The following is a 57,671-nucleotide window of genomic DNA, read 5'->3' on the forward strand; positions in this document are numbered from 1 at the left end:
CCTTTCCCATAATGGACACATCCTTTCTTAACTAAATATTATTTTACTTAGTTCGATTTAATGTGTCCACTACTTTATACTAACACCAAATATCAATTTTTTTTTGATACAGCCCCTTTTATTATTGATAATAATAATTTACAGAGGAATCTAGTGGAGAGTTATTTAATACCACTCCTATTACGTTTGTTTTTAATCCATCTAGTATTTCTTTAGTATTTAGTAAAGCAGATTTAGTTGTATAACCAAGCTTGGTTATTATTATTGTACCATCAACAAATGTTGATAAAGCTTGTGAATCTGCTACTAGCGGTAGTGGAGGTGAGTCTATCAGAATAAAATCAAAATTTGATGTAAGCCTATCTAAGAGAATTTTCATGCCATTAGAACTAATAAGCTCAGAAGGATTTGGTGGAATTACACCTGCTGTTAATATTGATAAGTTATTTATTCCTGATGATTGAAGACATTCTTCTAATTCGGCTTGATTTGACAGTATATGAGATAAGCCAATAATATTACTTAGTGAAAATATACGATGAATTTTAGGTTTTCGCATATCACAATCTATTATAATAACTTTTTTATTAGTTAAAGCCATAGAAATTCCTAAATTACTGATAATAGTACTCTTTCCTTCACTAGGTGATGAGGAGGTAATTAATATTTTTTTTAAGTTATAATTAACATTGCAAAATTGTAAGTTAGTTCTCAAAATATTTATTGCTTCTGACGGTAAAGATTTAGGAGATTCATTAACAAAAAGATAGTTACCTTTATTATTAATATTTACAGATGAGAAATCAGGAATTTCACCCAATATAGGAAAGGTAATTAATTCTTTTAACTCATCTTTATCCTTAATACGCTGGTCTAAGTAATTTATAAGAACAACTAAAGAAATTGAAAATATTAATCCAAGTATAAATGATAAACTTATATTTATTATTATATTAGGTTTTGTAGGCTTTTCAGGAATTGAAGCACTATCTACTAAGATAACATTATCTACTCCTCTAATCTCTGAAGAGATATTCTTTAATGAAAGTGTTAATTGATTTGCTACTAATGTTGTAACTTCTGGAACTTTACCTTCTACAGTAATATTTATAAATTCACTTTCAGTAGTAGTTTTGATTTTAATCATTGATTCCAAACTTTCTAAATTTAAATCTAATCCAGTGTTTTCTATAACATCTTGTAATACAATTTTTGAAGTGAGAAGTTCTGAATAGGTTTTAACCATCTTTTGATACATAACAACATCATAAGAACTTTGAGAAGAAGAATAATCACCTGATGTTGATTGATTTGGACCTATTATCACTGATATTTTAGATTCATATGTTGGTTCAATAAAAAAGAGCGTTGCAATTGTAGAGATGATTATTGAACTTATAGTAATTAATATAATAATTGATAGTTTTTCTTTAATAAGTTTAAAGTATTTAAATTTATTCATTATACCTCCAAAGACTATAAATAGTTATAAGATTTTAATAAGTAACAAAAGGGTTTCTCTTATCATATTTATGGGAGTATAGCATGATATGTTCTTAGGAGAGAAAATATAGTTTATGGATTTGTTAAAAAAAGATAATGAAAAATACAAAATGAAAATATTGCTTGTTAATAAATTTTATTATATTAAGGGAGGATGTGAAACCTATTATTTTTCACTGAAAAAATTATTAGAAGAAAAAAATAATAAAGTAATACCTTTTTCAATGCATCATGAAAGAAATTTTTATAATGAATATGAAAATTATTTTATAAAAAATATTGATTATAATCATAGTAGTTTAGTACAGAAAATAGTAGGAGCATTTAAAATTATATATAATTTTGAAGCTAAAAGAAAAATAAGAAAATTAATAAAAGATACACGACCTGATATTGCACACTTAAATAATTTCAATCATCAATTATCACCTTCAATATTATCATCATTAAAAAAGATGAACATACCAATAATATATACAGCTCATGATTTAAAGTTAATATGTCCTAATTATAAAATGTTAAATAAAAATGGACTTTGTGAAAAATGCAAAGGTAATAGGTTTTATAATTGTACACTTAATAAGTGTGTAAAGGAATCAATGCTTTATAGCCTAATAAATACATTTGAAGCGTATATTCACTATATTTTTAATAGTTATAAAAATATAGATATGATAATTACTCCAAGTAAGTTTTTCAAAGAGAAATTTGTTGAGTTTGGATATGAAGAGGATAAAGTTAGATATCTTCCAAATTTTATAAACATAGAAGAGTATAAACCTAATTATAACTTTAAGAATTATTATATATATGTTGGAAGATTATCAGAGGAAAAAGGGATAATTAATTTAATTAAAGCAGCTGAGAAAAATAAAAAATATGTACTAAGGATAATTGGTACAGGCCCTATAGAGGGTGAATTAAAGAAGTATATAGAAGAAAGAAATATTCAGAATATAGTTTTTGATGGGTTTAAGACTGGGGATGAATTAAAAGCTTTAATCAGAAATGCTAGGTTTCAGGTTATTCCTTCAATCTGGTATGAAAATAATCCTATGTCTGTAATTGAAAGTATGGCATTAGGAAAGGTAGTAGTTGGATCAAATATAGGAGGAATTCCAGAACTTATAAACAATGACAAACTATTATTTAAACATAATGATATTGATAGTATGGCTAATATAATAAGAGAAATTTTTGAGTTAACTGAAGATGAGGTTATAAAAATAGGACAGAAGAATAGGGCATTTATTGAAGAAAATTATAGTAAAGAAGTGCATTATAATAAGCTGATGGAAATTTATGAAGAAGTAATTAATAAATACGAAGGAGTTAAAAAGTAAATTAAATGCATTTTGAGAGGGAAATATGAAAAAGAAATTGTTAATTATAAACGGATATGAGCAGTTTGGATATCATACAGATACTTATAACTATTGTTTATATTTATATAAAGATTTTAGTATTACTTTTATTTCTCCATATTTAGGATTAGAAAAGATAGTCAATGAAGATATAAATATTAAATATATACCGCAGATAAAAAATAGAGCTTTAAGATTTATTTTTAAAATAATATACATTATATTTTATACAATTGTAATAAATCCAGATATTATATTTTTGAAATATTTCACAGGGTGTTCTATCATTAAGAAGCTTTTTTTTAATAAGAAGTTCGTACTAGATATTAGAACATCTCAAGTTGTTGGAACTTTGAAGGAAATTAGAAGCTATAATAATAAAATCTTGAAGGAGTCTGAAGTATTTGAAAATATAACTATAATAACTGATGAAGTAAGAGAGTTACTAAAGATTCCCGAAGATAAGTGTAATATATTACCTTTAGGAGGTAAAACTTTAATAAAACTAGAAGATGATTTAAACTTAGATTTAGATAAGAAAATATCTTTAATATATGTTGGAACATTTACTAGGCGAAGGATTATAGACACAGTAAAAGCTTTTAATAAATTAAGCGAAAAGTATAATGGGGAAAACTTAGAATATAAATTAATAGGTTTTTTTGAAAATGATATAGATGAAAAGATGCTACTAGAAGAGATAAAGAAAAATCAATTTAATAATATTAAGTATTTAGGAAGAGTAAAAAATGAAGAGTTAGGAAAATACTTTTTAGAAAGTAATATAGGAGTGGCATTTATTCCTATAACAGAATACTTTACTAATCAACCTGCAACAAAGACGTATGAATATTTATTTAATGGATTGTTTGTTATAGCTACTTCTACCATTGAAAATCAAAAGGTAGTAAATAATAAAAATGGAATACTAATAGATGATACGGAAGAGGCCTTCTATGATGCTTTGGAGTATCTATATAATAATAAAGTATCATTTAGTAGAAGAGAAATAATTAATACTATTAATAATAATTCTTGGGAGAATATAAGTCTAGAATTAGGTAAGTATTTTAATAATATATTAGAAAATAATAAGAGATAAGTTTTTACAGAAACCAAGAGTAAATTATGAAAAAAGTAAGAAGTTAAAGGGGGGATAGAGGTTAATAATAAGCAGAAAGTCATTAATAATATAGCTATAATTACTATATTAATTGCTTGTATAGTATTAGCTAGTTATGTATTAAAAATAAATATAATAATATATTTACTGGGTATATTGATAATTAGTTTTATGGGAATATATGTATATATTAATGAAACAAGATTATTTATTATTACAATTTGGCTTGTTCTATTATCACCAAAGCTAGCAGAAATTAATGGGATATTTGCGTATATACCATATGCTCTATACATTTTACTAATTATTAAAATATTTGAGAAAAAGTTTATAGCAAAAGAAAAAATATTCATAAATAAGTATCTAGGCTTTACAACACTTGGATTATTATTAATAAATGCAGTATCCTTAATATATAACAATTACGACACCAATATAATATTTCTTACTTTTACTTTTCTAAAGAAGTTTTCATATATAATTTTTTATATATTTTTTACTAATATGAATGTAGAAAAGAAATATATAAATATAAACATGAAATTAATTTTAGTATATTCGCTTATACAGTTTCCACTTATTATTTTTCAGTTTATTTCAAATACAAATAGAGATAATATTTCAGGATTATTCGGTAAAAGTGGGACTGGAATATTAATTCAATTTTTTTTGTATATCCTTGTATTGATTATTGTTAATAAGGAAAATTTTATTAAGATTAAAAATTTTCAATTTGTTTTTGTGAGTTTATTACTAATGTATTCTGCATTAGCTGAAGTAAAGATTGGTTTTATATTAATACCGTTAATTTATTTAATGACTATATTTTTGAAAAAAGGTTCATTTAGAACTATATTAGCGATATTAATAATAGGACTTTTAATTAGTGTATCTTATAAAAGTTTTATTAAATTCTATCCAGATCAGAATTTATTTGGAAGTAGTGAGGAATTTGTAGACTATGCAAAAAATGCCTATGGAGTAGATTCAGTTAATAGATTTGGATTTATGAATTTATTAAAAAGTACAGTATTAACTAATAAATTTAAGATATATTTTGGCACCGGACTAGGAACTACAAATCCTAGTAACATAAATGTTTTAGCAGGAGCAGTTGCAATAGAATATGATTACCTGAACCTACATTTTTTTACATTACCACTAAATATAGTTGAAAATGGAATAATTGGAACGATAATATGGATATCAATATATATATATATACTAGCAAAAAATGTTTATATGTATTTTAAGAAAAGAACAGATAAATCAATAATTAATATTATGAGTATAGTAATAACTGTAATTTTTATTGTTTATAATAGTTCGATTATAAGTTCGAGTATAATAATATTAATTCTATGGCTTATATTAGTTGTTAATAATGGAATAGATAATTAAGGTATATGTTATAAATTAATTTGAAATTTTATAAAGATACAGAAAGTATAAAATTTCAATGATTTATAACATATTTTTTATGTATGAGTATTATATTATTATCAAGATTTATAGAGGGATATTTATATGAAAAAAAAAGTTGTGTTTTTCTTAGAACACCTTGAAGGGGGAGGGGCGGAAAAGGTAGCTGTAGATGTATTAAATAAAATTAATAAAAAAAAATATGATATTACCTTAGTGTTGTTATTTGGAGAAGGAGTAAATATAAAGAATTTAGATCGAGAAATAAATGTTAAAACTATTATTAAAAAGCCTTTTGGAAGAATTGGTAATAAGATAGTTTTTAACTTTATGAAATATATGCCAGGACTATTTTATAAGTTATTTATTCCTAAAGAATCTAATATTGAAGTTGCTTTTCTGGAAGGATTTGCGACTAAAATAATTAGTTACTCTACAAATAAGGAAAGTAAAAAAATTGCTTGGGTTCATACTGATTTATCACAGAATAGATGGACAAATTATGCGTATAAAAGAAATGAAGAAATAAGTTGCTATAGAAAATTTGATGATGTGGTATTGGTATCTAAAGATGCTTACTTAGGGTTTGATAAGGTATTTAATATTGATAATATAAACAAGCATATAGTATACAATCCTATTATTATTGAAAATATTATAGAAAAATCTAATGAAAGAGAAATATCATATAATGAATTCACAATAGTTTCAGTAGGTAGGTTAGTGAATATTAAGGGATTTGATAGATTAATTATGGCTCATGCTAAGTTAGTTAGAGAATTTCCTCACAGGTTAGTAATTATAGGTGAAGGCGAAGAAAGAAGAAATTTAGAGCAATTGGTAAATACACTGGGGGTTAATGAGTCGGTTGACATTATGGGATTTATAGAAAATCCATATCCGTACATTAAAGCTGCTAATTTATTTGTGTCAGCATCTAAAACAGAGGGGTATGGGGTTGCAGTAGCAGAAGCTATTTTACTAGAAAAACCAGTGATGATAACTAATATTACTGGAACTGTAGAAGTATTGGGAGATAAAGAAAATGGAATCGTTTGTGAAAACTCTCAAGAAGGTATAGAGAAAGGCTTAGAGTATATATTGCAGAATAAGAATTTATTAGGATACTACAAAAAAAAGAGCATAGAGAGAAGAAGCTTTTTTCAATACAATATGAGAATTAATGAAATTGAGGAAATATTTGATAAATAAAGGTATAAGAGGTGAGTTAAAATTAATACATTAATTTTAATATCAGGGATAGTATTGATAATAATTGTAATGATTTTATGGGAGAAAATCATTAAAGTTAATAATCTATTAAATAAAGAAATAGAGATAAAAGAATATACAGATAAAAATTTCGAAGCAAATGGGATAGGATATCTTAAAATATCTCCATATATAGGAGCTGGATATCAAAATGTTCATCCATCCTTAATATATTTTGATAAAACATGGAATGGATATAAATACTGGTTAGCAATAACTCCTTACAGAAAGGGAAATGAGAGGCTAGAGAACCCTTGTGTTATGTGCTCTAATGATTTAGTTAACTGGAATAAACCTAAGGGTGGGACAAACCCATTGGTATCTACAGAAGATGTGAAAATGTATCATTATAGTGATCCACAGATTTTATTTAACAATAATAAGCTTGAGATATGGTACAGAAAAAGAACCAGAGGAATCTTAGGAGATAGTGAAGTTATTTTAAGAAAATTAAGTTGTGATGGAATGAATTGGAGTAAGGAAGAAGTCTTATATAGTTCACAAGGAACATTTAATCAGTTTATGTCACCGGTAGTTATAATTGAGAATGATAAATATTGCATTTGGGTTGTAGATTGGAAAAATAAAAAGATAAAATATTATGTAAGTAAAAATGGGACAGAGTGGTGTTTTATAAGAGATATTATCATAAGTCCTATAGAAGGAAGATATGTATGGCATATGGACATTAAAAAGACTAGAAATGGATTTGAGATGTACTTTTCAGCAGCTCTAGGTGAATATGATAATCAAAAGATTGCATATTGTTACTCAGAAGATAATGTAACATGGTCAAAGCCAGTAATAGTTATGGAAAAGGGTAAAGAAGGAGCTTTTGATGAAGATTTTTTATATAGACCCACATTTATAGATATAGATAATAACAGATATATAATGTATTCAGCTAGAGATAAAAAAGGCAATTGGCATTGTAGTATTACTACTTGCACTGTAAGTGAACCAACTAAGCTTAAAGGAATGATAGTAAGATAAAATTTAAAGGAGAAACTTTAATGAGATGAAGGGAAAAATTGAATTTAAGATAATCAATGAAATTAATGATTTTGAAAATTTAAAAGAAGCTTGGATTGAATTATTTAATAACCTTGAAAATAAAGAAATTTTTTATGAATGGATATGGATTGAAGAATATATAAAATATTTTAAGAATAATAATTTTAAACCTTTTGTGGTTGTAGGTGAAGAAAAGGGAAAAATAGTTACAATAGCGCCCTTATATATTGAGGAAAAGAAATTTGGAATAATAAAAAAAAGAATCTTAAAATTTATTGTAGATAGAACTGCAGATTATCAATGTATATTAATTAGAAAAGACTATAATCATTATTCAGTATTAAAGAAATTATTTAAGATAATATTTGAAGATGAAAGCTGGGATATGATTTCATTAAACAATATAAGTTATAGGGAAAAACAATCTATATTAATAGGTGAGGTAATAGGACGACTTAATGATGAAGCAATATGCTATAAAAAAGTAGAAAAAATTGCACCTTATATTAATCTTGAAGAGTTTGAAGAAAAAAGAAATTCAAAAAGATATAAAAATATAGAAAGAAAAGAAAGAGCTATTGATAAAAACGAGAGAATTAACATTAATATTGATAGTAAGTGGGATAAAGATATATGGTATCAACTAGTTAATATTCATAAAAATACTTGGAAAGATAGTATATTAAAAAATGAAAATTATGTGCATTTTTATGAAAGTTTATTTTATAAATTATATGAATGTGGAAAGCTAGAATTCTCTTATGTAACTTATGATAATCAGGTAATTTCAGGACATTTAGGATTTAAATGCTGTAATAAGGTATATGGATATAATTTATATAATGATGAAAGTTGGAAAAAGTTATCGATGGGGGATATATTGATTAAGAAAATAATAAATCACTATAAAAATAGCTATGATTTAATTGATATGCTATTAGGTGATGAAGAGTATAAGTTTTACTCTACTGATAGTGTAATTAATATTTGTGATTATACAATTATAAGAAAAAAACAAATATTATTAAGGTTAGGAAAGAAGATAAAATCATGTTTATGCAATTAGAATTCTAAATAAATTTGAAAGCAAGATATGATAAAAGTGAAGGAGAAGTTATCTATGCTAATAGATAATAAAATTTATAAAGCATGCAAGAAGTTTATTAAGAAGCATATTCATTGTGCATATAAATATTCAATTAATCTAGATAATTTAAATATAGATATTTCGTATGAGTTTAAACTGAAAAACCTAAATATTAATCATATAGATTTAATAAGAAATTTTTATCCTAGTGAGTCAGATAAAACTAATCATGATTTACTTCTAAAAAGAATTAATGATAAAAGTAAAGATATATTTTGTGTTATTGATAGTTTTGAAAATATATGTGGAATTTTTAGCTTGTCATATACTGATACTTTTATTTATGAGATGAATGAAATTATCCGTTTAAATAATGAGGAATGTTATTTATTTGATGATTATACTTTTATTGAGCACAGAAGAAGAGGGGTGCAGACATTCTCTGTTAAAGCAAGGTGTGATATGGCTCGGAAATCTGGATATAAAAAAGCTTTTGTAATAGTTGATAAGGATAATGAACCATCTAGAAAATCTATGGAAAAAGCAGGATTTAAGTGTGAGGAGAAATATTATTTTATGACAGTTAAAAATTTTAGAAAATTGATAATAAGATTATTAGTATAAAGATTTGATTAAAGGGATTGCTGAAGCAGTCCCTTTAATAATTATGTTTTAAATAATTATCGGTAAGCAAAGGGAATTATTTGTAACAATATAGAACATTAAATATTAATATGAATAATATGGTAGAGAACAGGGGTTTTTTGAAATATTATTCATATATATGGTGATAAAATGAAAATTGCTATGATTGGACAAAAGGGAATTCCATCACGAGCTGGAGGCGTGGAAGTTCATGTGGAAGAAATTGCAGCTGGTTTATGTGAAAAAGATGTACAGGTTGATGTTTATGCAAGAAAGTCATATTGTGATGAAATAAATGATAAATATAGAGGAATTAATATAAAGTATATTCCTTCGATTAATACTAAATCATTAGATGCAATTACGTATACATTTTTAGCAACAATATATGCTTTGTTTTTAGGTTATGATGTAATACATTATCATGCATTAGGTCCATCAAGTATGGCTTGGTTGCCGAGATTATTTGGTATAAAGGTAGTTTGTACAGTGCATGGATTAGACTGGCAAAGAGAAAAATGGGGTAGATTTGGAAAATTATATCTTAAATTTGGAGAATTTATAATTGCGAAATTCGCTAATGAAATTATTGTATTAACAAATTCTATGAAAAAGTATTTTAAAGAAAAATGGAACAGAGACAGCACTGTTATTTCAAATGGAGTTTATATAGGAAAAGATATTGATGCTAATATTATTACAGAAAAGTATAATCTAACTAAAGATTCGTATATACTATTTCTGGCAAGGTTAGTACCAGAAAAAGGAGCACATTATTTGATTAATGCATATAAAAAGCTAAAGACAGATAAGAAGTTAGTTATAGTAGGGGGATCTAGTTATACAGATGATTATGTGAACAGTTTATATAAATTAGCAGACTCAGATAATAATATAATTTTTACAGGTTTTGTAAAAGGTAAAGAATTAGAGGAGTTATACAGTAATGCTTATGTCTATGTATTACCTTCAGAAATAGAAGGATTGCCAATAAGTTTATTAGAAGCTTTAAGTTATGGAAATTGCTGTATAGCAAGTGATATAGATGAAATTTGTGAAACTATGAAGGAATATGGACTGTATTTCAAAAAAGGTTCGGAAGAGATGTTGAGTAAGGTATTATATGAAGTACTAAACAATAAGAGTTTAGTGGCTAGATATAAGGATACAAGCAAAGATTTTGTATTAAGTGAGTATAATTGGAAAGATAAAGTAGTAGATACTTTAGAAGTTTATAACAAGTGTGTGAGTATAGATAAAAGAAAATAGTAAAATAGAGTGCCATAAAATCTTTGATACTAGAGCTTTTGGCACTCTTTTTAAAATAATTTTATATTAATGGAGGTTTAATATGAATATTAAGGTAACTGTCTTTACACCTACATTTAATAGAGGAAATGTTCTATATAGAGTTTTTGAAAGCTTATGTGCACAGACATTTAAAGATTTTGAATGGGTCATAATAGATGATGGGTCAAATGATAATACCAAAGAATTAGTAAATTCGTATATTTTACAAAATAACTTTCCTATTGTATATAGATATCAAGAAAATTCAGGAAAGCATATTGCTATGAATAGAGCTGTAGAAATAGCAAGAGGAGAATTATTTGTTATCGCAGATTCAGATGATAGATTTTTACCTGAGGCATTAGAGATTTTAGTTAATGAGTGGGAAAAAATAGCTGTTAATAAAAGAGCAGAGTTTAAGGGCGTAACATGCAGATGTTTAGATGTATATAGTAATGAACCCATTGGAAAGAAGTTTATAAAAGACCCTTTAGAATCAAATGATTTAGAAATTATTTTTAAGTATAAATGTAAATATGATATGTGGGGAATATTGAACAAAAGTGTATTAAAAGAGTATCCATTTCCTGAGATTAAGGGATTAAGGTTTTTTCCAGAAGCAATTATATGGCAGAGGATGGCGAGAAAGTACAAAACAATATATATAAATAAACCACTTTTATATTATTATAAGGATCAATCTAATGCGACAACTGCCTCTAATAACAAAAGAGCGAAGGAGAACATTTATCTATGGAAACACTATATTAATGATGTTTTTGATTATTTAAGATATGACGTTATATTATTTCTAAAGTCTTTTATTGGACTAACTAGGGATGGACTATTATTAAGTATGAGTTATAAAAGTATTATAGGAGAATGTAATGGAGTTGGAAGAAAATTTTTATGTACAATCTTTATTCCTGCAGGAACCATATTATATTTCATGAAAAATATTTCATATAAAAATAGAAGCAATGAGAAGTAAATAAAAAAAATTAACATTAGATGAATATAGTGAGCTAGTAAAAAGTGCAATATGTAACAAATAAAAATAGTATGAATATTATGTATTAGCAGATAGAAGGATATATTTTACTAAGGAGAAGAAAAAGATGAAAAAAAAGAGATGGAATTACGATGTTATAAAGAGAATTATAGATATTACTATAAGTGGACTAGCTCTTATTATTCTAATACCTTTATTTTTAGTAGTTGCAATATTAATAAAAGTAGAAAGTCCAGGAAAAGTGATTTTTTCCCAAGATAGAGTTGGCAAGGATGGAGAAATATTCAGGATGTATAAATTTAGGTCTATGGTAGCTAATGCTGAAGAGTTAAAAAGAAAACTAATATTAGAAAATGAGGCTACGGGGCCAATGTTTAAAATAAAAAATGACCCAAGAATAACTAAAATAGGTAGGTTCTTGAGAAGGACATCTATAGATGAGTTACCACAATTATTTAATGTCTTAAAGGGAGATATGTCTTTAGTTGGGCCAAGACCATCTTTACCTGAAGAAGTTGAGAAGTTTGATCCATGGATGTTACGAAGATTAGATGTAAAGCCTGGATTGACATGTTATTGGCAAGTAATGGGGAGAAATAGTATTAGTTTCGAGGAATGGATGAAACTTGATGTTAAGTATGTAAATGAAAGAACATTATGGATAGATATAAGATTGATATTTAAGACATTTTTTGTACTTTTTGGAGATACAAATGCTTATTAAAGAAATATGTATTATGAAAGATTTGACTTTGCTAGTAGAGAGCATATAGGCAAAATAAAAATTTATTAACTTAGGAGGAAGCAATGGAGAATAGAATAAAAAAAGCAGTGATACCTGCAGCTGGTCTGGGTACTAGATTTTTACCAGCAACAAAAGCTCAGCCAAAAGAAATGCTACCAATAGTAGATAAACCTACACTTCAATATATTATCGAAGAATGTGTTGAAGCAGGAATAGAAGAAATCATAATAATAACAGGGAGAAATAAGAAAAGTATAGAAGATCATTTTGATAAATCAGTAGAACTAGAGCTTGAACTAGCTAGAACGGGTAAAGATGATTTGTTAACAATGGTTCAGAATATATCTAATATGGCTAATATTTACTATATAAGACAGAAAGAGCCTAAAGGATTGGGACATGCTATATATTGTGCAAGAGCTTTTGTTGGAAATGAACCTTTTGCAGTACTTTTGGGAGATGATGTAGTATATAGTGAAGAAAAGCCTTGTATAAAACAATTGATAGACTGTTTTAATAAGTACAATAAAGCTATTTTAGGGGTTCAAAAAGTACCAGCTAATGAAGTTTTTAAATATGGAATTATAAGTGGTGAAGAAATTGAAAAAAGGGTATATAAGGTAAATAGTATGGTCGAAAAACCAGATATTAATAAATCACCATCTGATATGGCGATATTAGGAAGATATATAATAACACCAGATATTTTTAATATTCTTGAAAATACTAAACCAGGAAAAGGTGGAGAGATACAGTTAACAGATGCTTTATCAATGTTAATAGAAAAAGATGGGGTATATGCTTATGATTTTATAGGAAAAAGATATGATATAGGTGATAAATTAGGGTTTCTACAAGCAACAGTAGAATATGCTTTAAGAAATTCTGAGTTGAAAGAAGAATTTATAAAGTTTTTATTGTCTATAGAATTGTAAATAGAGTCATTAGTTAGAAAAGTAAAAAACATTTTAAAAAGTTATGAGGATAAAATCAAATGAGAACAGAGAGTTCAATAAAAAACATCACGACAGGAATATTATTACAAATAGTAACAGTAGTTTTTGGATTTATTGCAAGGAAAATTTTTGTAAGCTACATGGGAATAGAGCTGCTTGGAATAAATGGTTTATTATCTAATGTAATATCAATGTTGAGTTTAGTAGAGTTAGGTGTTGGAACTGCTATATTTTATAGTTTATATAAGCCTTTAGCAGAAAAAGATTACAATCAAGTTCATGCAATAATGAATCTTTATGAAAAACTATATAGATATATTGCAATTGCTGTACTAATTTTAGGTATATTAATAATACCATTCTTAAAATATTTTGTTAATACAACTATTTCTATGTCCTATGTTAAGTTAATTTACTTTATTTTTGTAATTGATTCAGCTTTATCATATATCTTAACATACCGTAGAAATATATTATTAGCAGATCAAAAGATGCATATTTTCAATAGACTTTCTGTATTATATTCAATCGTATGCAGTATAGCGCAGATAGCAATAATAATAATTACAAAGAACTATATATTATATTTAGTGATAAAAATAGTATTAGTACTAATTCAAAACTTACAAGTTTATATAATAACTAATAAAAGATATCCGTACTTACAGGAAGCCTTGGAAGAACCTTTAAAAAAAGAAATTAAGAATGATATTATCAAAAACACTAAAGCGCTCTTAGTAATTAATATAGCGGCCTATTTTGTTTTTGGCACTGACAATATACTGTTGTCTTACTTCTTAGGGGTAAGCATTGTAGGGATATATTCCAATTATAGTGTTATAGTAAGTACTATAGAAGGATTAATTTCGAGAATATTTCAGGGTATACAAGCTAGTTTTGGGAATTTTTTATTAGAAGAATCATTAGATAAAGCATATGAAATATTTAATGTATTATATTTTGTGAATTTTTGGATATCTACTTTTTGCTCAGTTTCATTAATTGTGTTATTAAATCCTTTTATAGAGATAGTGTTTGGCGAAGAGATGCTATTTTCAGTAGTAACGATATTTTTCATTGTATATAATTTTTATATAAAAAGTATGACAAGTTCAGTTGAAGTTGTGAAAAACGGTGCAGGATTATATAGTCCATATCCCTTTGCAAAATATTGGTCTATTGTTGAAGGAATATTAAATTTAGGTGCATCAATAATACTAGTGAAGTATTTTAGATTAGGTGCATTGGGAGTATTTGCAGGAACGACAATTAGTAGGATTGTAACTTTAATTATAGATCCATTTAACGTACATCATTATATATTTAAAACATCTATAAAGAATTATTTTTTTAAGTATATAGAGTACACATCTATTTTCTTTGTAATTACTGGATTAGTAATCTTTATAAGTGAAGTTATAACTTTTAATAATTTATTTGTAGAGTTCATTTTTAAAGGGATTTGCTGTATAATAATTCCAAACACAGTGATTTTATTATTATTTTTTAGAAGCAAAGAGTTTAAGTATCTTATAGATAAGTTTAATATACGAAATAAATTATTGAAAAAATTTAATAGATAAATTATGTCACCCTATTATGTAGAATTTTAATAAAAGTCAAAAATCTACATAATAGGGTATTTTATATGAAAATGTAACAACTTAATTTATGATACATATAGTATATTGAGCCTATGTACTTTAATAATAATATATTTATATGTAAATAAGTAATTATAGGAGATTTGCAGATTAGACTTTACTTAAGATGATAGGAGAAAAGAGATGAAAGGAATAATTTTAGCTGGTGGTTCGGGAACAAGACTTTTTCCTATTACAAAAGCAATATCCAAGCAAATGGTTCCAATATATGATAAACCAATGATTTATTATCCTTTATCTGTACTAATGTTAGCAGGAATTAGAGAAATATTAATTATTTCAACAGAAAGAGATATAGGTTATTTTAAAGAGTTGTTTAAAGATTCATTAGAGATAGGTTTAACTATAGAATATGCTATGCAGAAAGTACCTAATGGACTGGCAGATGCATTTATAATTGGGGAAGAGTTTATTGGAGATGATACTGTAGCTATGATTTTAGGTGATAATATTTTTTATGGACAAAATCTAACTGATTATTTATTAGAAGCATCAAGTTTAAAAAGTGGAGCAGTAATATTTGGATATTATATTCAAGATCCGAGAGAATTTGGAGTTATTGAGTTTGATGAAGATAATAAGGCAATTTCAATAGAGGAAAAACCGGCAATACCAAAATCAAAATACGCTGTTCCAGGATTATATTTTTATGATAATTCAGTTGTAAAAAAGGCAAAAGAATTAAAGCCATCTCCAAGAGGGGAGTTAGAAATAACAGATTTAAATAGATTATATATGGATGAGAGTAAATTAAAAGTAATAAGATTAGGACGAGGAATGGTTTGGTTAGATACAGGAACTCATAGTTCAATGTTGAAAGCAGCTAATTTTGTTGAAGTAATACAAGATACACATGGAATATATATAGCATGCTTAGAGGAAATAGCTTATAGGCAAGGATGGATTACTGCAGAAAAGTTAAGCGAATTAGCTAAACCATTGATGAAAACAGGGTATGGTAAATATCTTATAAGTATTATTGAAGAATAGATATAGGGTAAATCTAGTAGGTAGTTATTAAATAATAATAGCATATTTAGACGAAAAGGTGAGGAGATGGATAATATATTATTTAGTGTAATAATTCTTTCTTATAAAAATCTTGAGTATATAGAAGATACAATAAAATCAGTAATAGGTCAAGATTACAAAGATATTGAGCTAATTATAGCAGATGATTGTACTGATGGTATAGATTTAAACAAATTTAAGAAGTATATTGATATAAATAATAATGGAAATATAAAGAACGTTATTATTTATAAAAATAAAGTAAACTTAGGAATTGTAAAAAATATTAATAAAGCATTATCAGTGGCAAATGGTGATTATATTAAGATTATAGATTCAGATGATTGTTTTTACTCAAAAAGTGTTTTATCAGATGTAGCAGATTATTTTAATAATAATGACAGCATTATTATTACTACGAAGTTTTTACAATGTGATATTAATATGAAGCCATTAGTTAATGCAGAAAATATTATGGATTCTCTTAAAGCTAAACTAATAGAAGGTAGTGATTCTAAAAAGTTTTATAATAAATTATGTGCTGAAGGTACTTTAATAGATCCAGGTGTGTTTTTTAAAAAAGATTTTTTTAAGCAATATGGTATGTTAGATGAAAGTTATATTCATTTAAATGATTTACCATTGTGGCTTAGAGTAACTAGAAATGGATGCAAAATGGATTTTTTTGATATAGTAAGTGTCAAGTATAGGGTAGGTAGCGGAATTAGCAATCAAGATAAAAAAGACACTGTACTAATTGACGATATAATTAGATGTTACAATGAAGAGATATTTAAATATAAAAAGCAGCTAGACTATTACAGTTATAAGAAAGCAAGATATATTTATATTAAAAGTTTCGAATTAAATAATTATTCTATAATAAAAAAAATATCATTTCTAATTGGAAATTTAGATATTATCTTCATTAAGATAAAAAATAAAATATTAAGAAGTATAAAAAATTAAATTCTTTAATAAGGTAGAAAAATAAAATGTATAACGTTGCTTTAATTAAATTTAAGAATATTTCAAGTGAATGTGGACATTTAATTCCAATTGAAGGAAATATAGATATTCCATATGAAATAAAGAGAATTTTTTATATATATGGAGTACCTAAGGATAAAAAAAGAGGCAATCATAGTCATAGAAGCCTTTATGAAATATTGATATGCTTAAAGGGGTCTTTAAAGGTAAAAGTACAAAATGGTAGAGAAGAAGAAGTATATGTATTGAATAATGAGTATGAAGGATTGATGATAGGACCTTGGATTTGGAATGAAATGTTTGATTACTCTGATGATTGTGTATTATTAGTTCTTTGTTCAGATAAATATGATGAGTCTGAATATTTAAGAGATTACGATGTTTTTCTAAAAGAAGTCAATGAGATTTACAAGGAGAAATAAATTATGTTAGTACCATTTACAAGCTTTAAAGCAATGCATGGTGAGATTAGAGATGAATTAGTAAGAGGATTTGAGTCGGTATTAGATTCACAGTGGTTTATTATGGGAGAACAACTTAAGAGGTTTGAAGAAGAATATGCAAAATTCTGCGGTACGAAATATTGTGTAGGAGTAGCTTCAGGATTAGATGCATTAAGGATTATACTGATGGCTTATGGAATAAAAGAAGATGATGAAGTTATTGTTCCAGCAAACACATATATTGCAACAGCTTTAGCAGTGAACTTTGTAGGAGCAAAACCTATTTTTATTGAACCTGATATAAAAACATTAAATATAGATAGCACATTGATTGAAGAAAAAATAACTTCAAAAACTAAAGCGATAATAGTAGTGCATCTATATGGAAGAGTTGTTAATATGGATGATATTATAAAAATAGCTAATAAATATAATCTAAAAGTTATAGAAGATGCTGCTCAAGCTCATGGAGCGTATTTTAAAGAAAAGAGAGTTGGAAATTTAGGTGATGCTGCTGCTTTTAGTTTTTATCCAGGAAAAAATTTAGGAGCTTTAGGTGATGGTGGTGCAATTACCACAAATGATAAAGATGTTGCTAATAAAGCATACTCAATAAGAAATTATGGCTCAAATAAAAAATACTATAATGAAATAAAAGGATTAAACTCAAGATTAGATGAACTTCAAGCTGCATTGTTATTAGTTAAATTATCAAAATTAGATATATGGACAAGAGAAAGAAGAGAAATTGCTGAGAAATATTATAATGGTATACAAAATGATAGAATAAAATTACCATTAAAAGCTAAAAATGATGAAAATGTATATCATATTTTTCCGGTTTTTTGCGATGAGAGAGATAGATTAAAAGATTATTTAATATCAAATGGAATTGAAACATTAATACACTATCCAATACCAATACATCTACAAAAGGCATATAGTGAATTAAAGTATAAGGTTGGAGATTTTAAAATTACAGAGAGTGTATCAAGTGAGGAGTTAAGTATTCCATTATTTATTGGTATGAAAGATGAAGAAATAGAATATGTAATAGGAATATTAAATAAATTTAGGTGATATGTTTTATATTTATCATTATTTAGTAAGAGGGACAATTAATTATGAAAACTTATTTAGTAACAGGTGGAGCTGGTTTTATTGGTTCTAACTTTATTTTATTTATGTTAAAGAAATATAGTGATATTAAAATTATAAATTTAGATAAATTAACTTATGCGGGAAATTTAGATAATCTCAAATCAGTTGATAATGATGAAAGATATACCTTTATAAAAGGTGATATATGTAATAAAAGATTAATTAAAGAAATCTTTGCAAAGTACGATATAGATTATATTGTTCATTTTGCAGCAGAATCCCATGTTGATAGAAGTATAAATAATCCAGAGGTTTTTGTGAAAACTAATGTTCTGGGAACAGTAACAGTATTAAATGGTGCAAAGGAAGTATGGGAAAAGGGTGGAAAGTGGGAAGATGGAGTAAAATTTGTTCATATTTCAACTGATGAAGTTTATGGATCTCTTGGAGATACAGGATATTTTACTGAAAATACTAATTTAGACCCACATAGTCCTTATTCTGCAAGTAAAGCTAGTGCTGATTTGCTAGTTAAATCATATTATGACACTTATAAGATGCCTGTAAATATTACTAGATGTTCTAATAACTATGGACCATTCCAATTTCCAGAAAAATTGATTCCACTGATAATTAACAATTGTATTGAGAAAAAAGAATTGCCTATATATGGGGATGGATTAAATATTAGGGATTGGATATATGTTGAAGATCATGTAAGGGCTATAGATATGGTTATAAATTCAGGAAGATTAGGAGAAATTTATAATATTGGTGGAAGAAATGAAAGAACTAATATTGATATCGTAAAAAGTATTATAGATTATTTCAAGAAAAATGTTGATTATACCATTGATGAAAGTTTAATAAAATTCATAGAAGATAGAAAAGGTCATGATAGAAGGTATGGAATTGATCCTACTAAGATAAATGAAGAGCTAGGCTGGTATCCCAAAATGGATTTTTATGTTGGAATGAAGAAAACAATACAATGGTATTTAAATAATCAGGATTGGATTAATAATATAAAGTTAGGGGAATATAAAAAGTATTATAATAAAATGTATAAATAATATGATTGGCTGTTTTTATCTAAACAGCCAATTATATTATTTTAAATGCCGCTTAATATCTTAGAAGATTATACCTCGAGTTGGCTTAATTTTTTTATTTGATGGCAAGTTAGAGGAGGTAGCAGGTTTATAATCTTGAGTTTGTGGATTAATACAGTTATTTTTATCTTTATTTTTAAGAGATAGAATATCGGAATTTATATCTATTATTTTTTCAGTTTCAGAGTGAAGTGATAAATCGTATGAGTTTAGAGGATTACTAGTGCTAGTTAAATCTTCCTTAACAGGGAGAGTTATTAATTCTATTATTAATTTAGAGAGGCTGGGGCTAATATTACCTGAGATAGTCTTAAATGTAGCTTCTATCTGCAAAAACCTTCCAGTGGGAATGCTTTTTAAAGAACTATTATTAGAGACTAGCTTCCAGTTTGACCAATTTATTTTATCTATTGAAGTTCTTGCTCTTACAGTGATTAATGTTCCTGTAGGCTCTTTAGAATCCCAAGATATTTTTTCATATAAGGTATTAATAGATTTACTATCATATATAACAGTCCATCTACCAATTTTGTTTGTAATTGTTCTTGATATAATACCTGTCATGTCAGAATAAGCATTATGACCATCACTATTCGGTATATCTTTAACTAGGCCTATAGTGTTTGTTAAAGCATCAATCATATATATTTTTTCATCAGTCAGACCGCAAACCCATATATTGCCCATATTGTCAACAGATAATGCTGTAGGATTTTTTACAGCTGGAATGCTTATAATAAAATCACCATTATTAGAATAACGTGCAATTGTATTATTTCCACTATTAGCAATCCACACATCTCCATCAGATGTGCAAGTTATTCCTCTACTGTTATTAAGATTCTTACTATCAGAATATACCCAATCTAGATTATCATTTATTATATTAAGTCTTGCAAGTTTATTTGAAGTCCAGCCAGATAGAAATAAATGATCGAATTTATCAAGAGCTAAACAATAAGGTGTTAATTCTTGTAGATTAGATATTTTAGAAACTACAATTTCTTTAGTGGTATCAATTTTTATGAGGTTTTTTTCTTCTGAAGGACCACTAGATGACCAGAGAAAGCCGTATTTATCTACTACAGCGCCATAAGGATGATGATTCCAATCAGTTAGGTCAATAATAGATAAAATTGAACCAGTACTACAGTCTATTTTATAGTATTTTTTTGAGTCATAAGCTCCAACCCATAGATTATTATTTTTATCTATTGCAAGTGCTCTTGGAAAGATAGAGTTACTATATTCTTTAGAATAAGTACCAGGAGTATAAGCACAAGGATTATCTCCAAATAATAATATTTCTTTTAATACGCATTCATCTTCCCCCCAAGGTAAAATCTCATTATCATCAATAATACCATTGTTATTTAAATCTATGCAGGTATCGCAAATACCATTTTTATTTCTATCTTCAAATTGTAAATTTTCCTTAGAACCTATCTTGACAATTGTCCCCAATCCACGATTAGCAACCCAACAATTACCATCAAAATCTATAGCTGTTCTGGATGGACCATTATATAATGTTGCTTTATCTTTTGATGGCCATACAATATAACGGGCTATCTCTTCTCCAGTTAATGAATTAATTTTAGAAACAGTGCCATTATTATTGGGAATCCATATAAATGGAAAAGTTATATCTTTATTTAATAGATGTAGTTCATTTTCGGAATTTGAATAGTTTAGTTCAGGTGATAGTATCCCTTCGCTAAAATCATCTAAAGATGTATATATTTTTCTTATCAACATGTTGTTATCTCCTTTTTTAACATAAGATTACAAAATATCCATAATACAATATATGATGTAAGAATATTATTGTTCTATTAAGCGACTAAATAAGATTTTCTTATAAATTAATAGTTGATAAGTTACGTTTGGTAAAAATTTAAATATTATATATTAAAAATAATAGGAGGACTATAATGGAGAAAAATTATGAGAAATTTCTATTAGATGAGAATCTAATTAATTGTGAAAAATTATTAGAGAAGGTAATTTTAGAATTACAAGAAGTAAAGGATATTTTAAAAAAAATTGAATGTATGAAAGAGAAAATAAATTTAGAAACCTTAGATGATAAACAAACATTAGAGATAAGAGAGATAGAGTTAACAAAAAGTAATGTAATAGAAGTAAATGTTGAGATAGAAGATTAATTATCAAAAATATATAATATTATTTTCTAAAATATTATATATTCTTTGAAAATGTAACATTTATTGTTTAGATTAATATTATATTATAGAGAATAGAAAAGATATATATTATTTGGAGGAATATAATGTCATATGCATTAAAGTTTGTAGAAGTAGATTTAAGTAATGAATCAATAAAAGAAAAATCTGAAGTTCAAGTGCAAGATATTATTATTAAAGATGTAGAAGATATAATTATACATGGAAAAGTTTACGACAATAATAATAATCCAGTCGATCAAGCTGTAGTAAAAGTTTTTTATACAAATGATGATGGAAATGAAATAGGATATTGTCATGTGTTTACGGATAATGATGGAGAGTATATGGTTAATTTACCATATGAAATATTTAAGGATAAGAAGATTAAAATTAAAGCAGTTAAAGCTAATAAGCTAATAGATGAGTAGTTATAAGGATTATATAGACGTATATAAATTAGAAAGCAGAAACCCATAATAAGAATAGAAGCAAACTTATTATGGGATTTTCTTTATAAATAAAGTTGAATCATAAAAATGGAGAAGAGGTGAAAAAATGGGGAGGGAAATATTACTTAAACCAATATATCTAGAATTAAGTCAAGAACATACTATCAAGATAAAAAGAGATAGATATAAATATAATAGAGAGATTAATATTTATGGAAAAATATTTTATGATAATATACCAGTTAAAGGGGCTGTTGTAGTTCTTTTTCATATAATTAGAAATAAAAAGATACCGATAAGACGTTGTATTACAGATGAGAGTGGAAGTTATTATTTTAAATTTAATAATTGTAGTTATATAGACGAGATTATAGGGATAACCAGTTTTAAAGAGCTTAGAAAAATGAATAATAAGGGGTATGTACGTACTAAAAAATATAATATAGAAGTAAATGATATAAAAGATATAATATTATACGGAAAAGTTATAGATAATCATAAAAACCCTATTGAAGGAGCAATAGTAGCTGCTTTTTATGATGATGAAAATGAAATGCAAGCAATATGTCATACTTTTACTGATAAAGATGGAATTTATATATTAAATATAAAATATGATTTGTACAGAGATAAAAAAATTATAGTTAAAAGTGTTAATACAAGTAATTCTATAATTATGGATAGTAATAGTGAAGTTAATAAGGTAAGAAAAGATGAATATTGAGAGATGGACAATATTGATATATGCTAATGGTAATAATGAATTAGAGCCTGAAATAACTAAGGTTATAGAAAAACTTAAGATTGAAAATATAAAAGAAAATTTTAATATATTAGTACAATTGGCAAGAGCTGATGAAGAGTTAGTTGAAAAGTTAAGAGGAACTATAGATGAAAATCATAAGGATAGATGGCATGGAGTAAGAAGATATTTACTTAATGATAATGGAGCACATGAAGTAGAAGTTTTAGAAAATGTAAATATGGCTGATCCTACAACTCTTTATAATTTTCTTTTGTGGGGAATAAAAAATTATCCATCAGATTATGTGATGGTAGTATTATCAGGGCATGGGGCAGGATTTATTGGGGCGATGACTGATTTTACACATGGAAAACCATATTTAATGAGCTTAGATGGATTAGTAAATGTATTTTATAATTTATATAAAATGACAAATAAAAAAATTGAATTGTTACTTTTAGATAGTTGCTATATGAACTTAATAGAGGTTTGGTATGAGTTTGCCAATATTCCATTTAAACCAATTAAATACCTACTAGTAGCTCCTGACAATGTAAAGCTTGAAGGGATTTCTTATGTAGATTTTATTAGATATTTACAAGAAAAACTAGGAATATATAAAAAAAGTAAAATGGTTTTAATTGATGTTATTAAAGAATTTAATGAAGGTTCCAAAACTGAAGATGAGTTGATTTTGGTTAGTTTAGAAAAAGATAAATTTGAAAAATTAAAGAATTGTGTTAATAGTTTTGTGAAAATTATTAATGAAAACAATATAGATATTGAAAAAGAATTACAAAATAACTTAAAGTATGAAAAAATAAATCCATTTATCAGTGTGATGTGTTTAAGTAATATAATTAATTCACGGGTAGGATATAGTACTAATGAAATTAATAAAATGTTAGAAGTGCTTAAGAGGATAGTAATATATCCTAATATTGAAGAATTATCTAAGAATATTAATACAGGTCCAGTTATATATATGCCAGATAGTTTAGAGCAATTTAATGAGTTTAAACAAGCTTATACGAATTTATTATTTTTATCTCATAACAATTGGATAACAATTTTAGATAAAAATAGGGAAGAAGTAGTTAAGGAGAGTAAATATATAAAAAGATACGATATATTACCAAGACCAATAATTTTAAAACGAAAATATGTACTTTCTTCTATTTTAGAACAATGTAATGATATGTCAGTTAAAGAAGCTATAGCAATAGTAGAAATGTTAGGATGGGATTAACATTTCTAAATAGCTTTAAGTAAGAACTATTATTATAGTCTTTTTATAGCTTTTTATATATTATTAATTTAGTAATGAGAAAAAATTTTATTTTTAGCTATAGTTAATTTTATTAGAATTATTAACCTTAAGTATCTATAAGGTTAAACAGAAGTAAAAAATAATTTATTATAAAAGAAAAGTAGATTGTAAAATTAAAATCTACTTTTTTATGGTATTATTGAAAAATGAGTTATTATTTAAAAGTATTATATTGTGGAGAAATAAATGTATAAAAAGTGGACAATAAAAGAGATAAAAGAAGAATTAATTGATATAGGAATAAAATTAGAATATCCTACTAATTTAAAAGTTGAAATTTCAAATAGGGCAACTAAGAGAATGGGAGCTTTTTTTTATATAAAAGAAAAAGAATCAATAGTACCAATAAAATTTGTTTTTGCAAAGAGATTAATAGATGGAAATTATCCAGAGGAAGTTGTGAGGGAAGTAATAATACATGAATATCTTCATTATTATTGTGATACAAAAACAGGATTAAGCAATGGACATAATAAATTCTTTAAATCAATGTGTTTAAAATGTGGAATATCTAGTAAAGCAACATTTAGCTACAAAAGTATAAATGAAGATATATATATTAAAAAGCATGTTAAGATATATAATATATATTGTAGAAAATGTGGTAGATTAGTATGTGTACATAGGCGAAGAGATGCAGCTGAAAGAAAAATAAAAGGCTATATTTCTAAATGTTGTAATTCAAGATTAGAATGTAAAATAAATAATATTTAATGAAGATTAGCTTTATGGTTGTAGTATTTTATGTTTTGTATTATTATAATACCATTAATTAAACTAAAGGAGAAAAAGAATGGAAAAAGAAAACTTAGAACAAGAAGAAAAGCAAATTATGACATTTTTAGATGAAGAAGGAAATAAAGTGGAGTTTGAAGCTATTGCAAGAATATTCTTAGAAGAGCAAGAATATTTATTATTAGCTCCTGCAGATGATGAAGAGTCAGAAGATGTTTATGTATTTAGAATTGATAATGTAGAAGGCAAAGAAGAATTAAATCTTGTTGAAGATGACAAAGAGTTCTTAGCGGTTAAGAAAGAATATAAAAAATTACTTTATTAATTGGAGGATTTAAATGAAAGTTAATGAAATAGTGAGTTTTTTACAGGAAAATGAGCTTGGTGATGTAGAAATATTAAAATCAGAAAAAGATTTATTATTAGTAAACTTCTATTATGATTTTGATGAGGATTTATTAGCAGCAGCTAAAGCGTATGCTAAAGAAGAATGTGAAGATGAATCAAGTGAAGCATGGGAGAAAGAATATTACTTACCTTATTTATATGATTTTTGTAATGACGAAGTTTTATCTATAGTAGAAGATATAACAGAAGAGCTTAATATTGCAGGAGAGTTTATGGCATTCCAAATGAAGGATAGAACTGCTGAGTATGTACAGTTTATGGCTCTATTTACAAATGAAGATAGTGATATATCAATAGAAGAAGTGGTAAAGGATTACATTGGATAAAGTTTTCAATAATAAATTTTAAAATACCTATTGAACTTATAAATTTATTTGATATAATAAAATCATAATAAATCCTGAGATGTGCGCTTAGCTTATAATATTCAACCTACATTATATTTACGGGATTTGCAATAGATTTATAGATGTCGGGCTTCATTTAACATTAGAAGATGGCAGAAGTAAATTGCGCGAAACCCACCTGCGAGTTGCAGGTGTGAGTATATAAGTGACCGGCATGTCGGGACATGATTTGAGAATTAAACACCTCGTTAAGAGGTGTTTTTCTTTTTGTCTTATGGAATTTATTTAATTTAGATTAGCATAAGTAAATAATAGTATTTAAGCGGCTTTATATTTAGATATAGATTTCGAGGTTTTTTTCTTGTATTTAATATAGATTCGCTTTTGTTTTTTGCAAATTAATTTGTCCAAGTTTTGAGAAAGGTAAATAATAAGTATGTTACTTGGAGATAAATAATTAAGAAGAAAATTTAAGTAGATTTTATTTCTTTCGATTTTTCTATGTAACGACTTTGTTTTCATTTTTTCACATCCTTTTGATAAAATATTACATCTGTATAATAATTATAACAAATCTAGCCAAGATGTAAATTAAAACAATTATACAAAATTTTACAAAAACATACAAAATAAGGAAGAGTGAAGAGCTGGAAATTCTAAATATATAGTAGTTGAATAATAAAAATATAGAGAAAATAGTAGAGTAAAATAAAAATAACTAACTAAGTTGATAATATTGATAAATAAATGTAAAATAAGAGTAAATACACAAGAAGAAAGGAAGAAAATATAATGGATTATACAAAAGCACCAATAGATGATGTTATAAAAAGAATAAATGAATTATATAAAAAAAGTAAAGAAGAAGGATTAAACGAAGAGGAAAAAGAAGAACAGCAAAAGCTAAGAAGAAGATATATTGATAATGTCAAAGCAAATTTTAGAGTTCAATTAGAGGGTGTTGAATTAAAGAAAAAGCAATAGTTTAAGGAGAGTAAAATGTCAGTTGCAGTAGAGAAATTAATTAAGGACTTTGATTTAGAAGTTTTAGTCCAAGGTGATGAAAGTGTAGAAATTTCAGTAAACGATATTAATCGACCAGGATTACAATTGGCTGGATTTTATAACTATTTTGCCCCAGAAAGATTACAGGTAATAGGTAAAGCAGAATGGTTTTTTCTAGATGCTATGCAAACAGAGTTACGTAAGAAAAGAGTTGAAAAATATTTCAGCTTTAAATCAAATTGTATAGTAATAACTAGAGGATTAGAACCACACGAGGAATTTGTTAAGGCAGCTAAGAAAAATAAAACTTGGTTATTAAGAAGTAATATGGTTACTACTAATTTTATTAGTAAAATGACAATGTATTTAGCTGACAAATTTGCACCAGAAACTAGATTGCATGGTGTATTAGTAGACGTGTATGGTATTGGAATATTAATAACAGGAGAAAGTGGAATAGGCAAAAGTGAAACTGCTTTAGAGCTTATTAAGAGAGGTCATAGACTTGTTACAGATGATGCAGTAGATATAAGAGAGATAGATGGATCATTAATAGGGACATCACCAAGAATTACTATAGGGATGTTAGAGGTTAGAGGAATAGGAATAATTGATATTCCATCACTATATGGAGTAAGTTCAATACTTCAATCAAAAAGTATTAATCTTATAATGCACTTTGAACACTGGAAAGATGATGGAGATTATGATAGACTAGGAACTAACCAAGATGCTCAGGAAATTCTTGGGGTAAATGTGAGAAAATTGAGAATTCCTATAAGACCAGGAAGAAATATTGCTGTTATTATTGAAGCTGCAGCTGTTAACTATAGACATTCATTAATGTCTGATGTAACACCTGTAGATATAATAGAAAGTAGAATGGCTAAAGATAGCAATTAAAATTAAATGGGGGTATAAAAATGAGTGAAGAAAAAACTAAAAATGCATGGTTAAAATTTGATGAAAAAGGAAGACTAGACATTTTTAATTTCTGTGAGGGCTATAAAAATTATATGTCAGTATGTAAAACAGAAAGAGAATCAGTTTTGGAAGCTATAAGATTAGCAGAAGAAAAAGGTTATAAGGATTTAAATTTAGTAATTAAGAATGGTGAAACTTTAAAAAGTGGAGATAAGGTTTATTTGAATAATAAAGATAAGGCTTTAGTACTATTCTTAATCGGTAATGAACCAATAGAAAATGGTATGAGAATAATAGGTTCTCACGTAGATTCACCTAGATTAGATTTAAAACAACATACTTTATATGAAGATGGTCAAATGGCTTTAATGGATACTCACTATTATGGAGGTATCAAAAAGTATCAATGGATAGCTTTACCTTTAGCAATTCATGGAGTTGTAGTTAAAAAAGACGGAACAAAGATAGATGTAGTAATAGGAGAAGATGATAACGATCCTGTAGTAGGAATATCAGATCTTTTAGTTCATCTGTCTGGAGAACAACTTCAAAAGAAAGCAAATGAAGTTATTCATGGTGAAGATTTAAATGTTCTTGTAGGAAATATTCCTCTAGAAGGAAAAGAAAATGATGCTGTAAAAGCAAATATATTGAAACTACTTAAGGATAAATATGATTTTGAAGAAGAGGACTTTATATCTGCTGAAATAGAAGTAGTACCTGCTGGAAAAGCAAGAGATTTAGGTTTAGATAGAAGTATGGTAATGGCATATGGACAAGATGATAGAATATGTGCATATACTTCTCTTATGGCTTTATTAGATTTAGATAAAGTAGAAAAAACTTCTGTTATATTACTAGTTGATAAAGAAGAAGTAGGTAGTCAAGGGGCTACAGGAATGCATTCTAGATTTTTTGAAAATGCAGTAGCTGAAATAATGGATAGATTGGGACAATATTCAGAACTAAAACTAAGACGTGCTTTATCTAATTCAGCTATGTTATCAGCAGATGTAACAGCTGCTTTTGATCCTAATTACGCTTCTGCTTATGAAAGAAAAAATACTGCTTACTTTGGAAGAGGGCTAGTATTTAGCAAGTATACTGGAGCAAGAGGTAAATCAGGATGTAATGATGCAAATCCAGAGTTTATAGCTTGGCTTAGAAATATAATGGATAAAAATAATATAGCTTATCAAACAGCTGAACTTGGAAAAGTAGACCAAGGTGGCGGAGGTACTATTGCTTATATTTTAGCAGAGTACAATATGGAAGTTATTGATTGTGGAGTAGCACTTCAAAATATGCATGCACCATGGGAAGTTTCAAGCAAGGTAGATATCTACGAAACAATGAGAGGGTACAAAACTTTCTTAATTGAAAAATAAAGAAATCTTAAAACTACCTTCATAAACTTAGTGTTTTAGTAGAACTAGGAATATAAATTATCTCAATAACTAATACTAAAGCGTAGTTAGGTGATAAAGAGAGATTAAATAATAAAGATAAAAGCTAGAAGATTTTTCTCTTCTAGCTTTTATTTATTTTACTGAATTAATGAATTTCTCTAAGCTTTCCTCATCAAGTGACATAGAGCCTAATGAACCATGTCCATTATCCTCTTCCATACCATGAGAGTCAGAGCCACAAGAAATTAGTAAGTTATTTTTGTTTGCAAACTTTCTGAATTTTTTTTCTTCATCAGGAGTATTTAATGCATATACTGCTTCAAGACCATCTATACCAAGAGGTAAAATATCATTGACTGATATTTTTTTTAGTAAAACAGGATGTGCTAAGAATACTTTAGCATTATATTTTCTTAAAAGAGATATTCCTTCTTCTGTAGACATTTTATTAGCTGGAATATAGGCTGGGCAATCATCACCTATAAAGTTTTTAAATATATAGTCATAATCATAAGGATAACCAGCTTCGATAATAGTTTTAGCTATATGAGGTCTAGCAATAGTATCTTTTCCATTTTTTAAAACATCTTCTACTTTAATTTCGATGTTATTAAATTTTTTAAGTCTAGCTACTATTTCTTCTGCTCTTCTTATACGCTTATCTTTTAATTCTTGTAAAAAATTATTTAGTTCAGTATCTTTATAATCATCACCTTTAAAAAAGCCAAGAAGGTGAACAGTTTCTTTATTATGAGAAGTAGAAAGCTCTATTCCAGGAATAAAAGTCATTCCTAAACTCTCTGCCATATTTTTAGCCTCATCTATACCAGTTAATGTATCATGGTCTGTTAATGCTAAATATTTAACTCCCTTATCAAAAGATTTTTTTACTACTTCTGATGGAGAAAATGAGCCGTCTGAAGCTGTTGAATGAGTGTGAAAATCACATTTTACCATAATTACTGTAATCTCCTTTCAAGTAATTGTTTTTTGTCATAGAAAGCTATGATATAATTTATTCATTATTTATTTTAGCATAAAAGATAAAATAATGGCGAAGAATTTGGAGGAATTTATGTTTTTAATGATAGATAATTATGACTCTTTTGTTTATAATCTTATAAGATATTTTGAAGAACTTAACGAAGAAGTTGTAGTATATAGAAATGATAAAATAACATTAAAAGAAATAGAAGATATGGGTTTAGAAGGAATAATAATTTCTCCGGGACCTAAAGCGCCTAAAGATGCAGGATTAAGCTTAAATATTATTGATAGGTTCAAAAGTGAAGTACCAATATTAGGGATATGCCTTGGACATCAATGTATAGGACATTATTTTGGAGGAAATATAATTAAAGGTAAAGAACCAGTACATGGGAAAATAAGCTATATAGTACATAGTGGGGAAAAGATTTTTAAAAATGTAAAAAGTCCATTAAGAGTTACTAGATATCACTCGCTTATTGTAGATAATGAAAGTTTTCCAAGTTGTTTAGAGATTACTAGTAAGACAGAAGATGATGTAATTATGGGGATTAGACATAGAGATTATCATATTTATGGGTTGCAGTTCCATCCAGAAGCAGAGATGACTGAAGATGGACACACTATGTTAAAAAATTTTATAGATATATGTAAAAACTATAAAAAGAGAGGTTAATAGATGAAGTTTAAGATAGAAGAGTTTTCAACGGATTTGAATGTATTTGAAGTTTATAATTGCGTTAAAGATAATAATAGTATATTACTTGATAGTTCAAAGGAAGATAAGGATTTATCAAAGTACTCATTTATAGGATTAAATTCATTTTTGACATTCGAAGCTTATGGTGAAAATTCCTATGTTAATGGAGAAAAAGTTAAAGGAGATCCTTTTTTAGTATTAGAAGAATTAATAAAAAAATATAGCTTTAAATACGATATAGAATTACCTTTAGTCGGTGGTACTATTGGGTATATTTCTTATGATGCGGGAAGAATAATTGAAGATATTCAAGATTTTTCAAAAGAAGATTTTAAAATTCCAGATATAAGATTCAAATTCTATGATAATATAATAATATTTGATCATATGAATAATAAAAAATATATAACTGCTTTAGGTATAAAAGAAGATTCTACTGAAAGTATTAATATTATAATAGACAAGATATATAAATTTGATAAGATATATAAATCAGAAGATTTATATAATGAGCAAGTTGTTGATAAAAAAATAGATAATAAATTTTACTCAAATTTTTCAAAAGAAGAATATATTGATAAAATTAAGAAACTAAAAGAGTATATAAGAAGTGGAGATGTATATATAGCGAATATGACTCAAAGATTTTTTTGTGAGTCTAATGAAGATGCTATTAATATTTATAAAAATTTGAGAGAGATAAATAAAGCACCGTTTTCGGTATTTGCAAATTATGATGATTTTCAAATAATATCGTCATCACCAGAGCGATTTATTCAAATTAAAGATAGAAAAGCCCATACTAGACCTATTAAAGGGACAAGACCTAGAGGGAAAGATAAAAAGGAAGACTTATTAAATAAGGAAGCATTAATTAATAGTGAAAAAGATAAAGCAGAGCTATTGATGGTAGTAGACTTAGAGAGAAATGATTTTAGTAAGGTGTGTAAGCCACATACGGTAAAGGTCACTGAGTTATTTAAATTAGAAGAATATGCTACAGTGTTTCATCTTGTTTCAACAATAGAAGGAGAATTGAAGGATGAAATATCGGAAGTTAAATTTATAAGAGAGTGTTTTCCAGGGGGATCTATTACAGGTACTCCTAAAATAAGAGCTATGGAAATAATTGAAGAGTTAGAGATGTTAAAGAGAAATATTTATACAGGATGTATAGGATATTTTGATTTTAGGGGAAATTCTGATTTTAATATTGCTATAAGAACTATTATAAAGAAAGAGAATAAAGCTTACTTTGGTGTTGGTGGAGGAATAACTTATGATTCTATTGAAGAGGACGAATATGAGGAAACACTAGATAAAGCAAAAGCATTAATGAAGGTGTTATAGTGAGAAAAATAATTTTTAATGATGATAAGGCTTTAATAGATACTGGAATATTCTTTGGAAGAGGAGTATTTGAAACGATATTATTAAAAGGTAAGCCACATTTTTTGAATGAGCATATTGAAAGATTAAATGATGGAATTACAAAGTTGTCTTTAGGAGGCCATATAACTTCAGATATGGTTTTAGAAAAAATAAATGAGTACAAACTAGACAACTTAGCGTTAAAAATAGTTGTTACTGAGAAAAATATAATTTTTTCTACTAGAGAGATTAAATATAAAGCTGAAAATTATGAACAAGGATTTAAAGTTAAATTATCAAATAATATAAGAAATAGTAAATCATGTTTAACTTATATTAAATCTATTAATTATCTGGATAATTTATTAGAATATGAAAAGGCACAAAAAGAAGAATATAATGAGGTGCTTTTTTTAAATGAAAATAATAAGTTATCAGAAGGATCTACTACAAATGTTTTTATAGTTAAAGATAATAAAATTTACACGCCTTCTGAAAAATGTGGTTTATTAAGTGGTATTATAAGAAAATATGTAATAGATAATTTTAAAGTTTATGAAAAGGAAATATCTAAAGAAGAATTGCTAAATGCTGATGAAGTATTTCTAACTAATTCACTTGTAGGAGTAATTAAAGTTTCAGAAATCGAAGGTTGTAAATTTAGAAATAGAGTTACAGAAAAAGTTAGAAAAGCTTATGAAGAGTATATAGGTATTAGGGAGGAAAATTAAATGGATAGAGAAAAGATATTAGAAGGTGCTAGGCTTATATTAGAAGGTATAGGTGAAGATGTAAATAGAGAAGGGCTTTTAGAAACTCCAGATAGAATAGCTAGAATGTATGAAGAAATATTTGGAGGACTAGGGAAAGATGCAAAGGAGATTTTATCAAAAACTTTTGAAGTTGATAACGATGATCTTGTAATAGAAAAAGATATTACTTTCTTTTCTATGTGCGAGCATCACTTAGTACCTTTTTATGGAAAGGCACATATAGCATATATACCAAATGGAAGAGTTGCAGGACTTTCAAAGCTTGCAAGAACTGTTGAGCTTTATTCTAAAAAACCACAGTTACAAGAAAGATTAACATCAGAAATAGCAGATGCTATAATGGATAATTTAAATGCTAAAGGAGCTATGGTTGTAATTGAAGGTGAGCATATGTGTATGACTATGAGAGGTGTTAAAAAACCTGGAGCTAAAACTATTACAACAACATATAGAGGTGTATTTAAAGAAGATTTAAACTTAAGAAAAGAAACACTTGGATTAATTAAGAGTTAGGGAGGTTGTTTTGAAAAAGGTAAATGATATTTTAAATAATACTTTATATAAAGAAAACTTAGAAAAACTTTTGAAGTATGAAGAAAAGAGAGAGTTTTGTAGACATGATTTAAAACATTTTATTGATATGGCTAGAATTGCATATATTATGGTTTTAGAAAAAGGATTACCATACTCTAAAGAGTTAATATATGCTATAGGTTTATTACATGATATAGGAAGAGTGAAGCAATACGAGGAAGGAATTCCTCATCATATCGCAAGTGTTGAGTTGAGTAAAGAAATATTAAAAAAAATAGATTTTACAGAAGAAGAGAAAAATATAATAATAAAATCTATCCAAAATCACCGTAAAGAGGCTGATGACGAACTAAGCTTAATAATATACAGAAGTGATAAACTTTCAAGAGAATGCTTTAACTGCAAAGCAATAAATGATTGCTATTGGAGTGACGAAAAGAAAAACTTAAAAATCAATTACTAACTAGTAATTCTTAATCATTAACTGTCAACTAAAGTAAAGGGGTTGTATTATGAAAATAGGAAATAAAGAATTTAATCTAGGAGAAAGAACATATATTATGGGAATTCTTAATGTAACACCAGATTCTTTCTCAGATGGTGGTAAATATAATGAAGTGGAAGAGGCAGTAAAGCATGCTAAAGAACTTGTAGATGCTGGAGCTGATATAATAGATATAGGTGGAGAGTCCACTAGACCAGGAGCTTTATATGTAACTGAAGATGAAGAAATAGAAAGAGTAGTGCCTATAATAAAAGCTATAAAGGAAAATTTAGATATAACAATATCTATTGATACATATAAGAGTAAAACAGCAGAAGCTGCAATAAAAGCAGGTGCTGATATAATAAATGATGTATGGGGATTTAAAAAAGATAAAGACATGGCAAAAGTTGCTGCAAAGTATAAAGTACCTTGTATATTGATGCATAATAGAGAAGAGAAGCCTTATAAAAATCTTATGGAAGATGTTTTAGAAGATTTAAAGGAAAGTATAAATCTTGCATTAGAAGCTGGAGTTAAAAATGAAAATATAATTTTAGATCCAGGAATAGGATTTGCTAAGACTTATGAAGAGAATCTTTCTGTTATGAATAATGTTGATAAACTTAAGGAGTTAGGATATCCAGTTCTTTTAGGTACATCTAGAAAGTCAATGATAGGATTAACATTAAATCTTCCGGTAAATGAAAGAGTAGAAGGAACAATAGCCACAACTGTAATTGGAATAATGAAGGGCTGCGAATTTATTAGAGTACATGATGTTCTTGAAAATAAGAGAGCGGCAGTTATGACTGATAAAATTATTAAGGCAAAGTAGGGTAAGATGATGGATAAAGTATATTTAAAAGATATTGAAATTTTTGCAAATCATGGAGTATTTAAAGAAGAAAAAGTATTAGGACAGAAGTTTATTCTTTCATTAGAGTTATCTTTAGATTTTAAGGAAAGTGCTGTTAGTAATGATTTAACTAAGTCGGTTCATTATGGAGAGCTTTGTCATAAGGTAGAAAAGCTTTTTCAAGAAGAGAGCTGTGATTTGATTGAAACTGTAGTAGATAAAATTGCAAAGTTTGTTTTGGAAGAATATAAAATTGTAAATGAAGTTAAAGTATTATTAAAAAAGCCATGGGCACCTATAAATAGACATTTAGATTATGCAGCTGTAGAAACTACAAGAAAGAGAAGCGTTGCTTATATAGCATTAGGAAGCAATATAGGAGATAAAAAGAAGTATATAGAAGATGCTATAGTTAAAATAGCAGAAATTAAACATGTTGAAGTTATAAAAGAAGCTGAAATAATAGATACAAAGCCATGGGGTTATGAAGAACAAGATGATTTTTTAAATACTGCAATAGGAGTTGAAACACTTCTAACACCTAAAGAGTTGATGAAAGAACTTTTAAGAATTGAAAAAGAGTTAGATAGAGTTAGAGAGTTAAGATGGGGACCTAGAACAATTGATCTAGATATAATACTTTTTGATGACATAGTTAGTAATGATGAATTTATAATAATACCTCATCCACAAATGCATCTAAGAGAATTTGTTTTAGAGCCACTAAATGAAATTGCTCCATATGCAATACATCCTTTAAAAAATAAGAGGATTTTTGAATTATTAAATGACTTAAAAAATAAAAAATAGGTGATACTAATTTTCGTAGTATCACCTATTAATATAATAATATAAAAATTAAATAACATGGTTTAGTTATTATCTCTTTGGTGTGATTTATTTACTATATAAGAGCAAAATGAATAAAGGTTATTATAAGTTGAAACACCTTTCATAGATATTTTATCCTCTTCAAAATTTCCATCCCAAGGATAAAGGGTAATGGAAGAGGTATCATATACATTTATTATAAATTTTTCATGTGCAAATTCTATACAGAGTTCATATTTTGCTTTGTCAGTTGTTTCTAAGTCAGTTAGGTAATTATCATTATTTAAAGATTCGAAAAAGTTTAGAAGAATATCTTTATCTTCTTCATCTACAGTATAATATTTGTAGAAATCTGTATCAAATACCTTTAATGTAAAAGGTTCATTGATTTTTAAGTTTTTATATATTAAGCTTGAATAATAATAATCATTAGGTTTAGATTTAAAATTTAAGTATCTTGGATTATCAAACATACATCCTTGTAATGATAAAATAAGAATAGTTATTATAATAAATTTAAAGTATTTCATTTTTACCTCCATAATAAGTAGACTTATTAAAACTTATTCTTATATGTATTTATTTAGAACATATACTATTATTAAGGTAAAATTAATTTTAAATATAATTATAATTATGATAAAGGTAAAGGGTAATAACAACTGCTTTAAAAAATAAAAAATAACTCATATCTTGCAAAGATATAAAAATAATAGTATAATAGCATAGAAAATAAAATTTAGGATTGAGGTTGATGTAATGAATAGTACGTTTAAATCTATAATATTTACTGGAATAGGATTAGCTATATTTTTTGCAATATCTTGGTTATTCATTAGTATAGTACCATATCTATTAGTAGGTGGGTTAATAATATATATAGTAGTAAAGTTTAGAAAATACTTTAATAATAAAAATAAAGGTTCAAATAATCAAAATGGAACTGAAACAGTTTATGAAAGTTCTAATGTACAAGCAGATTATTATAACGAAAATGAAAAAGTTATAGATGTAGATTATAAAGAAATGGATTAGTGAGAATAATATTCTCACTTTTTTTATATTAATAAAACTTTCTTTTGTTAAATAATTATAAAAAAATATATACTACATAAAATATTATGGAAATCTATTTTATAAAACAAAGGAGAAAGTTATGGCACACAAAAATAATAAAAATTCAAAAGATAATAAAAAAGCTGGGAAAAAGACTAAAGCAGAACTAAAAGAAATGAAAGTAGAAACTGCTAATGAGATAGGGTATTCAAAAGAATCAAGAAAACTTGGAAGAGATAAACCAAGAAAACCAGAGGCACAAGCTTAAGGAATATTATCAGAATGGCAAATAGTAAATTGATTTATATTTACTATTTGTCATTTGTAATTATTTACACTTTGTTTATAGATTTTTGTTGAATTTTCTGTCATAATACATTATGTAAAGATTTATAAGGTAGGTTGATTAAAATGAGCAAATTTACAGTAAGTACAGTTATAGCATATCCATTAGAAGAAGTTTTTGATAATTTTATACAATTAGCTAAAGAACCTTTTAATAAATTTAATGAAGAAAATCCAATAGGGGCAAAGAGTAAAAGAGTTGCAAGAAAAACAAAAAGCGGAGATATTTATATGGAAACATCCGTTACAGATTATATAAAAAATGAGGTTTATGAAACAAGAACTATGTTTCTTAGCTCTAAGTATACAGGAAGATATGAATTTAAAGATGCTGGAGATGATTGTACAGAGATAATATTAACTGAAAGTCAAGATCTTTATGGAATTATGAATAAGATTGGATTTGTATTTCAATCATTAACAGCTAAGAAAAAGATTAAAAAGAAGCTTGATAATACAATAAATGCGTTAGAAGATAAAATAATAAAAGAAAGAAATAAAAGCGAAAATAAAAAAGTAAAATAGAGTTAACTTATTAAAATACCCTGTCTAAATGTGAGACAGGGTATTTTATATTTAAGAAGCTGAAGAGTCATTTTTCGTTAATTCTTAATTTTTAACTATTAATTAACTGATTAAAACGCCCAATTTCCATTTTTAAAAACTTGTATAACTTCACCAGATTCAGTTAATCCTGTAATAGATAAATCTTCTGTTCCAATCATAAAATCAACGTGAATATTAGATTCATTAGTTCCTCTTTCTTCTAACTCTTCTTTAGTTAAAGTGTCAGCATCTTTAAAGCAAGGATATGCTTTACCAAAAGCAAGATGGCATGCTGCATTTTCATCAAATAATGTATTGTAGAATATTAGGTTAGAATTTGAAATAGGTGAATCATAAGGAACAAGGGCAACTTCACCTAAGTATTTAGCTCCTTCATCACTATCTAACATTTGTTTTAATACTTCATATCCCTCTTCGGCAGTAAAATCTATAACTTTACCATCTTTAAAAGTAATAGAGAAATTATCTATTAAATTACCACCATAGCTTAAAGGCTTAGAAGAGTAAACTATACCATTAACGCCATCTTTCTTTGGAAGAGTAAAAGCTTCTTCTGTAGGTATGTTTGCATTAAAGCCAATTCCTGAAGCACTTTCTTCTAATCCGCCAGCCCATGTATGGTTATAAGGTAGTTCTACAGTTAAATTAGTTCCTTTAGAATTAGTTAAAGTAAGGCTTTTAAAATTCTTTGAATTTAAGAAATCAAGATTCTTTTTAAGTTCAGCATTATGTTCATCCCAAGCTTTTATTGGATCTTCAGTAGTTACTCTACTAGCATCTAATATAGCTTTAAATAATTTTTCAAAAGCTTCATCATCTGATAAGTTAGGGAATACTTTTTTAGCCCATGGCATTGTTGGGTAAGATAATACACACCAACGATTTTTATTACTCATAGAGTTTTCATAGTATTCCTTTAAAGCAAGACTTCTAGCTTTCTGATGAGCACCTATTTTATCTACAGAAATCCCTTTTAATCCATCAGGATCATTAGCAGAAATAGAAATAAAACAAGCACCAATTCTTGAATAGTAGTTATAGCTTTCACCAAACCATTCAGGAACATTAGAAATAGTTTCAATAGAGCTATTTTCAAGCTTGATCTTAGTAAGTTGTTGGTCGCCATAGTGAACTACTACATCTTTAGCACCTGATTTGTAAGCTTCTTCAGTTATCAGTCTAGCAAATTCAGCAGTTTCTATTGGTGAATTTATTACAAGGGTATCACCATTTTGAATATTTACTCCAGTTTTAACTGCAAGTTTTGCGTATTTTCTTAATAAATCATTATTCATAGTGTGTCCTCCTAAATTTTAGTAATTTATTTATTATTATATCATAGTTAAATAGAAATAATAAAATTTTACGAATTTACATAAAAAATTATTGTTAATCAGTTTATTACCTTGTAAGAATTGATTATTATAAATATAATAATTACTACAAGAATAGTAAAGAGGAGAAAGCAAATGAAAAATTTATTAGTGAATTTAGTTGATAAAAATAAAAAATATACAGAAGAAGGGCTAGTAGCTTCATATATACCAGCGCTTTTAAAGGCAAATAAGGATGATTTAGGAATATGTGTTGTAGATATTAAAAATAACGAGGAATACTGGGCTGGAGAAAGTAATGTGAAATTCACTATCCAAAGTATTTCTAAGGTTGTAGGACTTATCATAGCACTTAGTGATAATGGCAAAGATGCAGTATTTAAAAAAGTTAATGTTGAACCAACTGGGATGGGCTTTAATAGTATAGTAAATCTTGAAATTAGAGATGAAAAGCCGTATAATCCTATGATTAATGCAGGAGCTATTGTTACAACATCTTTAATATATGGTGAAACAGAGGAAAGAAAGCTTGAAAGAATTTTAAATTTTATTAGAAGAGCTACAAACAATGAAGATATAAATATAAATCAAGAAATTTATGAAAGTGAAAAGAAAACAGGAGATAGAAATAGATCTTTAGCCTACTTTATAAAGAGCAATGGAATATTAGAAGGTGACGTAGAGGAAGTATTAGATCTTTATTTCAAACAATGTTCTATAGAGGTTACAGCTAGGGATTTAGCAAGATTTGGAGCTGTTATAGCTAATGATGGTATAACTCCATGGAGCAATGAGGTTCTAATGTCTAGAGAAGTATGTAGAATAGTAAAAACTATTATGGTTACATGTGGTATGTATGATGCCTCAGGAGAGTTTGCAGTTCAAGTTGGAATACCAGCTAAGTCAGGAGTTGGTGGAGGAATACTAGCTTCAGTTCCTAGAAGATTTGGAATAGGTATATATGGACCATCACTTGATAAAAAGGGTAACAGTATTGGTGGAATACGTATATTAAAAGAATTATCAGAAGAACTACAATTAAGTATATTTTAAAATATAGTTTTAAATTATTTGTTATGGATATCATTAGTAAATATAATAAAAAAATAGTATAATGAATCTTATAAATAAGAAACTACTGGAGGAAGATATGGAAAGATTACTGATTTTAGATTCAAACAGTTTAATGAATAGAGCATTTTATGCCATACCACCATTAACTACTACAGAAGGTGTTCATACCAATGCTGTTTACGGATTTACAAATATGTTATTTAAAATGAAAGAAGAGATAAAGCCTGATTATATAGTTGCTGCTTTTGATAGAAAAGCTCCAACATTTAGACATAAGGAATATGAAGAGTATAAAGCGGGTAGAAAGAAGATGCCTCCAGAGCTAGGGGAACAGTTCCCTATAATTAAAGAAGTACTTAATCTATTAGCAGTAAATATTTATGAGATAGATGGATTTGAAGCAGATGATATTATAGGAACTTTAGCAAAGTTTGCTGAGAAAAATAATATAGAAGTATTTATAGTAACAGGGGATAGAGATGCTCTTCAATTAGCTACTAATAACATAAAAGTTGTAATAACTAAGAAAGGTGTTACTGAAACAGCTGTATATGATGAAAAAGCTTTTATAGATGAATTTGGAGTAACGCCTACTCAATACATAGATGTTAAAGGTCTTATGGGTGATAAGTCAGATAATATACCAGGAGTACCAGGGGTAGGAGAGAAGACTGCTTTTAAGCTTATAGCAACTTATGGATCTATGGAAGGAGTACTTTCTAATATAGATGAAATTAGTGGTAAGAAGTTAAAGGAAAACTTAGAAACATATAGTGAGCAAGCGATTTTTAGTAAAAAGTTAGCTACTATAATGACAGAGGTTCCTATAGAGTTTGATTTAGATGATATAAAGAGTCAAGACTCATATAATAGGGAAGAACTTAAAAAAATGTTCTTTAAACTTCAAATGAAATCATTACTTGCTAAACTACCAGGTGATGATATTGAAGGTGAATCAGAAGAAGAAAAAATAGAGATAACTGAAGTAAATAATGTAGAATTATTAAAGAGTATTTTAAAGGAAGAAAAAGAGATTGCTTTTATTAGTTATAAATTAAATGACGGTAATATTTATTCTAAAATGGAATTAGATAAAATATATTTAAGTTATGGTGAAAAAACGTATCTTATTGATATGAAGTTGATTTCTATGGAGAATCCTGAAGAATCTACTAGGTTGTTAAAGAATTTTATGGAAAATGATAAGATAACTAAAGTAATACATGATGGTAAAAATCTTGTAACAACATTAACTAAACTTGGAATAGATATTAAAGAATATATCTTTGATACTGCAATAGCTGCATATTTAATAGATTCAGCTAGAAGTGAATATCCATTAGTAACTTTAATTAATGAGTATTTAGGTAAAGAAGTTAAAGGTGAAGGAGATACTTTAGTCTGTACTGCAGTATCTAATATGAAAGAACTATATTCTTATTTAAAAGAAAGAATTTCGAAAGAAGATATGGATGAGCTTTATTATGATGTTGAACATCCATTAATATTTATTCTTTCTAGTATGGAAGCTGTTGGATTTAAGGTTAATAGAGAAAAACTTGATGAACTTGCTATTAAATTTAAAGAGGAGATAGCAAGAACTGAAAAAGAGATATTTGAACTCTGTGAAGAGGAGTTTAATATTAACTCACCAAAGCAACTAGGTAAAATTCTTTTTGAAAAATTAGATTTACCTGTGATTAAGAAAACAAAAACTGGTTATTCAACTAATGCAGAAGTTTTAGAAAAGCTAATGGATAAGCATGAAGTTATTCCAAAGATAATTTACTATAGACAAATAACAAAGTTAAACTCTACATATGTAGAAGGCTTAAAAAATGTAATAGATCAAGATGGAGCTATACATTCAAGCTTCAATCAAACTGTTACAACAACAGGTAGACTTTCAAGTACAGAACCTAACCTTCAAAATATACCTGTTAAATATGAGATGGGAAGAGAGATAAGAAAGGTATTTATTCCTAAGGAAGATACAGATGTTTTATTATCTTGCGACTATTCTCAAATAGAACTTAGAGTACTTGCTCATATGTCTGGTGATCAAAATATGATAGATGCATTTAATCATCACTCAGATATTCATACAAAGACTGCATCAGAAGTATTTAAAGTACCAGTTGAGGAAGTTACATCACTTATGAGAAGTAGAGCTAAGGCTGTAAACTTTGGAATAGTTTATGGAATAAGTGATTTTAGTCTTTCACAAGATTTAAAAATAACTAAAAAAGAAGCATCAGAATATATGGAGATATATTTTGATAGATATCCAAAGATAAAAGGTTATTTAGAAAGTGCTAAAGAAGAAGCTAAAGAAAAAGGGTATGTTCTAACTATCTTAAATAGAAGAAGATTTATACCGGAAATTAAATCTTCTAATAAAATTGTTAAAGCTTTAGGTGAAAGATTAGCTATGAATGCTCCAATTCAAGGTAGTGCTGCAGATATTATAAAGCTAGCTATGGTTAAGGTTTATAATAGAATAAAGAAAGAGAATTTAGATAGTGAAATAATATTACAAGTACACGATGAACTTATTTTAAATGTTAAAGAAAATGAGTTAGAAGTAGTTAAAGCTTTAGTAAAAGAAGAGATGGAAAATGTACTTAAGATGGCTGTTACTTTAGAGGTAGATACTAATATAGGAAATACATGGTATGAAGCTAAATAGGGGGTAAATATGATTAAGATAGGATTAACAGGTGGTATTGGCTCTGGGAAGAGTACTGTATCTGCAATGCTAAAAGAAGCTGGTTTTCCTATAATTGATGCAGATATTATAGCTAAAAGCGTTTTAGAAAAATATCCTGAGATTTTAGAGAAAGTAAAGATAGACTTTGGAGTTGGGTTTTTCGATTGGAGAGGCCAATTCCGTCGTAAAGAATTTGGAAATCATATATTTAGATTTCCTAAACAAAGAATTAAGTATGAGGCTTTGATTCTACCTTATATAATAAGAGAAATAGAAGATGAATTAAAAGAATTAGAGAAAAAAGGCGAAAAAAAGGTAATAGTTGATGCACCTACTTTAATAGAAAATGATTTGCATAAAGAGATGGATTATGTTATTTTAGTTTGGGTAGATTCAAATACACAACTTCAAAGAGTGAGAAGTAGAGATTCTTTATCTAGAGAAGATGCTATAAATAGAATAAATGCACAAATGCCTTTAGAGAGAAAGAAAGATTTTGCTAATATTATTATTGAAAATAATGATACTTTACTGAAGACTAAGGTGCAGGTTGAATCACTTATAGAGTTTTTAAAAGCAATATAAAGTAGGGATATAAAATGGATTATAAAAAATTATTAGTGGTAGTTTTAGTTGCAGTAACGATGTTTTTTATAACAAGATGTGGAGTGAAGAATTTTTTCTTTCCATACAAATATAAAGAATATGTAGATAAATATAGTGTGGAATACGGTGTAGATCCGTTATTGGTGCTATCGGTAATTAAAGGAGAAAGTAATTTTGAGCCTAAAGCAGAATCGAATAGAGGAGCTAAAGGATTAATGCAGATTATGGATAGTACTGGTGAATGGGTTGCAGAAGAAATTGGGGTAGAAGATTTTACTCCGGATATGCTTTTTGATGAAGAAATAAATATAAGATTTGGATGTTGGTATCTTAAAAATCTTGAAGGTGAATTTGGGAGTTTAGACCTTATTTTAGCTGCATATAATGCAGGAAGCGGTCATGTAACTAAATGGCTTAAAGATGAAAGATATTCACCTGATGGGGATGTATTAACGTATATACCATTTGCTGAAACAAAAAAGTATGTTGATAAGGTTAAAATAAATTATAATGTCTACAAATATTTTTATAGAAAAAATAAATATTAACTAATATTTATTAAGGCAGACAACGGTCTGTCTTTTTCTTTTATGTAAATCATAGATGGTTTTTATATATTATGAAATAGTTTTGTAGTAATAGCAAATAGTATTTTATAAAGAGTGGTTAATATTGACATATAGAATTTAAGGTGATAGCATTTTATTTAAAAGATATGTTAAATGGAGGTAAAAATGGATAATATAGGCGGAATAATTGTAGCGGCTGGAAATACAAGTTATAAAGTATCTCCTTTGCTTAAAATTGGTTCTATTTCAATAATAAAAAGGTTAGTTTTAACTTTTCAGCAAGCTGGTATTTCTCCTATTGTTGTTATAACAGGTTTTCAGTCTGTTGAAATTGAACAACATCTTGTAGATTATGGAGTAGTATTTTTGAGAAATGAAAAATTTGAGAATTCAGATAAATTATATTCTGCAAAGATTGGGCTTGATTTTTTAAAGGATAAGTGTAAAAAAGTTGTTTTTACACCTGTTACAGTTCCTATGTATAATTCTAATACGATAAAAAATCTTATTGAAATGGACAAGGAGTTGGTTATTCCATCATACCAAGGTCGTACAGGGCATCCACTTCTTTTGGATTGCTCGCTTATACCTAAAATACTTGCATATGATGGTAAGGAGGGTATGAGAGGAGCAATAAAAGAGCTAATCACAGAAAAAGATTACTTAGAAGTAAATGATGAGGGAATTTTATTAGATGTAGAAAGAATTGAAAGGATAGATGAACTTGTACATTTACATAATGAAGAACTTTTACATCCGTTTATTAGGATAAGCATAGAAAAGGAATTTGCTTTTTTTAATTCTAGGGCAAAGCTTTTACTTATACTTATAGAAGAGACACAGTCAGTAAAAGGTGCATGTAAATATATGGCGCTTTCATGTGGCAAAGCTTGGAGTATGATTAATGAAATGGAAGAAGCATTAGGATATAGTGTTGTGGAAAGAAGACATGGTGGAAGACGTGGAGGAAAGACAGTCTTATCACAGAAAGGAAAAGAGTTTTTAAAGAAGTATGAAAAATATGAAAAAGATATAAAGGAATATGCAGTAAGTCATTTTTATAATATTTTTCAAGAATCTAGATAAAATTAAATGAAACAACATCAAGTTCTTTTAAGGAATAATTTGATGTTGTTTTTTTATTTTTTTATAATAAAAATAAAGAAATGGAAAAACATGGGAGGGAAATATGTATACTATAAATGTAAATGGGAAAGATTATACAACCACTGAAGATAAGAAATTATTATCGTTTTTAAGAGATGATTTAAGATTTACTTCAGTAAAAGATGGGTGTAGTGAAGGAGCTTGTGGTACCTGTACAGTTTTGGTTGATGGTAAAAAATTCAAGGCATGTGTGCAAAAGGTTTCAAAATTTGAAGGCAAAAAGATAATAACAGTTGAAGGTCTCACAGAAAGAGAAAAAAGCGTTTATGAACATTGTTTTGCAGAGGCTGGTGCTGTTCAGTGTGGCTTCTGTATTCCTGGAATGGTTATTGCTGCAAAATCACTTTTAGATATCAATAACAATCCAAGTTTAGATGAAGTCAAAAAAGCTATAAGAGGAAATATATGTCGTTGTACAGGTTATAAAAAAATTGAAGAAGCAATTTTAATGGCTGCAAGATTTTTTAGAGAAAATCTTGAAATACCTGAAGAGCCAAAAGAATTACACATGAATCAAAGATATAAAAGACCTGATGTTGCTGAAAAAGTTAATGGAACAGGTAAATTTGTAGATGACCTTTATTTGCCGGGGATGATTTATGCTAAAGCTGTACGTTCAAAATATCCAAGAGCAATGGTAAATAAAATTGATATTAGTAAAGCTCTAGAACATCAAGATTGTGTAAGGATTTTATTAAAAAAAGATGTTCCAGATAATGTTATAGGGCATATGAAAAAAGATTGGGATGTTATGATTGGTGAAGGTGAAATAACAAGATATGTTGGTGATTGTATTGCTCTTGTTGCTACAAATCATAAGGAGACTTTAGATGAAGTATGTAGTTTAGTTGAAGTAGATTATACAGAACTTACACCTATTACTTCACCACAAGATGCACTTCATGGAGATGCACCACTAATTCATAAAGATGGAAATATTATGGCAAGAGCTAGTCTTGTTAGAGGAAATGCAGATGAAGCAATAAAAAATTCTAAATATGTTGTAACTAGGAAGTATAAAACACCACATCAAGAGCATGGATTTATGGAGCCAGAGTGTGCTATTGCTGCACCAGAAGGTGATGATGGTATTCTTCTATATTCAGGGGGACAATCTGTATATGATGAACAACGAGAAATTGCTATGATGCTTAAAATTCCAAAAGAAAAAGTTCATTGCCATACACAACTTGTTGGTGGTGGATTCGGAGGTAAAGAAGATATGAGTGTTCAGCACTTAGCAGCACTTATGGCTTGGCATACAAAGAAACCTGTTAAGGTTAAATTTTCAAGACAAGAAAGTCTAGCATACCATACAAAACGACATCCGATGGAAATAGAATTTACAACAGCTTGTGATGAAAACGGTATATTAACAGGGATGAAAGCTGTTATTATTGCAGATACAGGTGCATATGCTTCACTTGGAGGTCCTGTATTGCAGAGAGCTTGTACTCATGCTGCTGGACCATATAATTATCAAAATGTTGATATTCTTGGAATGTCTGTATATACAAACAATATGGTTTCAGGTGCTTTCCGTGGTTTTGGTGCAGCACAAAGTTGCTTTGCGATGGAAAATAACTTAAATATCCTTGCAGAAGAAGTTGGTATTTCCCCTTGGGAAATTCGTTATCGTAATGCAATTCGTCCAGGACAAATATTGCCAAATGGACAAATTGCCGATGAAAGTGTTGGTCTTGTTGAATGCTTAGAAGCTGTAAAAGATATTTATGAATCAAATCCATATGCAGGTATTGCAGTAGGATGGAAAAATAGTGGTAAAGGGGTAGGGATTATAGATTCAGGTAGATGTAAGCTTCTTATTAAAGATGGGAAGGTGCACGTGCTAACTTCTGCTGCATGTATGGGGCAAGGAATTGCTATCATGTGTAAAACTATGCTTTGTGAGGCAACAGGTTTAGAACCACAGATAGTAATTCATGAATCAGCTGATACAATCAAAACTCCTGATTCTGGAACTAGTACAGCATCAAGACAAACTGTTGTTACTGGTGAAGCAGTTAAACGTGCTTCTATGAAACTAAAAGAAGATTTAGATAAAGGATTAACACTTAATGAGCTAGAAGGTAAAGAATATTTTGGTGAATACCATCCAATGACAGATGGATTAACATCAACAAAAGAATTCCCTGTTCGCCATGTAAGTTATAGTTATGGTGTACAAGTAGTAATATTAAATGAAAAAGGCAAAGTAGAAAAGGTTGTTGCAGCATATGATGTAGGAACACCTGTTAATATTCAAGCAGTCGAAGGTCAAATTGAAGGCGGTATGGTAATGGGGCTTGGATATGCACTAACAGAAGAATTTAAATGTGAAGATGGTTATTGTAAAACAAAACTTGGAACTCTTGGGTTGATGCGCTCAACAGAAACTCCAGAATTAGAAGTTAAACTTGTCAAAGGACCGGGAGAAATACCACTTTCATTTGGAGCAAAAGGTTGTGGAGAACTTTGTATGATACCAACTGGTGCTGCTTGTTCACACGCGTACTATCGTCTAGATGGAAAGCTAAGGACATCTATGCCATTAAGAGAAACTTATTATAAAAAATAATAATAAAAAGCCTAGTAAAGCAATAAATAGTAATATGTGAAATAAATATTTATAGAACTATATTACTAGGGAGCTAATTAAAAAATAATTAAAAGGAGAGATGTAAATGGAGAAGATTAGTGAGTCAGTTATAAAAAAAGACCACAGTGCAAAAATAAAAGGCGAAGCTCTTTATGTTGGTGATTATGATAATAGCGATATTTTATTTGGGAAAATGCTTCGTTCTAAAAAAGCAAAAGCAAGACTAGTCAATGTAAAATTGCCACTATTACCACATGGATATTATTATGTTGATAAGACGGATATACCTGGAGATAATAATGTAAATATTGTTATGGATGATACACCTGTTTATGCTCGTGAAACAGTAGAATATATTGGTGAACCTATTGGTATGGTTTGTGGACCTGATAGTACTGAAGTAGAGAGAATTATATCAGAAATCGAGGTTGAGTATGAAGATTTAGCTCCAGTATTAAAAATAGAAGATTTTGATACAGTTTTCTTTGATTATGAATATGGTAAAGGTGATATTGATAAAGCTTTCAAGGAAGCTGATAAAATTTACGAAGAGGTTTTTGAAACAGGTTATCAAGATCAAACATATCTTGAGACCCAAGGTATGATGGCTGAAGTAATGGATGATGGTAAAGTATTTGTTCATGGATCAATGCAATGTCCTTATTATGTTAAAGGTGCCATAATGAGAGCTTTAAACCTTGGAACAGATAAAGTACGTATCGCACAAGATGTTACAGGTGGAGGTTTTGGCGGAAAAGAAGCATTCCCATCAATTCTTGGATGTCAAGTTGCAGTGGCAGCTGTTAAAACAGGTAAAAAAGTAAGATGTATTTTTGAGCGTAGGGAAGACTTAGAATTTACATCAAAACGTCATCCATCAAGAAACACATATAAAGTAGCTGTTAAAGATGGCAAAGTAACGGCAATGGATATAGATGTTATGTTTAATAGTGGTGCTTATACAACATTATCTGCAGTTGTATTACAACGTGGAATCATATGTGCAAATGGTATATATAATATTCCAAATCTACATGTTAGGGGTAGAGCAGTAAAAACCAATACAACTCCAAGCGGAGCTTATCGTGGATTTGGAGCACCACAAACTTTCTTTTCAGTTGAAATGATGATGAACCACGTTGCAAAAGATTTAGGTATAGATACTCTTAAATTCAAAGAAGAACATCTGGTGAAACAAGGAGATTCTACATCAACATCAGGTGAATATCATTTCCCTGTACCAATTCCAGCTATGATTGATAGGGTAGATAAAGCTTGTGATTATAGAAGAAAGCATAGTGAATATGCTAAAGACCAGACAGGAAGATATCGTAAAGGTATTGGTATGTCAATGTATTTCCACGGTGCAGGATTTACAGGATCAGGAGAAAGAGATCATATTAAAGCTGTTGCAAAGCTTCATAAATTTTCAGATGGAACAGTTCAAATTCTTGCTTCAAACGCTGATATAGGACAAGGATTAAGAACAACATTCCCTAAAATAGTTGCAAAAGAGTTAAATCTTCCTTTAGAGAAAGTTTTCTATGAGTATCCAGATACAGATGTTGTTCCAGATTCAGGTCCAACAGTTGCATCAAGAAGCTTAATGACAGTAGGAGAACTTTTACGTAGGGCGGCAATTAAACTAAGAAAAGAATGGGTTGATGGCGAAGACCAAATTGTTGAAGAAAGATTTGTTGAGCCAGATTTTATGATTCCATTTTATTTGGATAAATTCCAAGGGGATGCTTATCCGACGTATTCCTGGGCTGTTAATGCTATAGAAGTTGAAATTGACACATACACAGGACTTTCAAAAATATTAGGAGCTTATGGATGTTTTGATGTTGGGACACCTATGGACTACAATATTGTAGTAGGCCAAATGGAAGGTGGATTTTTACAAGGAATTGGTTATGCTTCTACAGAATATATGGTATCTGACGACAAAGGTAGAATTCGTAATAATTCATTCTCTGATTATATTATTCCAACAGCTGTTGATGTTCCAAATCTTTATGTTGATATGTTTGTTGATGAAAAATATCCATTTGGACCTTATGGTGCAAAAGGGGCTGGAGAATTGCCACTAGTTGGAGCTCCAGGTGCCTATGTTGAAGCTGTTGAACAAGCCTTAGGAAGAAATGTAAGGTTGAATCATGCACCATTTACTGCAGAGGATACAATGAAAGTTTTGATGGGAGAGATGGAATAGATGAGTAATAATATAAAATTTAACTTGAATGGTAAAGATGTTACTTATGATGGAAATGCATCAGATAGACTATTAGATATTCTTCGTGAATATTATAAACTTACTGGTGTTAAATGCGGTTGTAAAGAGGGTGAATGTGGAGCATGCTCAATTTTAATGGATGGAGAATTAGTAAATTCTTGTACAGTTGCTATGGGAAGATGTGAAGGAAGTAAAATTGTTACAATTGAAGGCTTCCGTGAAACAGAACGTTTTAAGGTTATTGATAAGGCATATGCATCTGTATCAGCAGTTCAATGTGGATATTGTATTCCTGGAATGGTACTTGCTACAGAAGCTATACTATCAAAAACACCTCATCCAACAATAGAACAAATTCGTGAAGGTATTTCTGGAAATCTATGTAGATGTACAGGATATAACGCTATTGTTAAAGCAATTAAGGTTGCATCAGAGGAGGGGAATGGATTATGGTAAATGGTTTTATGGCGACTTCTCTTAAAGAAGCCTTAGAAATTCGTTCATCTGAAAATGTTACTCCTTATTGTGGTGGCACAGACCTTATGATTGAGAATAAAGAAGGTGCAACCTATCTTTTTTTGAATAAAGTGCCTGAAATGAAAAAGATAGTTGAAGATAATGATTATATAAGAATAGGTGCAGCATGTACCTTTACTGAAGTTTTAAATTCAAGTATTGTTCCGAAGCTTATGAAGGAAGCAGTTTCAAGAATTGCAGCACCTGCAATTAGAAATATTGGAACAATGGGGGGGAACATTGGAAATGGTTCTGCTAAAGCAGACTCTGTACTGATTGAGTATGTTTCAGATGCAAAAGTTGTTGTTGCATCAAAAGATAGAAGTAGAATTGTTCCTATAGATGAATTTTATAAAGGTAGAAAACAACTTGATTTAAAAAAAGATGAGCTAATAGTAGAGATTCTTTTACCTAAAACAGGGCTTGATAATTATTACTATAAAAAAGTTGGAGCAAGAAATGCCCTTGCTATTTCAAGGGTTTCCTTTGCAGGTATTATAAAAATGGATGGTGATATTATAAAAGATATAGCCATTGCATTTGGAGCTATTTCTGGTACTGTTTTAAGGTTTAAAGAAGTTGAAAAATTGTTTGTTGGAAAAACGTTATCTGAAGCAAAAGGAATGAAGGACAAATTTATAAGTGAATATGAGAAAAAAATAGTCCCAACGAAGGGACGTGTTTCTTCAGAATATAGAAAAGCTGTATGCTTAAATCTTCTTAAGGATTTCTTAACAGAAAAAGGAATATAAAATATTATAAACTCTATGATATAAGAAATCTTGAGTAAAAGGAAGTTGTATTGAGATAACTCACTAAATTTGTATTCTGAATATATTGTAAATCAGAGTTAGATTTTTTTAGTGATGCTTTACTTAAACTATCAATACAACTTCCAAAATTTATAAAAGTAATTTTGCAAGGTAAAGTAGAAGCAATTTCTTTAGCTGTTTCATAAGCTGATTTCATATAATTTATATATTCATTATCAGTTGTTGCATTACAGATAAAGAAAACACCACGAACAGCAATAGCATCTGCATTTTTTAGTGCTAAAGAAAGTTTTGAAAGATTTTCTTTGCAAAATGTAGAATTATTATCAAGAGAAAAACTAATAGCAATTGATTCTAGGAATCCTTTTTTAATTAATTCTTTTGAAATAGAATTAATTTTTTCCAATTGATAAAAATCACTTACAACATAACGACATTTTCCAAATATAGAGCGAATTTCGTCATCAGATTGTGCATTTACAATATAGTACAGATCGTCACGAGAAACTCCTTCGTTGTAAGCAGTGAGTATATCTTCTGTAATATTTGTTTTTATAGCACATTTTAATTCTTTTAATTTTTTTATATCACTTTGATTAATATTATTTGATGTATAGATATAATAATAGTTTTCTAAGGTACTAGACAGAGTATTTACTTGTTTTATAAAGTTAACTAATTTGTTCATTAAAATCCCACTTTCAATTTAAAACATTATAAGAAAATTTTAACATAACAAAAGGGTATTGCAAGTTATTTTAAATAAGAATTTGTTTGTATAGGAGAGTTATAAATGAAGGTTAATGGATTAATTCTTGCTGCAGGAATGTCAAGTAGAATGGGAGACTTTAAACCGTTAATGAAAATAAATAATAAAACGATGATAGAGCGAAGTATAGATAGCATGTTGATGGGGGGAAGTTATAGTGTTACTCTTGTTTTGGGATATCAAGGTGAAAGAATAGAAAGATTACTGAAGAGAAAGGGATATTTAGAGAAAAATGTTATACTTGTTTACAATAAAAATTATGAAGTAACTAATATGATTGATTCAGTTAAAATTGGTATTAATAATATTGGTGAGTGTGATGCTTTTTATTTATTGCCTGGAGATATGCCAGCAATAAAGGCAAATACATTTATTAAAGTGAGAGAGACTATGGATAGGACTAGAGCAAAAGCTGTATTTCCAACAATAGATGGATATAAAAAACATCCACCGCTTATTTCAATTGAACTTGTTAAGGATATATTAGAATTTAATTCTGATGGGGGATTAAGAGAGATGTGGAAAGAGCTTGATAGTGAAATAATTACTGTTCCAGTTGATGATTTAGGATGCAATTTAGATGTTGATACTAAAAGTCAGTATATAAATGTATGTAAGTATATGACTACATAGAATTATATGGTTGAATAATAATTATCATAATTTATTATATATAAAAGCATCATATTTTATAATGATGCTTTTTATATTAATAGATTAACTTAAATATTAAATATGTTTTATAAGTAAATTGAAATAGTAATTAATGATAAGTAATTATTAGTTGAATACAGCGGTTACCCATTCATTAGTTTGATGCTTTTCTAAAAGAGTAAAGCCATACTTTTCAACATTAGATTTTACCTCTTCAAAGCTCCATTCCACAAGACCTGACACTAATAAGTTTCCACCATGGTTTAGATGAGATTTTATAAAATTCATGAACATTTTAGTTTCTTCTCCACCGATATTTATAAAAATCCAATCAAATTTATCCTGTATTAATGAAGTATTATCTAATATATTACCAACAATAGTAGTTATATTTGTAAGATTATTTAAAGAAGCGTTAAGCTCAACTTCATCTTGTACATCACGAATATCTACAGCTGTTACAGATGATGCACCGGCAATTGAGGAAGCTATAGAAAGAATCCCTGATCCAGTACCAATATCAAGCACAGATTTATTTTTTAAATTTAATTTATTAAGTAGTAATCTTAATATATCTTGAGTTGTTTCGTGAAGTCCAGTACCAAAAGCTCCTTGAGAAATAAAATTTATTTTTTTCTTATGGTCAAAGTTTTCTTCAGGGCCAGCAATAACCCATGTATCGTCTAAGTGTATTATAGGAGACTCAAAAGTAGTATAATCGTTAGTATTTTCTTCAACATTGATATAATCAATCTTTAAAATGTTTTTTAGAGTAATTAAAAATTCATCTAATAATTCTTTAGATTCTTCAAAAGCTACCTTTAGAATTATATCTTCATCATCCTTTTCTAAATAGCCGTATCCATAATCATCTGTAGTTATTTCCAAAGGGTTTTCATAAAATACATTGTATATATCATTTATTGCTAAAGTTTCAATTGTAGAGTCTAATAAAGCGTATGGAAGCTTATATGAAATTATAAACATAATATCATCCTTTCAAGTAATTATTTTATCTTTTGTTTATTAGAATTAGTAGTTTTCTTCTTAAATTTTGAATTATTTTTAGAAGTATTTCTTTTTTTTGATGAAACTACAGATTTAGAAGATTTATTCTTAGCTTTATTTTTGCTTTTAGAAAAATTATTTTGTTTTGTAGAATCTTTTTCAGTTGTTTTTTCTTTCAATAATGTAGAGTTTTTTATTTCTACCGGTTTTTTAGCTACAGAATATCCGAATTTTCCAAGAGGATATTTATCCATCTTGTAATATTCTCCGTGACAATATGTAATTAAATCAGCTTCTTCAAAGTGAATCTTACCCTTATCATCCATAAGACTTGCATCTACGTGGGATCCAACAACATCAGCGATAAATAAATCATGAGTACCTAAAGGAATAATACTTTTAACTTTACATTCTATCGATATAGGACACTCATCTATATAAGGAACGTTTATATTAGTTCCTTCTTTCATAGTAAAGTTCATTTCTTTAATTTTATCGAATTTTCTACCAGGTCTAACTCCACAGTAATCTACAGCTTTTGTCATTTTTGAAGTAGGAAGATTTACTGTAAATTCCATAGTTTCTTTTATATATTCATAGGAAAGACGTTCTGGTCTTACTGAAATTGAAAGCATTGGAGGTTTAGTACAAACTGTTCCTGTCCAAGCTACAGTAAAGACATTTTCCTTTCCTTCTTTGTTTCTTGAAGTTATCAAGACTACTGGAACAGGGTTTAAGATAACACTGCCTTTAAAGTCTACTTTTTTAGTCATATTAAATTCACACCTTTTTTAAAATTATCTTAAAGATTATAACATAATAATTAACGATTAAAAAAGAAAAATAAATAATTTAGTATAAACTAGATATATTATGTATAGATTTTTAATTATTAATAAAAAACGACTGCTTAAGCAGCCGTTTTTCTATCTGTAGTATCTATTTCTTCTATTTTTTCTACTTGATTTTCTTATTAAATTAACTATTATAACAATTAATACGATAGCAATTATAGTACCTATTATTACAGCTGCATAAACAGGCAAGTTAGCTTTGAATATTTGGCCTGTAGTTAAAGCAATAGTTCCTTTAACAGTTTCAGTAAAATGTCCTATTGAGAAAGTTAAATCAACAGAGTTATTAGATGCAACCTTCCAAGCATCGGCGTTTGTATTAGATAGAGAAAGGTTTGCATTTGTATCATTAAAATCATTTTTATAGTATTCTACATCTTGAGCTAATATAACTGGCGCAGTTATTGTTTTTGTTGGCCCAAAGAATTTAAATAGTTTGTAGCTTAAATCTACGTTTCCTATTTCTTCTCCAGTTGTTTTATATGGAACTTTGCTAACTTCGTAGCTATAGTCAGCTACAGCTTTAGTATCATTAAATACATTTGTACCATCAGAGCCATAATCAGATCCAAGTACAACAGTAACTAAATTTCTGCCATCCCTATTATAAAATCCAACAAAGCAATGACCAGCTAAAGTTTCAGTACCAGTTTTTCCACCAACATTACCATCTTTATTAAGATTCTTGTTTCTTGTTTCAAGATCAATTCTACCACCATTAAGATACACAGGAGTATCTTCTAATGTCATAGTTTCTCTTATCCAATCATTTTTATAAGCTGCTATACCTATTAATGCTAAGTCATAAGCTGTAGTTGAATTATTGTTATTAGGATTTGTAGGATCTTCTAATCCATTTGGACTAACAAAATTTGAATTAAGTGCACCAAGTTCTTTGGCTTTTTCATTCATCATCTTTGAAAAAGCTTCAATTGACCCTGCAACTGATTCTGCCATAAGAACAGAAGCATCATTAGCAGAAAAAATCATAACAGCTTTCATAACATCATCTGCTGTCATAGTATCGCCAGGTTTTACACCGCCAGCTATAAAACCACTTAAAGTAGTTTCTGTAAGTGATGCAGAAGTTTCAGTATAACTAATTAAATCACCTTTATTTTTATTTTCAGCAAATAATAACGAAGTTAGTAATTTTGTTGTACTTGCTGGAGAACGCTTCATATCAGCATTTTTAGAGTAGATTACTTCTCCTGTATCTATATCCATAGTTATTGAAGATGCTCCAATAATTTCTGGAGCTTGTAATTCAGATGCAAAAGCTTCAATATTACCTATAAAAGGTAGAATTAAAGTTAAGCAAAGTAATAAAACCATACCTTTAAAAAATCTTTTCGTCATTTAATTTCCCCGTCCTTTTAATTTGTATAACTTTTAAAGATTACTTACCAGAAAGTCTAGTAATCATTTTTTCTTTTGCTTTCAATTCTAAACTATCATCTAGTTTTTCTAGAGCAATTTCTGAGTATTTTACATCAAGAGCAGTTTTAATAAATCTATCTGCAAGCTCAGGGTTTTTGGCTAGTAATGAACCGTGGAAGTATGTGCAATAAGTATTTTTATATACACAACCTTCGTATCCATCTGAACCATTGTTGCCATAACCGTGAATACATTTTCCTAATGGTTTAAGACCATTAACGTAAGTTCTACCTGAGTGGTTTTCAAAGCCTACGTAAGTTTCATCAAATTCTTCGTTATAGATAACAGTATCGCCTATAAATCTTTTATCACCGGCTTCAGTATAAATATCTAATATTCCAAGGCCTTCTATTTTTTCACCATTAGGTGCAGTATAGTATTTTCCTAAAAGCTGATAACCACCACAAATAGCAATCAGTACTTTACCACTATTTATGTATTTAGATAATTCTTCTTTTTTATTATTCATCAAATCATCTGAAACGATTGATTGCTCAAAGTCTTGACCACCACCAAAGAATACAATGTCATAATCTTCTGAATTAAATGTATCATTCATAGATACATTTATAATATTAACTTTTATACCCCTAGCTTCAGCTCTATGCTTGAGTATTAGTATATTACCAACATCACCATAAACATTTAAAAGATCAGGATATAAGTGGCATATATTTAATTCCATAATAATCCTCCAATATTACCAAAGATTTTTTATATAACCTTTAGAGTGTAAGTGCTTTCTATAATTAATCATAGCTGTATAAGTGGCAAGAATATAAACTTTTTTATTCTTACTACCTTTTATGCTTTCTGTTAGTGCATCATATTCTTCATTTATTGAAAATTTTGAAGAGTCTAAGCCAGCAGTTTTTAGTCTTACAGCCATATCATAAGATCTTAATCCAGAAACATATATCTCGTTTAATTCTACATCATTTAAGTGTTCAAAATTTACATCCCAAATCCAAGATACATCTCTTCCATCAGCATAATTATCATTAAGTATAAATGCAGCAGAGAATGGATCTTTACTAAGACATAAAGTATCCAATGCTTGGTTGTAGCCAGCTGGATTTTTTACTAATATTATTTTAACTTCTTTATCATCAATATTAATAGTCTCTTGTCTTCCAAAGCTAGAACTTTGACTTTCTAATGATTTTTTAATTGTTAAGTCATCTACTCCAAGCTCCTTTGTAATACTATAAGCACAAAGGGCATTATAGATGTTATATACTCCTGATTGACTAAGGAATATTTCTGTATCATTAATTTTTACAGTAGAGCTTTCAGATGTAAGATCTATAATTTCATCTACTCCGTATTTTAGTTCAGGACGTTTATATCCACAGCCTGTACAGTAATAGTCACCTAAGTGATTATATGTAACAAAATTATATTGGTATGGAGTTTTACAGAATTTACAGAACTTTGCATCTGCATTTATGTCTATTGTTTTATTCTCATTTATATGTGTTTTAAATCCATAAAAAACTACAGTATTTTTGATATCAAGCTTACCAAGTAGAGATTCATCACCATTTAAAATAAGTTTCG

General features: G+C 27.9%; 58 protein-coding genes and 1 other RNA gene (1 of these 59 running past the window's edge). 48 read left to right on the plus strand and 11 right to left on the minus strand.

Going from position 1 to position 57,671, the window contains the following annotated elements:
- Nucleotides 1-121: 121 nt before the first annotated feature.
- Entirely contained in the window at nucleotides 122-1,462 is a 1,341-nt protein-coding gene (locus tag ARA56_RS05820) for a tyrosine-protein kinase domain-containing protein (RefSeq protein ID WP_055264722.1), read from the minus strand.
- 115 nt (nucleotides 1,463-1,577) lie between these two features.
- On the opposite strand from ARA56_RS05820, the gene ARA56_RS05825 reads away from it, so the two are divergent.
- From ARA56_RS05825 to rfbB, 17 genes are all read left to right on the plus strand, one after another.
- Nucleotides 1,578-2,846: a glycosyltransferase gene (locus tag ARA56_RS05825; RefSeq protein WP_242855888.1), complete on the plus strand. Its 1,269-nt coding sequence runs from the start codon at nucleotides 1,578-1,580 to the stop codon at nucleotides 2,844-2,846.
- 25 nt (nucleotides 2,847-2,871) lie between these two features.
- Nucleotides 2,872-3,969 carry a glycosyltransferase gene (locus tag ARA56_RS05830; RefSeq protein ID WP_055264723.1) on the plus strand — a complete coding sequence of 366 codons (1,098 nt, stop codon included), beginning with the start codon at nucleotides 2,872-2,874 and terminating at the stop codon, nucleotides 3,967-3,969.
- A gap of 777 nt (nucleotides 3,970-4,746) precedes the next feature.
- Complete coding sequence (locus ARA56_RS16785) at nucleotides 4,747-5,391, plus strand: hypothetical protein (protein WP_172675748.1); 645 nt, start codon at nucleotides 4,747-4,749, stop codon at nucleotides 5,389-5,391.
- A 126-nt stretch (nucleotides 5,392-5,517) separates the two neighbouring features.
- On the plus strand, nucleotides 5,518-6,624 hold the full coding sequence (locus tag ARA56_RS05840) for a glycosyltransferase (protein WP_055264725.1): 1,107 nt from the start codon (nucleotides 5,518-5,520) through the stop codon (nucleotides 6,622-6,624).
- 54 nt (nucleotides 6,625-6,678) lie between these two features.
- Nucleotides 6,679-7,677 carry a hypothetical protein gene (locus ARA56_RS05845; protein WP_055264726.1) on the plus strand — a complete coding sequence of 333 codons (999 nt, stop codon included), beginning with the start codon at nucleotides 6,679-6,681 and terminating at the stop codon, nucleotides 7,675-7,677.
- Between the two features lie 25 nt (nucleotides 7,678-7,702).
- Nucleotides 7,703-8,764 carry a GNAT family N-acetyltransferase gene (locus tag ARA56_RS05850; protein ID WP_055264727.1) on the plus strand — a complete coding sequence of 354 codons (1,062 nt, stop codon included), beginning with the start codon at nucleotides 7,703-7,705 and terminating at the stop codon, nucleotides 8,762-8,764.
- A 54-nt stretch (nucleotides 8,765-8,818) separates the two neighbouring features.
- Complete coding sequence (locus tag ARA56_RS05855) at nucleotides 8,819-9,409, plus strand: GNAT family N-acetyltransferase (RefSeq protein ID WP_055264728.1); 591 nt, start codon at nucleotides 8,819-8,821, stop codon at nucleotides 9,407-9,409.
- A 171-nt stretch (nucleotides 9,410-9,580) separates the two neighbouring features.
- Nucleotides 9,581-10,699, plus strand: coding sequence for a glycosyltransferase family 4 protein (locus ARA56_RS05860; RefSeq protein ID WP_055264729.1), 1,119 nt, complete (start codon nucleotides 9,581-9,583; stop codon nucleotides 10,697-10,699).
- An 82-nt stretch (nucleotides 10,700-10,781) separates the two neighbouring features.
- Complete coding sequence (locus tag ARA56_RS05865; RefSeq protein ID WP_055264730.1) at nucleotides 10,782-11,711, plus strand: glycosyltransferase family 2 protein; 930 nt, start codon at nucleotides 10,782-10,784, stop codon at nucleotides 11,709-11,711.
- 127 nt (nucleotides 11,712-11,838) lie between these two features.
- Complete coding sequence (locus tag ARA56_RS05870) at nucleotides 11,839-12,456, plus strand: sugar transferase (protein ID WP_084758978.1); 618 nt, start codon at nucleotides 11,839-11,841, stop codon at nucleotides 12,454-12,456.
- Between the two features lie 83 nt (nucleotides 12,457-12,539).
- Entirely contained in the window at nucleotides 12,540-13,412 is an 873-nt protein-coding gene (gene galU, locus ARA56_RS05875; RefSeq protein ID WP_055264732.1) for a UTP--glucose-1-phosphate uridylyltransferase GalU, read from the plus strand.
- 59 nt (nucleotides 13,413-13,471) lie between these two features.
- On the plus strand, nucleotides 13,472-15,016 hold the full coding sequence (locus tag ARA56_RS05880; protein WP_055264733.1) for a lipopolysaccharide biosynthesis protein: 1,545 nt from the start codon (nucleotides 13,472-13,474) through the stop codon (nucleotides 15,014-15,016).
- 204 nt (nucleotides 15,017-15,220) lie between these two features.
- Nucleotides 15,221-16,087, plus strand: coding sequence for a glucose-1-phosphate thymidylyltransferase RfbA (gene rfbA / locus ARA56_RS05885; protein ID WP_055264734.1), 867 nt, complete (start codon nucleotides 15,221-15,223; stop codon nucleotides 16,085-16,087).
- 66 nt (nucleotides 16,088-16,153) lie between these two features.
- Nucleotides 16,154-17,077, plus strand: a complete 924-nt coding sequence (locus tag ARA56_RS05890) for a glycosyltransferase (RefSeq protein WP_055264735.1) — start codon at nucleotides 16,154-16,156, stop codon at nucleotides 17,075-17,077.
- Between the two features lie 26 nt (nucleotides 17,078-17,103).
- Nucleotides 17,104-17,520: a sugar 3,4-ketoisomerase gene (locus tag ARA56_RS05895; protein WP_055264736.1), complete on the plus strand. Its 417-nt coding sequence runs from the start codon at nucleotides 17,104-17,106 to the stop codon at nucleotides 17,518-17,520.
- A gap of 3 nt (nucleotides 17,521-17,523) precedes the next feature.
- A complete protein-coding gene (locus tag ARA56_RS05900; RefSeq protein WP_055264737.1) occupies nucleotides 17,524-18,621 on the plus strand; it encodes a DegT/DnrJ/EryC1/StrS family aminotransferase in 1,098 nt (365 codons plus the stop codon).
- A 44-nt stretch (nucleotides 18,622-18,665) separates the two neighbouring features.
- The gene (gene rfbB, locus ARA56_RS05905) at nucleotides 18,666-19,715 is read left to right on the plus strand and encodes a dTDP-glucose 4,6-dehydratase (RefSeq protein ID WP_055264738.1); all 1,050 of its coding nucleotides are present in this window, start codon (nucleotides 18,666-18,668) and stop codon (nucleotides 19,713-19,715) included.
- 60 nt (nucleotides 19,716-19,775) lie between these two features.
- Here the strand turns inward: rfbB and ARA56_RS05910 are convergent, their stop codons facing one another.
- Nucleotides 19,776-21,512, minus strand: coding sequence for an NHL repeat-containing protein (locus ARA56_RS05910; protein ID WP_055264739.1), 1,737 nt, complete (start codon nucleotides 21,510-21,512; stop codon nucleotides 19,776-19,778).
- A gap of 176 nt (nucleotides 21,513-21,688) precedes the next feature.
- Here ARA56_RS05910 and ARA56_RS05915 point away from each other — a divergent pair, with 176 nt between their 5' ends.
- From ARA56_RS05915 to ARA56_RS05960, 11 genes are all read left to right on the plus strand, one after another.
- Nucleotides 21,689-21,922 carry a hypothetical protein gene (locus ARA56_RS05915; protein ID WP_055264740.1) on the plus strand — a complete coding sequence of 78 codons (234 nt, stop codon included), beginning with the start codon at nucleotides 21,689-21,691 and terminating at the stop codon, nucleotides 21,920-21,922.
- 125 nt (nucleotides 21,923-22,047) lie between these two features.
- On the plus strand, nucleotides 22,048-22,371 hold the full coding sequence (locus ARA56_RS05920) for a hypothetical protein (RefSeq protein WP_055264741.1): 324 nt from the start codon (nucleotides 22,048-22,050) through the stop codon (nucleotides 22,369-22,371).
- A 127-nt stretch (nucleotides 22,372-22,498) separates the two neighbouring features.
- Nucleotides 22,499-23,116, plus strand: a complete 618-nt coding sequence (locus ARA56_RS05925) for a hypothetical protein (protein ID WP_055264742.1) — start codon at nucleotides 22,499-22,501, stop codon at nucleotides 23,114-23,116.
- Nucleotides 23,106-24,386, plus strand: coding sequence for a clostripain-related cysteine peptidase (locus ARA56_RS05930; protein WP_055264743.1), 1,281 nt, complete (start codon nucleotides 23,106-23,108; stop codon nucleotides 24,384-24,386). Before ARA56_RS05925 ends, ARA56_RS05930 begins: the two co-directional genes overlap by 11 nt.
- Nucleotides 24,387-24,653: 267 nt before the next feature.
- The gene (locus ARA56_RS05935) at nucleotides 24,654-25,181 is read left to right on the plus strand and encodes a SprT-like domain-containing protein (RefSeq protein WP_055264744.1); all 528 of its coding nucleotides are present in this window, start codon (nucleotides 24,654-24,656) and stop codon (nucleotides 25,179-25,181) included.
- Between the two features lie 79 nt (nucleotides 25,182-25,260).
- On the plus strand, nucleotides 25,261-25,527 hold the full coding sequence (locus ARA56_RS05940; RefSeq protein WP_055264745.1) for a DUF1292 domain-containing protein: 267 nt from the start codon (nucleotides 25,261-25,263) through the stop codon (nucleotides 25,525-25,527).
- Nucleotides 25,528-25,540: 13 nt separating this feature from the next.
- The gene (locus ARA56_RS05945; protein ID WP_055264746.1) at nucleotides 25,541-25,936 is read left to right on the plus strand and encodes a hypothetical protein; all 396 of its coding nucleotides are present in this window, start codon (nucleotides 25,541-25,543) and stop codon (nucleotides 25,934-25,936) included.
- Nucleotides 25,937-26,004: 68 nt separating this feature from the next.
- A non-coding RNA gene (ssrS, locus tag ARA56_RS16290) (6S RNA) lies at nucleotides 26,005-26,185 on the plus strand.
- Between the two features lie 564 nt (nucleotides 26,186-26,749).
- Nucleotides 26,750-26,941: a DUF896 domain-containing protein gene (locus tag ARA56_RS05950; RefSeq protein ID WP_055264747.1), complete on the plus strand. Its 192-nt coding sequence runs from the start codon at nucleotides 26,750-26,752 to the stop codon at nucleotides 26,939-26,941.
- Nucleotides 26,942-26,956: 15 nt separating this feature from the next.
- Entirely contained in the window at nucleotides 26,957-27,865 is a 909-nt protein-coding gene (hprK, locus tag ARA56_RS05955; protein ID WP_055264748.1) for an HPr(Ser) kinase/phosphatase, read from the plus strand.
- A 20-nt stretch (nucleotides 27,866-27,885) separates the two neighbouring features.
- Complete coding sequence (locus ARA56_RS05960; protein ID WP_055264749.1) at nucleotides 27,886-29,274, plus strand: aminopeptidase; 1,389 nt, start codon at nucleotides 27,886-27,888, stop codon at nucleotides 29,272-29,274.
- A gap of 153 nt (nucleotides 29,275-29,427) precedes the next feature.
- Here ARA56_RS05960 and ARA56_RS05965 read toward each other — a convergent pair whose 3' ends face one another.
- Nucleotides 29,428-30,252 carry a PHP domain-containing protein gene (locus ARA56_RS05965; RefSeq protein ID WP_055264751.1) on the minus strand — a complete coding sequence of 275 codons (825 nt, stop codon included), beginning with the start codon at nucleotides 30,250-30,252 and terminating at the stop codon, nucleotides 29,428-29,430.
- Between the two features lie 118 nt (nucleotides 30,253-30,370).
- Here ARA56_RS05965 and ARA56_RS05970 point away from each other — a divergent pair, with 118 nt between their 5' ends.
- Genes ARA56_RS05970 through folK form a run of 7 tightly spaced genes read left to right on the plus strand, consistent with a single transcriptional unit; the run spans nucleotide 30,371 to nucleotide 35,813 of the window.
- On the plus strand, nucleotides 30,371-30,958 hold the full coding sequence (locus ARA56_RS05970; RefSeq protein ID WP_055264754.1) for an anthranilate synthase component II: 588 nt from the start codon (nucleotides 30,371-30,373) through the stop codon (nucleotides 30,956-30,958).
- A gap of 3 nt (nucleotides 30,959-30,961) precedes the next feature.
- Entirely contained in the window at nucleotides 30,962-32,332 is a 1,371-nt protein-coding gene (gene pabB, locus ARA56_RS05975; protein ID WP_055264755.1) for an aminodeoxychorismate synthase component I, read from the plus strand.
- Nucleotides 32,332-33,084, plus strand: a complete 753-nt coding sequence (locus ARA56_RS05980) for an aminotransferase class IV (protein WP_055264757.1) — start codon at nucleotides 32,332-32,334, stop codon at nucleotides 33,082-33,084. The genes pabB and ARA56_RS05980 overlap by 1 nt, the downstream gene beginning before the upstream one ends.
- Entirely contained in the window at nucleotides 33,085-33,639 is a 555-nt protein-coding gene (gene folE / locus ARA56_RS05985; protein ID WP_055264759.1) for a GTP cyclohydrolase I FolE, read from the plus strand.
- A gap of 10 nt (nucleotides 33,640-33,649) precedes the next feature.
- On the plus strand, nucleotides 33,650-34,123 hold the full coding sequence (locus ARA56_RS05990) for an HD domain-containing protein (protein WP_055264761.1): 474 nt from the start codon (nucleotides 33,650-33,652) through the stop codon (nucleotides 34,121-34,123).
- Between the two features lie 49 nt (nucleotides 34,124-34,172).
- Nucleotides 34,173-34,982: a dihydropteroate synthase gene (gene folP, locus ARA56_RS05995; RefSeq protein ID WP_055264763.1), complete on the plus strand. Its 810-nt coding sequence runs from the start codon at nucleotides 34,173-34,175 to the stop codon at nucleotides 34,980-34,982.
- Nucleotides 34,983-34,991: 9 nt separating this feature from the next.
- A complete protein-coding gene (gene folK, locus ARA56_RS06000) occupies nucleotides 34,992-35,813 on the plus strand; it encodes a 2-amino-4-hydroxy-6-hydroxymethyldihydropteridine diphosphokinase (RefSeq protein ID WP_055264765.1) in 822 nt (273 codons plus the stop codon).
- A 62-nt stretch (nucleotides 35,814-35,875) separates the two neighbouring features.
- On the opposite strand, the gene ARA56_RS06005 is transcribed toward folK, so the two are convergent.
- Nucleotides 35,876-36,364 (minus strand): DUF4883 family protein, encoded by a 489-nt coding sequence (locus ARA56_RS06005; RefSeq protein WP_055264767.1) that lies wholly within the window; start codon nucleotides 36,362-36,364, stop codon nucleotides 35,876-35,878.
- A gap of 229 nt (nucleotides 36,365-36,593) precedes the next feature.
- Here ARA56_RS06005 and ARA56_RS06010 point away from each other — a divergent pair, with 229 nt between their 5' ends.
- The 3 genes from ARA56_RS06010 (at nucleotide 36,594) to ARA56_RS06015 (ending at nucleotide 37,760) form a co-directional block, all read left to right on the plus strand.
- Nucleotides 36,594-36,869, plus strand: coding sequence for a hypothetical protein (locus ARA56_RS06010; RefSeq protein WP_055264769.1), 276 nt, complete (start codon nucleotides 36,594-36,596; stop codon nucleotides 36,867-36,869).
- Nucleotides 36,870-36,990: 121 nt separating this feature from the next.
- On the plus strand, nucleotides 36,991-37,158 hold the full coding sequence (locus ARA56_RS16295; RefSeq protein WP_070205664.1) for a small, acid-soluble spore protein, alpha/beta type: 168 nt from the start codon (nucleotides 36,991-36,993) through the stop codon (nucleotides 37,156-37,158).
- A gap of 143 nt (nucleotides 37,159-37,301) precedes the next feature.
- The gene (locus ARA56_RS06015; protein WP_055264771.1) at nucleotides 37,302-37,760 is read left to right on the plus strand and encodes a DUF3284 domain-containing protein; all 459 of its coding nucleotides are present in this window, start codon (nucleotides 37,302-37,304) and stop codon (nucleotides 37,758-37,760) included.
- 110 nt (nucleotides 37,761-37,870) lie between these two features.
- Here the strand turns inward: ARA56_RS06015 and ARA56_RS06020 are convergent, their stop codons facing one another.
- Nucleotides 37,871-39,097 carry an aminopeptidase gene (locus ARA56_RS06020; RefSeq protein ID WP_055264773.1) on the minus strand — a complete coding sequence of 409 codons (1,227 nt, stop codon included), beginning with the start codon at nucleotides 39,095-39,097 and terminating at the stop codon, nucleotides 37,871-37,873.
- Nucleotides 39,098-39,271: 174 nt separating this feature from the next.
- Here ARA56_RS06020 and glsA point away from each other — a divergent pair, with 174 nt between their 5' ends.
- The 9 genes from glsA to ARA56_RS06065 all read left to right on the plus strand — a co-directional run bounded on the left by glsA (nucleotide 39,272) and on the right by ARA56_RS06065 (nucleotide 51,365).
- Nucleotides 39,272-40,189, plus strand: a complete 918-nt coding sequence (gene glsA / locus ARA56_RS06025) for a glutaminase A (RefSeq protein ID WP_055264775.1) — start codon at nucleotides 39,272-39,274, stop codon at nucleotides 40,187-40,189.
- A 97-nt stretch (nucleotides 40,190-40,286) separates the two neighbouring features.
- The gene (gene polA, locus ARA56_RS06030; RefSeq protein ID WP_055264777.1) at nucleotides 40,287-42,899 is read left to right on the plus strand and encodes a DNA polymerase I; all 2,613 of its coding nucleotides are present in this window, start codon (nucleotides 40,287-40,289) and stop codon (nucleotides 42,897-42,899) included.
- Nucleotides 42,900-42,908: 9 nt separating this feature from the next.
- Nucleotides 42,909-43,505, plus strand: coding sequence for a dephospho-CoA kinase (gene coaE, locus ARA56_RS06035; RefSeq protein WP_055264779.1), 597 nt, complete (start codon nucleotides 42,909-42,911; stop codon nucleotides 43,503-43,505).
- Nucleotides 43,506-43,519: 14 nt separating this feature from the next.
- Nucleotides 43,520-44,074: a lytic transglycosylase domain-containing protein gene (locus ARA56_RS06040; RefSeq protein ID WP_055264781.1), complete on the plus strand. Its 555-nt coding sequence runs from the start codon at nucleotides 43,520-43,522 to the stop codon at nucleotides 44,072-44,074.
- Between the two features lie 186 nt (nucleotides 44,075-44,260).
- Entirely contained in the window at nucleotides 44,261-45,181 is a 921-nt protein-coding gene (locus ARA56_RS06045; protein ID WP_084758980.1) for an NTP transferase domain-containing protein, read from the plus strand.
- 103 nt (nucleotides 45,182-45,284) lie between these two features.
- The gene (gene xdh / locus ARA56_RS06050; protein ID WP_055264785.1) at nucleotides 45,285-47,840 is read left to right on the plus strand and encodes a selenium-dependent xanthine dehydrogenase; all 2,556 of its coding nucleotides are present in this window, start codon (nucleotides 45,285-45,287) and stop codon (nucleotides 47,838-47,840) included.
- Nucleotides 47,841-47,946: 106 nt separating this feature from the next.
- Nucleotides 47,947-50,076, plus strand: coding sequence for a xanthine dehydrogenase family protein molybdopterin-binding subunit (locus tag ARA56_RS06055; RefSeq protein ID WP_055264787.1), 2,130 nt, complete (start codon nucleotides 47,947-47,949; stop codon nucleotides 50,074-50,076).
- Nucleotides 50,077-50,553: a (2Fe-2S)-binding protein gene (locus ARA56_RS06060; protein WP_055264789.1), complete on the plus strand. Its 477-nt coding sequence runs from the start codon at nucleotides 50,077-50,079 to the stop codon at nucleotides 50,551-50,553.
- Nucleotides 50,547-51,365, plus strand: coding sequence for an FAD binding domain-containing protein (locus tag ARA56_RS06065; protein WP_055264791.1), 819 nt, complete (start codon nucleotides 50,547-50,549; stop codon nucleotides 51,363-51,365). Before ARA56_RS06060 ends, ARA56_RS06065 begins: the two co-directional genes overlap by 7 nt.
- Nucleotides 51,366-51,378: 13 nt before the next feature.
- Here the strand turns inward: ARA56_RS06065 and ARA56_RS06070 are convergent, their stop codons facing one another.
- On the minus strand, nucleotides 51,379-52,074 hold the full coding sequence (locus ARA56_RS06070; RefSeq protein ID WP_055264793.1) for a hypothetical protein: 696 nt from the start codon (nucleotides 52,072-52,074) through the stop codon (nucleotides 51,379-51,381).
- 105 nt (nucleotides 52,075-52,179) lie between these two features.
- On the opposite strand from ARA56_RS06070, the gene ARA56_RS06075 reads away from it, so the two are divergent.
- Nucleotides 52,180-52,788 carry a nucleotidyltransferase family protein gene (locus ARA56_RS06075; RefSeq protein WP_055264795.1) on the plus strand — a complete coding sequence of 203 codons (609 nt, stop codon included), beginning with the start codon at nucleotides 52,180-52,182 and terminating at the stop codon, nucleotides 52,786-52,788.
- A gap of 147 nt (nucleotides 52,789-52,935) precedes the next feature.
- Here the strand turns inward: ARA56_RS06075 and ARA56_RS06080 are convergent, their stop codons facing one another.
- The 5 genes from ARA56_RS06080 to ARA56_RS06100 all read right to left on the minus strand — a co-directional run.
- A complete protein-coding gene (locus ARA56_RS06080; protein ID WP_055264797.1) occupies nucleotides 52,936-53,796 on the minus strand; it encodes a 50S ribosomal protein L11 methyltransferase in 861 nt (286 codons plus the stop codon).
- A gap of 20 nt (nucleotides 53,797-53,816) precedes the next feature.
- Nucleotides 53,817-54,590: a flavin reductase family protein gene (locus tag ARA56_RS06085; RefSeq protein WP_055264799.1), complete on the minus strand. Its 774-nt coding sequence runs from the start codon at nucleotides 54,588-54,590 to the stop codon at nucleotides 53,817-53,819.
- Nucleotides 54,591-54,743: 153 nt separating this feature from the next.
- A complete protein-coding gene (locus tag ARA56_RS06090; RefSeq protein WP_055264801.1) occupies nucleotides 54,744-56,030 on the minus strand; it encodes a D-alanyl-D-alanine carboxypeptidase family protein in 1,287 nt (428 codons plus the stop codon).
- Between the two features lie 40 nt (nucleotides 56,031-56,070).
- Entirely contained in the window at nucleotides 56,071-56,796 is a 726-nt protein-coding gene (locus ARA56_RS06095) for a type 1 glutamine amidotransferase (RefSeq protein ID WP_055264803.1), read from the minus strand.
- Between the two features lie 15 nt (nucleotides 56,797-56,811).
- Nucleotides 56,812-57,671 carry the 3' portion of a Mur ligase family protein gene (locus ARA56_RS06100; protein ID WP_055264805.1) on the minus strand. Its footprint extends 499 nt past the window's final position, so the window shows 860 of its 1,359 coding nt (coding positions 500-1,359); the start codon falls outside the window, past its right edge; its stop codon occupies nucleotides 56,812-56,814.

This window comes from Clostridium disporicum, from assembly GCF_001405015.1.
Classification (GTDB): Bacteria; Bacillota; Clostridia; order Clostridiales; family Clostridiaceae; genus Clostridium; species Clostridium disporicum_B.

Bases quoted from the DNA above. Each gene is read 5' to 3' on its own strand.
- ARA56_RS05910 (WP_055264739.1), bottom strand. From the start codon at position 21,512: ATGTTGATAAGAAAAATATATACATCTTTAGATGATTTTAGCGAAGGG.
- ARA56_RS06045 (WP_084758980.1), top strand. From the start codon at position 44,261: ATGGATAATATAGGCGGAATAATTGTAGCGGCTGGAAATACAAGTTAT.
- ARA56_RS05915 (WP_055264740.1), top strand. From the start codon at position 21,689: ATGGAGAAAAATTATGAGAAATTTCTATTAGATGAGAATCTAATTAAT.
- ARA56_RS06055 (WP_055264787.1), top strand. From the start codon at position 47,947: ATGGAGAAGATTAGTGAGTCAGTTATAAAAAAAGACCACAGTGCAAAA.
- ARA56_RS05830 (WP_055264723.1), top strand. From the start codon at position 2,872: ATGAAAAAGAAATTGTTAATTATAAACGGATATGAGCAGTTTGGATAT.
- pabB (WP_055264755.1), top strand. From the start codon at position 30,962: ATGAAGTTTAAGATAGAAGAGTTTTCAACGGATTTGAATGTATTTGAA.
- rfbB (WP_055264738.1), top strand. From the start codon at position 18,666: ATGAAAACTTATTTAGTAACAGGTGGAGCTGGTTTTATTGGTTCTAAC.
- folK (WP_055264765.1), top strand. From the start codon at position 34,992: ATGGATAAAGTATATTTAAAAGATATTGAAATTTTTGCAAATCATGGA.
- ARA56_RS05855 (WP_055264728.1), top strand. From the start codon at position 8,819: ATGCTAATAGATAATAAAATTTATAAAGCATGCAAGAAGTTTATTAAG.
- ARA56_RS05880 (WP_055264733.1), top strand. From the start codon at position 13,472: ATGAGAACAGAGAGTTCAATAAAAAACATCACGACAGGAATATTATTA.
- ARA56_RS05930 (WP_055264743.1), top strand. From the start codon at position 23,106: ATGAATATTGAGAGATGGACAATATTGATATATGCTAATGGTAATAAT.
- ARA56_RS06080 (WP_055264797.1), bottom strand. From the start codon at position 53,796: ATGTTTATAATTTCATATAAGCTTCCATACGCTTTATTAGACTCTACA.
- folE (WP_055264759.1), top strand. From the start codon at position 33,085: ATGGATAGAGAAAAGATATTAGAAGGTGCTAGGCTTATATTAGAAGGT.
- ARA56_RS05900 (WP_055264737.1), top strand. From the start codon at position 17,524: ATGTTAGTACCATTTACAAGCTTTAAAGCAATGCATGGTGAGATTAGA.
- ARA56_RS05860 (WP_055264729.1), top strand. From the start codon at position 9,581: ATGAAAATTGCTATGATTGGACAAAAGGGAATTCCATCACGAGCTGGA.
- xdh (WP_055264785.1), top strand. From the start codon at position 45,285: ATGTATACTATAAATGTAAATGGGAAAGATTATACAACCACTGAAGAT.
- ARA56_RS06010 (WP_055264769.1), top strand. From the start codon at position 36,594: ATGAATAGTACGTTTAAATCTATAATATTTACTGGAATAGGATTAGCT.
- ARA56_RS06065 (WP_055264791.1), top strand. From the start codon at position 50,547: ATGGTAAATGGTTTTATGGCGACTTCTCTTAAAGAAGCCTTAGAAATT.
- ARA56_RS06040 (WP_055264781.1), top strand. From the start codon at position 43,520: ATGGATTATAAAAAATTATTAGTGGTAGTTTTAGTTGCAGTAACGATG.
- rfbA (WP_055264734.1), top strand. From the start codon at position 15,221: ATGAAAGGAATAATTTTAGCTGGTGGTTCGGGAACAAGACTTTTTCCT.
- coaE (WP_055264779.1), top strand. From the start codon at position 42,909: ATGATTAAGATAGGATTAACAGGTGGTATTGGCTCTGGGAAGAGTACT.
- ARA56_RS06005 (WP_055264767.1), bottom strand. From the start codon at position 36,364: ATGAAATACTTTAAATTTATTATAATAACTATTCTTATTTTATCATTA.
- hprK (WP_055264748.1), top strand. From the start codon at position 26,957: ATGTCAGTTGCAGTAGAGAAATTAATTAAGGACTTTGATTTAGAAGTT.
- ARA56_RS05940 (WP_055264745.1), top strand. From the start codon at position 25,261: ATGGAAAAAGAAAACTTAGAACAAGAAGAAAAGCAAATTATGACATTT.
- ARA56_RS05945 (WP_055264746.1), top strand. From the start codon at position 25,541: ATGAAAGTTAATGAAATAGTGAGTTTTTTACAGGAAAATGAGCTTGGT.
- ARA56_RS06070 (WP_055264793.1), bottom strand. From the start codon at position 52,074: ATGAACAAATTAGTTAACTTTATAAAACAAGTAAATACTCTGTCTAGT.
- ARA56_RS05925 (WP_055264742.1), top strand. From the start codon at position 22,499: ATGGGGAGGGAAATATTACTTAAACCAATATATCTAGAATTAAGTCAA.
- ARA56_RS05850 (WP_055264727.1), top strand. From the start codon at position 7,703: ATGAAGGGAAAAATTGAATTTAAGATAATCAATGAAATTAATGATTTT.
- folP (WP_055264763.1), top strand. From the start codon at position 34,173: ATGAAAATAGGAAATAAAGAATTTAATCTAGGAGAAAGAACATATATT.
- ARA56_RS05870 (WP_084758978.1), top strand. From the start codon at position 11,839: ATGAAAAAAAAGAGATGGAATTACGATGTTATAAAGAGAATTATAGAT.
- ARA56_RS05950 (WP_055264747.1), top strand. From the start codon at position 26,750: ATGGATTATACAAAAGCACCAATAGATGATGTTATAAAAAGAATAAAT.
- ARA56_RS06090 (WP_055264801.1), bottom strand. From the start codon at position 56,030: ATGACGAAAAGATTTTTTAAAGGTATGGTTTTATTACTTTGCTTAACT.
- polA (WP_055264777.1), top strand. From the start codon at position 40,287: ATGGAAAGATTACTGATTTTAGATTCAAACAGTTTAATGAATAGAGCA.
- ARA56_RS05920 (WP_055264741.1), top strand. From the start codon at position 22,048: ATGTCATATGCATTAAAGTTTGTAGAAGTAGATTTAAGTAATGAATCA.
- ARA56_RS16785 (WP_172675748.1), top strand. From the start codon at position 4,747: ATGTATTCTGCATTAGCTGAAGTAAAGATTGGTTTTATATTAATACCG.
- ARA56_RS05935 (WP_055264744.1), top strand. From the start codon at position 24,654: ATGTATAAAAAGTGGACAATAAAAGAGATAAAAGAAGAATTAATTGAT.
- ARA56_RS05865 (WP_055264730.1), top strand. From the start codon at position 10,782: ATGAATATTAAGGTAACTGTCTTTACACCTACATTTAATAGAGGAAAT.
- ARA56_RS05965 (WP_055264751.1), bottom strand. From the start codon at position 30,252: ATGGTAAAATGTGATTTTCACACTCATTCAACAGCTTCAGACGGCTCA.
- ARA56_RS05820 (WP_055264722.1), bottom strand. From the start codon at position 1,462: ATGAATAAATTTAAATACTTTAAACTTATTAAAGAAAAACTATCAATT.
- ARA56_RS06075 (WP_055264795.1), top strand. From the start codon at position 52,180: ATGAAGGTTAATGGATTAATTCTTGCTGCAGGAATGTCAAGTAGAATG.
- ARA56_RS06095 (WP_055264803.1), bottom strand. From the start codon at position 56,796: ATGGAATTAAATATATGCCACTTATATCCTGATCTTTTAAATGTTTAT.
- ARA56_RS06085 (WP_055264799.1), bottom strand. From the start codon at position 54,590: ATGACTAAAAAAGTAGACTTTAAAGGCAGTGTTATCTTAAACCCTGTT.
- ARA56_RS05970 (WP_055264754.1), top strand. From the start codon at position 30,371: ATGTTTTTAATGATAGATAATTATGACTCTTTTGTTTATAATCTTATA.
- ARA56_RS06020 (WP_055264773.1), bottom strand. From the start codon at position 39,097: ATGAATAATGATTTATTAAGAAAATACGCAAAACTTGCAGTTAAAACT.
- ARA56_RS05960 (WP_055264749.1), top strand. From the start codon at position 27,886: ATGAGTGAAGAAAAAACTAAAAATGCATGGTTAAAATTTGATGAAAAA.
- ARA56_RS05840 (WP_055264725.1), top strand. From the start codon at position 5,518: ATGAAAAAAAAAGTTGTGTTTTTCTTAGAACACCTTGAAGGGGGAGGG.
- ARA56_RS16295 (WP_070205664.1), top strand. From the start codon at position 36,991: ATGGCACACAAAAATAATAAAAATTCAAAAGATAATAAAAAAGCTGGG.
- ARA56_RS05895 (WP_055264736.1), top strand. From the start codon at position 17,104: ATGTATAACGTTGCTTTAATTAAATTTAAGAATATTTCAAGTGAATGT.
- ARA56_RS06015 (WP_055264771.1), top strand. From the start codon at position 37,302: ATGAGCAAATTTACAGTAAGTACAGTTATAGCATATCCATTAGAAGAA.
- ARA56_RS06060 (WP_055264789.1), top strand. From the start codon at position 50,077: ATGAGTAATAATATAAAATTTAACTTGAATGGTAAAGATGTTACTTAT.
- ARA56_RS05825 (WP_242855888.1), top strand. From the start codon at position 1,578: ATGGATTTGTTAAAAAAAGATAATGAAAAATACAAAATGAAAATATTG.
- glsA (WP_055264775.1), top strand. From the start codon at position 39,272: ATGAAAAATTTATTAGTGAATTTAGTTGATAAAAATAAAAAATATACA.
- galU (WP_055264732.1), top strand. From the start codon at position 12,540: ATGGAGAATAGAATAAAAAAAGCAGTGATACCTGCAGCTGGTCTGGGT.
- ARA56_RS05890 (WP_055264735.1), top strand. From the start codon at position 16,154: ATGGATAATATATTATTTAGTGTAATAATTCTTTCTTATAAAAATCTT.